The 56285-nt window shown below is 72.1% G+C and carries 54 protein-coding genes, 2 rRNA genes and 1 pseudogene (1 of these 57 running past the window's edge); 16 read left to right on the top strand and 41 right to left on the bottom strand.

What is annotated here, in order from left to right:
• The 4 genes from folB to ACIQ87_RS15435 all read right to left on the bottom strand — a co-directional run.
• Nucleotides 1-354, bottom strand: the 5' portion of a protein-coding gene (folB, locus tag ACIQ87_RS15450) for a dihydroneopterin aldolase (protein WP_392882701.1). It extends 6 nt beyond the left edge of the window; only the first 354 of its 360 coding nucleotides appear in the window; its start codon is at nt 352-354; its stop codon lies off the left edge, out of view.
• A 246-nt stretch (nt 355-600) separates the two neighbouring features.
• Entirely contained in the window at nt 601-1032 is a 432-nt protein-coding gene (locus ACIQ87_RS15445; RefSeq protein WP_402406192.1) for a nuclear transport factor 2 family protein, read from the bottom strand.
• Nucleotides 1033-1108: 76 nt separating this feature from the next.
• Nucleotides 1109-1990 (bottom strand): dihydropteroate synthase, encoded by an 882-nt coding sequence (gene folP, locus ACIQ87_RS15440; protein WP_402406190.1) that lies wholly within the window; start codon nt 1988-1990, stop codon nt 1109-1111.
• A gap of 80 nt (nt 1991-2070) precedes the next feature.
• Nucleotides 2071-3912: a phosphatidylglycerol lysyltransferase domain-containing protein gene (locus ACIQ87_RS15435; protein ID WP_402406188.1), complete on the bottom strand. Its 1842-nt coding sequence runs from the start codon at nt 3910-3912 to the stop codon at nt 2071-2073.
• A 379-nt stretch (nt 3913-4291) separates the two neighbouring features.
• Between ACIQ87_RS15435 and ACIQ87_RS15430 the strand changes: the two genes are divergently transcribed.
• Both ACIQ87_RS15430 and ACIQ87_RS15425 read left to right on the top strand, forming a co-directional pair.
• Nucleotides 4292-5446, top strand: a complete 1155-nt coding sequence (locus ACIQ87_RS15430) for an alpha/beta hydrolase (protein ID WP_402406186.1) — start codon at nt 4292-4294, stop codon at nt 5444-5446.
• 115 nt (nt 5447-5561) lie between these two features.
• A complete protein-coding gene (locus tag ACIQ87_RS15425; protein WP_402406184.1) occupies nt 5562-6350 on the top strand; it encodes a ferritin-like domain-containing protein in 789 nt (262 codons plus the stop codon).
• Between the two features lie 20 nt (nt 6351-6370).
• Here the strand turns inward: ACIQ87_RS15425 and folE are convergent, their stop codons facing one another.
• From folE to dacB, 6 genes are all read right to left on the bottom strand, one after another.
• The gene (gene folE, locus ACIQ87_RS15420) at nt 6371-6976 is read right to left on the bottom strand and encodes a GTP cyclohydrolase I FolE (RefSeq protein ID WP_049654054.1); all 606 of its coding nucleotides are present in this window, start codon (nt 6974-6976) and stop codon (nt 6371-6373) included.
• Nucleotides 6977-7085: 109 nt separating this feature from the next.
• The gene (gene ftsH, locus ACIQ87_RS15415) at nt 7086-9137 is read right to left on the bottom strand and encodes an ATP-dependent zinc metalloprotease FtsH (RefSeq protein WP_392882595.1); all 2052 of its coding nucleotides are present in this window, start codon (nt 9135-9137) and stop codon (nt 7086-7088) included.
• A 225-nt stretch (nt 9138-9362) separates the two neighbouring features.
• The gene (hpt, locus tag ACIQ87_RS15410; protein WP_030059589.1) at nt 9363-9917 is read right to left on the bottom strand and encodes a hypoxanthine phosphoribosyltransferase; all 555 of its coding nucleotides are present in this window, start codon (nt 9915-9917) and stop codon (nt 9363-9365) included.
• Nucleotides 9918-9988: 71 nt separating this feature from the next.
• On the bottom strand, nt 9989-11116 hold the full coding sequence (tilS, locus tag ACIQ87_RS15405) for a tRNA lysidine(34) synthetase TilS (RefSeq protein WP_402406182.1): 1128 nt from the start codon (nt 11114-11116) through the stop codon (nt 9989-9991).
• A 286-nt stretch (nt 11117-11402) separates the two neighbouring features.
• The gene (locus tag ACIQ87_RS15400) at nt 11403-12575 is read right to left on the bottom strand and encodes a zinc-dependent metalloprotease (RefSeq protein WP_402406180.1); all 1173 of its coding nucleotides are present in this window, start codon (nt 12573-12575) and stop codon (nt 11403-11405) included.
• A 198-nt stretch (nt 12576-12773) separates the two neighbouring features.
• On the bottom strand, nt 12774-14399 hold the full coding sequence (gene dacB, locus ACIQ87_RS15395) for a D-alanyl-D-alanine carboxypeptidase/D-alanyl-D-alanine-endopeptidase (RefSeq protein WP_402406178.1): 1626 nt from the start codon (nt 14397-14399) through the stop codon (nt 12774-12776).
• Between the two features lie 76 nt (nt 14400-14475).
• On the opposite strand from dacB, the gene ACIQ87_RS15390 reads away from it, so the two are divergent.
• Nucleotides 14476-14967 carry an inorganic diphosphatase gene (locus ACIQ87_RS15390; protein WP_402406492.1) on the top strand — a complete coding sequence of 164 codons (492 nt, stop codon included), beginning with the start codon at nt 14476-14478 and terminating at the stop codon, nt 14965-14967.
• A 129-nt stretch (nt 14968-15096) separates the two neighbouring features.
• On the opposite strand, the gene ACIQ87_RS15385 is transcribed toward ACIQ87_RS15390, so the two are convergent.
• From ACIQ87_RS15385 to ACIQ87_RS15375, 3 genes are all read right to left on the bottom strand, one after another.
• Nucleotides 15097-15306, bottom strand: a complete 210-nt coding sequence (locus tag ACIQ87_RS15385; protein ID WP_030288965.1) for a dodecin — start codon at nt 15304-15306, stop codon at nt 15097-15099.
• A 125-nt stretch (nt 15307-15431) separates the two neighbouring features.
• Nucleotides 15432-16391, bottom strand: a complete 960-nt coding sequence (locus tag ACIQ87_RS15380) for an asparaginase (RefSeq protein ID WP_402406176.1) — start codon at nt 16389-16391, stop codon at nt 15432-15434.
• A 74-nt stretch (nt 16392-16465) separates the two neighbouring features.
• Nucleotides 16466-17086, bottom strand: coding sequence for an ABC transporter substrate-binding protein (locus ACIQ87_RS15375; protein WP_402406174.1), 621 nt, complete (start codon nt 17084-17086; stop codon nt 16466-16468).
• A gap of 552 nt (nt 17087-17638) precedes the next feature.
• On the opposite strand from ACIQ87_RS15375, the gene dtd reads away from it, so the two are divergent.
• On the top strand, nt 17639-18079 hold the full coding sequence (gene dtd, locus ACIQ87_RS15370) for a D-aminoacyl-tRNA deacylase (RefSeq protein ID WP_224283110.1): 441 nt from the start codon (nt 17639-17641) through the stop codon (nt 18077-18079).
• Nucleotides 18080-18116: 37 nt separating this feature from the next.
• Here dtd and ACIQ87_RS15365 read toward each other — a convergent pair whose 3' ends face one another.
• From ACIQ87_RS15365 to ACIQ87_RS15355, 3 genes are all read right to left on the bottom strand, one after another.
• Entirely contained in the window at nt 18117-19079 is a 963-nt protein-coding gene (locus ACIQ87_RS15365) for a YgfZ/GcvT domain-containing protein (RefSeq protein WP_402406489.1), read from the bottom strand.
• A 19-nt stretch (nt 19080-19098) separates the two neighbouring features.
• Nucleotides 19099-19563, bottom strand: coding sequence for a Fur family transcriptional regulator (locus ACIQ87_RS15360; protein ID WP_402406172.1), 465 nt, complete (start codon nt 19561-19563; stop codon nt 19099-19101).
• Between the two features lie 103 nt (nt 19564-19666).
• The gene (locus ACIQ87_RS15355) at nt 19667-20251 is read right to left on the bottom strand and encodes an FABP family protein (protein ID WP_402406171.1); all 585 of its coding nucleotides are present in this window, start codon (nt 20249-20251) and stop codon (nt 19667-19669) included.
• A gap of 369 nt (nt 20252-20620) precedes the next feature.
• Between ACIQ87_RS15355 and ACIQ87_RS15350 the strand changes: the two genes are divergently transcribed.
• Nucleotides 20621-20983, top strand: coding sequence for a DsrE family protein (locus tag ACIQ87_RS15350; RefSeq protein WP_402406169.1), 363 nt, complete (start codon nt 20621-20623; stop codon nt 20981-20983).
• Nucleotides 20984-20996: 13 nt separating this feature from the next.
• Here the strand turns inward: ACIQ87_RS15350 and ACIQ87_RS15345 are convergent, their stop codons facing one another.
• The 7 genes from ACIQ87_RS15345 to ACIQ87_RS15315 all read right to left on the bottom strand — a co-directional run bounded on the left by ACIQ87_RS15345 (nt 20997) and on the right by ACIQ87_RS15315 (nt 25722).
• Nucleotides 20997-21269: a DUF3099 domain-containing protein gene (locus ACIQ87_RS15345; protein ID WP_402406167.1), complete on the bottom strand. Its 273-nt coding sequence runs from the start codon at nt 21267-21269 to the stop codon at nt 20997-20999.
• A 73-nt stretch (nt 21270-21342) separates the two neighbouring features.
• Nucleotides 21343-21633 carry a DUF1416 domain-containing protein gene (locus ACIQ87_RS15340; protein WP_030288989.1) on the bottom strand — a complete coding sequence of 97 codons (291 nt, stop codon included), beginning with the start codon at nt 21631-21633 and terminating at the stop codon, nt 21343-21345.
• Nucleotides 21634-21674: 41 nt separating this feature from the next.
• A complete protein-coding gene (locus ACIQ87_RS15335) occupies nt 21675-22511 on the bottom strand; it encodes a sulfurtransferase (RefSeq protein ID WP_402406166.1) in 837 nt (278 codons plus the stop codon).
• 233 nt (nt 22512-22744) lie between these two features.
• Nucleotides 22745-22825, bottom strand: a complete 81-nt coding sequence (locus ACIQ87_RS15330) for an Ms5788A family Cys-rich leader peptide (RefSeq protein ID WP_350517234.1) — start codon at nt 22823-22825, stop codon at nt 22745-22747.
• A 224-nt stretch (nt 22826-23049) separates the two neighbouring features.
• Nucleotides 23050-23784 (bottom strand): DUF2993 domain-containing protein, encoded by a 735-nt coding sequence (locus ACIQ87_RS15325; protein ID WP_402406164.1) that lies wholly within the window; start codon nt 23782-23784, stop codon nt 23050-23052.
• 178 nt (nt 23785-23962) lie between these two features.
• Nucleotides 23963-25423 carry a hypothetical protein gene (locus ACIQ87_RS15320; protein ID WP_402406162.1) on the bottom strand — a complete coding sequence of 487 codons (1461 nt, stop codon included), beginning with the start codon at nt 25421-25423 and terminating at the stop codon, nt 23963-23965.
• Between the two features lie 5 nt (nt 25424-25428).
• Nucleotides 25429-25722: a MoaD/ThiS family protein gene (locus ACIQ87_RS15315; protein ID WP_392882623.1), complete on the bottom strand. Its 294-nt coding sequence runs from the start codon at nt 25720-25722 to the stop codon at nt 25429-25431.
• 727 nt (nt 25723-26449) lie between these two features.
• Here ACIQ87_RS15315 and ACIQ87_RS15310 point away from each other — a divergent pair.
• The 5 genes from ACIQ87_RS15310 to ACIQ87_RS15290 all read left to right on the top strand — a co-directional run bounded on the left by ACIQ87_RS15310 (nt 26450) and on the right by ACIQ87_RS15290 (nt 32040).
• Entirely contained in the window at nt 26450-27178 is a 729-nt protein-coding gene (locus tag ACIQ87_RS15310; RefSeq protein WP_402406160.1) for a response regulator transcription factor, read from the top strand.
• A 148-nt stretch (nt 27179-27326) separates the two neighbouring features.
• Nucleotides 27327-28385: a LacI family DNA-binding transcriptional regulator gene (locus ACIQ87_RS15305; RefSeq protein ID WP_402406158.1), complete on the top strand. Its 1059-nt coding sequence runs from the start codon at nt 27327-27329 to the stop codon at nt 28383-28385.
• A 115-nt stretch (nt 28386-28500) separates the two neighbouring features.
• Entirely contained in the window at nt 28501-29694 is a 1194-nt protein-coding gene (locus ACIQ87_RS15300; RefSeq protein WP_402406156.1) for a S1C family serine protease, read from the top strand.
• A 79-nt stretch (nt 29695-29773) separates the two neighbouring features.
• The gene (locus tag ACIQ87_RS15295; RefSeq protein WP_402406154.1) at nt 29774-30544 is read left to right on the top strand and encodes a response regulator transcription factor; all 771 of its coding nucleotides are present in this window, start codon (nt 29774-29776) and stop codon (nt 30542-30544) included.
• Between the two features lie 20 nt (nt 30545-30564).
• Nucleotides 30565-32040, top strand: coding sequence for an ATP-binding protein (locus ACIQ87_RS15290; protein ID WP_402406152.1), 1476 nt, complete (start codon nt 30565-30567; stop codon nt 32038-32040).
• Nucleotides 32041-32101: 61 nt separating this feature from the next.
• Here ACIQ87_RS15290 and ACIQ87_RS15285 read toward each other — a convergent pair whose 3' ends face one another.
• From ACIQ87_RS15285 to ACIQ87_RS15260, 6 genes are all read right to left on the bottom strand, one after another.
• Complete coding sequence (locus tag ACIQ87_RS15285; protein WP_402406151.1) at nt 32102-33901, bottom strand: bifunctional metallophosphatase/5'-nucleotidase; 1800 nt, start codon at nt 33899-33901, stop codon at nt 32102-32104.
• Nucleotides 33902-34106: 205 nt separating this feature from the next.
• Nucleotides 34107-35456 (bottom strand): ATP-binding protein, encoded by a 1350-nt coding sequence (locus ACIQ87_RS15280; RefSeq protein ID WP_402406149.1) that lies wholly within the window; start codon nt 35454-35456, stop codon nt 34107-34109.
• 66 nt (nt 35457-35522) lie between these two features.
• Nucleotides 35523-37097, bottom strand: coding sequence for an SCO6880 family protein (locus ACIQ87_RS15275; protein ID WP_402406147.1), 1575 nt, complete (start codon nt 37095-37097; stop codon nt 35523-35525).
• 7 nt (nt 37098-37104) lie between these two features.
• Nucleotides 37105-38382 (bottom strand): hypothetical protein, encoded by a 1278-nt coding sequence (locus tag ACIQ87_RS15270; protein ID WP_402406145.1) that lies wholly within the window; start codon nt 38380-38382, stop codon nt 37105-37107.
• Nucleotides 38372-39175, bottom strand: a complete 804-nt coding sequence (locus ACIQ87_RS15265; RefSeq protein ID WP_402406143.1) for a hypothetical protein — start codon at nt 39173-39175, stop codon at nt 38372-38374. Before ACIQ87_RS15265 ends, ACIQ87_RS15270 begins: the two co-directional genes overlap by 11 nt.
• Before the next feature lie 165 nt (nt 39176-39340).
• Entirely contained in the window at nt 39341-39691 is a 351-nt protein-coding gene (locus ACIQ87_RS15260; RefSeq protein ID WP_402406141.1) for a hypothetical protein, read from the bottom strand.
• 248 nt (nt 39692-39939) lie between these two features.
• Here ACIQ87_RS15260 and ACIQ87_RS15255 point away from each other — a divergent pair.
• Nucleotides 39940-40941 (top strand): annotated as a pseudogene (locus ACIQ87_RS15255) (NlpC/P60 family protein); the annotation flags it as partial.
• 388 nt (nt 40942-41329) lie between these two features.
• The gene (locus ACIQ87_RS15250) at nt 41330-42052 is read left to right on the top strand and encodes a phosphatase PAP2 family protein (protein WP_402406139.1); all 723 of its coding nucleotides are present in this window, start codon (nt 41330-41332) and stop codon (nt 42050-42052) included.
• Between the two features lie 56 nt (nt 42053-42108).
• Here the strand turns inward: ACIQ87_RS15250 and ACIQ87_RS15245 are convergent, their stop codons facing one another.
• Complete coding sequence (locus ACIQ87_RS15245; RefSeq protein ID WP_402406137.1) at nt 42109-42324, bottom strand: hypothetical protein; 216 nt, start codon at nt 42322-42324, stop codon at nt 42109-42111.
• A gap of 160 nt (nt 42325-42484) precedes the next feature.
• Here ACIQ87_RS15245 and ACIQ87_RS15240 point away from each other — a divergent pair, with 160 nt between their 5' ends.
• Both ACIQ87_RS15240 and ACIQ87_RS15235 read left to right on the top strand, forming a co-directional pair.
• Nucleotides 42485-43384 carry a hypothetical protein gene (locus ACIQ87_RS15240; RefSeq protein WP_402406135.1) on the top strand — a complete coding sequence of 300 codons (900 nt, stop codon included), beginning with the start codon at nt 42485-42487 and terminating at the stop codon, nt 43382-43384.
• 217 nt (nt 43385-43601) lie between these two features.
• A complete protein-coding gene (locus ACIQ87_RS15235; RefSeq protein ID WP_363394422.1) occupies nt 43602-43790 on the top strand; it encodes a hypothetical protein in 189 nt (62 codons plus the stop codon).
• A 36-nt stretch (nt 43791-43826) separates the two neighbouring features.
• On the opposite strand, the gene ACIQ87_RS15230 is transcribed toward ACIQ87_RS15235, so the two are convergent.
• Nucleotides 43827-44195 carry a metal-sensitive transcriptional regulator gene (locus tag ACIQ87_RS15230; protein ID WP_392882659.1) on the bottom strand — a complete coding sequence of 123 codons (369 nt, stop codon included), beginning with the start codon at nt 44193-44195 and terminating at the stop codon, nt 43827-43829.
• A gap of 359 nt (nt 44196-44554) precedes the next feature.
• Here ACIQ87_RS15230 and ACIQ87_RS15225 point away from each other — a divergent pair, with 359 nt between their 5' ends.
• Together ACIQ87_RS15225 and ACIQ87_RS15220 are read left to right on the top strand one after the other, a co-directional pair.
• Nucleotides 44555-45175 carry a DUF47 domain-containing protein gene (locus ACIQ87_RS15225; protein WP_030059626.1) on the top strand — a complete coding sequence of 207 codons (621 nt, stop codon included), beginning with the start codon at nt 44555-44557 and terminating at the stop codon, nt 45173-45175.
• A gap of 5 nt (nt 45176-45180) precedes the next feature.
• Nucleotides 45181-46176 (top strand): anion permease, encoded by a 996-nt coding sequence (locus tag ACIQ87_RS15220; protein WP_392882662.1) that lies wholly within the window; start codon nt 45181-45183, stop codon nt 46174-46176.
• A 151-nt stretch (nt 46177-46327) separates the two neighbouring features.
• Here the strand turns inward: ACIQ87_RS15220 and pstB are convergent, their stop codons facing one another.
• The 10 genes from pstB to ACIQ87_RS15170 form a co-directional block, all read right to left on the bottom strand.
• Entirely contained in the window at nt 46328-47104 is a 777-nt protein-coding gene (gene pstB / locus ACIQ87_RS15215) for a phosphate ABC transporter ATP-binding protein PstB (protein ID WP_402406133.1), read from the bottom strand.
• Nucleotides 47105-47146: 42 nt separating this feature from the next.
• Complete coding sequence (gene pstA / locus ACIQ87_RS15210) at nt 47147-48217, bottom strand: phosphate ABC transporter permease PstA (RefSeq protein WP_402406131.1); 1071 nt, start codon at nt 48215-48217, stop codon at nt 47147-47149.
• Complete coding sequence (pstC, locus tag ACIQ87_RS15205; RefSeq protein WP_402406129.1) at nt 48214-49191, bottom strand: phosphate ABC transporter permease subunit PstC; 978 nt, start codon at nt 49189-49191, stop codon at nt 48214-48216. The genes pstA and pstC overlap by 4 nt, the downstream gene beginning before the upstream one ends.
• A gap of 150 nt (nt 49192-49341) precedes the next feature.
• Nucleotides 49342-50478: a phosphate ABC transporter substrate-binding protein PstS gene (pstS, locus tag ACIQ87_RS15200; RefSeq protein ID WP_402406128.1), complete on the bottom strand. Its 1137-nt coding sequence runs from the start codon at nt 50476-50478 to the stop codon at nt 49342-49344.
• Nucleotides 50479-50722: 244 nt separating this feature from the next.
• Nucleotides 50723-51232: an NUDIX hydrolase gene (locus ACIQ87_RS15195; RefSeq protein ID WP_402406126.1), complete on the bottom strand. Its 510-nt coding sequence runs from the start codon at nt 51230-51232 to the stop codon at nt 50723-50725.
• Nucleotide 51233: 1 nt separating this feature from the next.
• Nucleotides 51234-52322: a CHAD domain-containing protein gene (locus ACIQ87_RS15190; protein ID WP_402406125.1), complete on the bottom strand. Its 1089-nt coding sequence runs from the start codon at nt 52320-52322 to the stop codon at nt 51234-51236.
• Between the two features lie 113 nt (nt 52323-52435).
• Entirely contained in the window at nt 52436-54637 is a 2202-nt protein-coding gene (locus ACIQ87_RS15185; protein ID WP_402406486.1) for an RNA degradosome polyphosphate kinase, read from the bottom strand.
• Nucleotides 54638-54920: 283 nt separating this feature from the next.
• On the bottom strand, nt 54921-55925 hold the full coding sequence (gene mshD, locus ACIQ87_RS15180) for a mycothiol synthase (protein WP_402406123.1): 1005 nt from the start codon (nt 55923-55925) through the stop codon (nt 54921-54923).
• A gap of 72 nt (nt 55926-55997) precedes the next feature.
• Nucleotides 55998-56114 (bottom strand): 5S ribosomal RNA (rrf, locus tag ACIQ87_RS15175).
• Nucleotides 56115-56192: 78 nt separating this feature from the next.
• Nucleotides 56193-56285, bottom strand: a 23S ribosomal RNA gene (locus ACIQ87_RS15170); the annotation flags it as partial.

Raw genomic sequence — 56285 nt, 5'->3', positions numbered from 1 at the left:
GCGGCCCCGGTGGATGGTCACGGTCACGTCGTCGAACGGCACGGTGATCGGGGCGTCCGGCTTGTGCACGGTGACCTCGACCTCCTCGACCGCATCGTGCTTCAGGCACTGGTCGGCGATGCGCTGGGCCAGCGTCTCGATCAGGTCGACCGGCTCCCCGGCGATGATCGCGGTGACCTCCTCCGCCACCAGGCCGTAGTGCGCGGTGCGGGTGAGGTCGTCTCCGGCCGCAGCGGGGCGGGTGTCCAGGTAGAGCACGAGGTCGACCACGAAGGTCTGCCCCTCGACGCGCTCGCGCTCGAAGACGCCGTGGTGGCCCCGGGCTCGCAGCCCCCGCAGGGTGACGCGGTCCAGCAAACGAATCACTGCTCCCAGTCGGACGGGCCCCACCCGGAGAAAGGCATGGACGGGCAGGGCGAAGGCGGGCAGCACGCCCGCCACTCCGTTTCGAATCTACCCGCGAGCACGGACAACGCCTGACCGTCCTACCCGGCACGAACCGACGCCACGCGCGCCGATATGGCGATTGACGTGAACGTTCGGTGACCACTCGGAAATTCCCGGCGACTTCTCGGCGCCGTATTTCCGCGATCGCCGGAATCAGCTCTCCTCGTCGTCGTCCCCGCTGGTCAGAACGGGTGAACCGTGATGCGACCAGAGCTTCCACCCGGCCGGGGTGCGACGGAACAGATTCGTCGACACGACCTTTCCGCCGACCAGTGGTCCCAGCTCCCCCTCCTCTTCCGACTCACCGCCGGACAGGATGTTCTCGGTGCACGTGACAAGGGCCACATCCCCGTGCACCTCGGCCTCGACATCGGTCAGGAAGAACTGGATGTACTCCGTGTTCATCATGATCAGCATGTACGAACGGGTCACCTGGGCGCGGCCGCGCAGGACCGGCCAGCCCGGGTGCACGCACACCACCCCGCCCTTGTCGTCGGCGTCGGCGGCGCCCAGCCAGGCGTCCTCGACCGCTTCCAGGTCCCCCCGTTCCAGCGCCTCGTAGAGCCCCCGGTTCGCCGCGAGCACGGCCTCCAGGTCCGCCTCGCGAGCCCGCCCGGCCGTTCCGCCGCTCAACCTGCCGTCACCTGTCACAGACCCTCCCTCACACCGATCGCGCCGCGTGCTGCCAGGCCGCGACGACCCGGACGGCATCCGCCGTGCCGGACACGTCGTGCACCCGCACCGCCCAGGCTCCGGCCCGGGCGGACAGCACCGACACCGCGGCCGTCGCGTCGTCGCGCTCCCGGGCCGGGCGCAGTTCCCCGGTTGCCGGGTCGGCGAGCAGCGTACCCAGGAACCGCTTGCGCGAAGCCGCCACGAGCACGGGACGGCCGAGCGCGGTCAGCGCGTCCAGCCGGCCGAGCAGCGCCCAGTTGTGCTCGGAGGTCTTGGCGAAGCCGAGCCCCGGGTCGAGGATCAGCTGGTCCTCCTTGACCCCGGCGGCCAGCAGCGCGTCCACCCGGTCGGTCAGTTCGGCGACCACGTCCCGGACCACGTCGTCGTAGACGGCCAGCCGGTCCATGTCGGCGGACTGCCCGCGCCAGTGCATCACCACGAAGGGGGCGCCGGTCTCGGCGACCACCCGGGCCATCGCCGGGTCGGCGAGCCCGCCGGAGACGTCGTTGACGATCGCGGCGCCGGCCTCGACGGCCCGCTCGGCGACGGAAGCGCGCATGGTGTCCACGGAGACCATCACCCCGGCATCGGAGAGCTCGCGCACCACCGGGATCACCCGGCGCAGCTCCTCCTCCTCGGGCACCCGCTGCGAGCCGGGCCGGGTGGACTCGCCGCCGACGTCCACCAGGTCCGCGCCGCGGGCCCGCAGCGCGAGGCCGTGCGCGATCGCCTTGGCCGGGTCGTGCCACATCCCGCCGTCCGAGAAGGAGTCGGGCGTGACGTTGACAACGCCCATCACGGCACAGCGCTCGAGTCGCGGCAGGCCGGCCGGCAGGGAGAAAGACGGCGAATCGTTCATGCTTCCCATTATCGAACGGGGCCCCCGCCGACGATTCTCGGCGGGGGCCCCGTTCCGTGGCGGCGGGCCCCGGAGGGCGGCTGCGGGCCTCAGGCGGCCTCGGTGACCTCCCGGGTCGACGGGACCGGCATCAGCCCCTCGCGCTGGCGCTTGCGGCCGAACCGCGGCATGCCGAGGGTGATGAAGGCCTCCGCCTGCATCGCGGCGAAACCGATCCGCGGCAGGTCCCGGGTGCTCGGGAAGACCAGGAAGCGCGGCTCCCACTCGGGCTGGAACTTGGCGTTGAACTTGTACAGCGACTCGATCTGGAACCAGCGCGACAGGAACACCAGCAGCCCGCGCCAGGCACGCAGCACCGGGCCGGCGCCGATCCGCTCGCCGCGGGCCAGGGCCGAGCGGAACATCGCGAAGTTGAGCGACACCCGGCGCACGCCCATCGCGGGCACCGCCTGCAGCGCGGCGACGATCAGCAGCTCGTTCAGGCCGGGGTCGGCGGCGCGGTCGCGGCGCATCAGCTCCAGCGAGATGCCGTCCGGCCCCCAGGGCACGAAGTGCAGCACGGCCTTCAGGTCGTCGCCCTCCTCGCCCTCCTCCGGGGCCTTGTGGGCGGTGACCACCACGCAGTCGTCGTCCAGCGGGTCGCCGAAGCGGCCGAGGGCCATCGAGAAACCGCGTTCGGTGTCGGTACCGCGCCAGCGGGCGGCGGCGTCGGCGATCCGGTACTTCTCCTCCACGGTGAGCTCGGAGACCCGGCGCACCCGGCAGGAGTAGCCGTTGCGCTCGATCCGCTTGACCATCTGGCGCACGTTGCGCATGGCCCGGCCGGAGAGCGAGAAGGTGGCGGTGTCCACGATCGCCTCGTCGCCCAGCTCCAGCGCGTCCAGGCCCGCCTCGCGGGTCCAGACCTCGCCGCCGACCTCGCTGCAGCCCATCACCGCCGGCACCCAGGCGTGCTCGCGGGCCTCGGCCATGAACACCTTGATCGCGCCGGGCCAGGCCTCGACGTCGCCGACCGGGTCGCCGGAGGCCAGCATCACACCGGAGACCACCCGGTAGGAGATCGCCGCCTTGCCGGTGGGCGAGAACAGCACGCTCTTGTCGCGGCGCAGCGCGAAGTAGCCGAGCGAGTCGCGCTCGCCGTGCCGCTTGAGCAGCTCGCGGACCTTGTCCTCGTCCTCCGCGGTCAGCTCGGGCTTCGGCTTGCCCGGACGCAGCGCCAGGTAGGCGGTGGTGAAGGCGGTCAGCAGGCCGAGTCCGCCGAGCAGGTACGCGACCAGGTCGGACATCCGGATGTTGCTGTACCGGACCGGGCCCTCGAAGCCGAACAGTCCGTACCCGACGTGCTGCAGGCGCTCGGTCAGGCCGGGGTGGCCGATCTCGTACTTGCTCCGGGTGCTCACGATCAGCAGGCCGAGCAGCACGCTGAGGACGCCCATGACGACCAGGTTGACCAGCGCCCGCCACCGGGTGCGCGGGTCGGCCTTGGCGTAGAACTCGCGCTGGTGGACCAGCATCACGACGAGGACCACCAGCGAGACGACCGCCGGGCCGATCTGGTGCCAGCGCACGATGTGCAGTCCGGCGCTGACCGGCAGCAGCACGCAGACCGCCCGCCAGGCCCGCCGCTTGCGCCGGCGCAGCGCGTGCGCCAGCGGCACCAGCAGGATGCCGACCATCAGCGTGCCGACCGCCGCCAGGCTGGTGGTACCGCCCGGCAGCTGCCCGGCGAAGGTGTGCACCTTGGTGTGCCGGAGCTTGGGGAACACCGCGCTGGCTATGTCCATGAGCCCGATCAGCAGACAGGCGTAGCCGACCGCTCCGGGGAGCCAGGCCCTCGGGACGGCGGCCGCCTGGGTGCGCAGCGTCTGCAGGCCGCGGCGACGGCGGGGCGGCTGCTCGGGGCTCGGCTCAACGGACACGGGGACGCTCATGGAAGCTCAGCGTAGAGGCTGCGGTGCGGTGTCCGGTCACTCCGGAGGAGGACGGGTGATGGACCTTCATGCCTATTCCTTCATCAGGCAATGCGCATACCAAGGACCCGGAAACGGTCGGTAAACCGGAGCCGTGGTCGCGCTGCGGGTTGAGCCGGCGGTGGGAGCCCCGAGCCCGCCGCAGCGTGGCGCGACGGAACCCTCCGGGACGCGTTACGTACGGTGGACGCCGCATTCTAGGGCGCCGGTTGCCCTGCGGTTCCCCCCGCCCCACCCGGCCCGCCCGAGCGTCCGGACAGCCTAGCCGCGGTGGCCGGACCTGACGGACCGCCAGACGATGAAGCCTGCACCGACAGCGTCCCACCGGAAGGCCGACGGCATGGAACTGACCAGCGAAGCGCTGGTGAACTCGCTGCTCGCACTCGGCGTTGCGGCCATCGTCGCGACCCTGTGGCTCTGGCCGCGACTGGCACCCCAGCGCCCGCTGCCGGTGCTCGGCCGGATCGGTCTGCTGACGGTCGTTCAGGCCTCCGTCCTGGCCGTGCTCGCGCTGTCGGTGAACAACTCCTTCGGGTTCTACACCTCCTGGGACGACCTGCTCAGCCCGGGCGGCGCCAAGCTCGCGCTGACCAGCAACGAGAACCACAAGGGCGGCACCCCCGTCGCCGACGCACTGGTCGAGCCCACCACCGAGGGCGGCCTGGAGGCCGTCACCAACCTGCCGAAGGGCCCGCCCGAGGAGGTCGGCAAGATCGAGTCGGTCCGGGTCAACGGCAAGGAGACGGGCCTGTCCGACCAGATGTTCGTCTACCTGCCGCCCGCGTACTTCGACCAGAAGCTCGCCCTGGTCCGCTTCCCCGTCCTGCTGGCCATCGCCGGCTACCCGGGCACCACGCTGAACCTGCTGCAGGAGCTCCCCTTCGCCCAGACCGCGATCGAGCTGCAGCGCACCGGCAAGATGCCGCCGACCATCCTGGTACTGGCCCGCCCCGCGGTCGTCCCGTCCCGGGACACCGAGTGCGTGGACGTCCCCGGCGGGCCGCGCACCGAGACCTGGTTCGTCAAGGACGTCCCCGAGGCCATCCGCAGCACCTACCGGGCCGGCCGCACGGCCGGCTCCTGGGGCACCCTCGGCTACTCCACCGGCGGCAGCTGCGCGCTGCGCCTGGCGATGCGGTTCCCGAACGTCTACGGGAACGCCGCGAGCCTGCACGGCGACTTCACCGTGCGTCAGGACAACTACACCGGCGGCGACCTCTTCAACGGCGACAAGGAGCTGGCCCAGCAGCACGACCTCGGCTGGCGGCTGCAGAACCTGCCGGCCCCGACGCTCAACCTGCTGGCGGTCTCCACCCGCACGGAGAGCGACTACCCGCAGACCGTCCAGTTCGTCGACCAGGCCACCAAGGCCGCGGCGGCCAACCCGCAGTTCGCGATCGACTCGCTCTACCTGGACGACGGCGGGCACAACTTCGACAGCTGGACCAGGGAGCTGCCGGCCACCCTCGAATGGCTCGGCGCGCACCTGGGCTAGGACAGCTGAGTGAAACCCGCCGGTCGGCCCGGGGTGGCCGGCGGCCCGGGGGAACGTATCGCGACCGCCCGTCGGCCCCCGCCGGGCGCCGCCCCGGACCCGCGCAGGAGGCACCGTGCTGAGCACCCGCTCGCTCTTCGACGAGATCTACCGGAACGACCAGGCGTACCAGTTGTTCTGCAGCATCGCGGCCGGCGGCGAGGAGCAGGGCGGCTGGGAGAACGAGCGGATCGCCTCGCTCGCCCGGGACCCGGTCCTCGCCCCGAAGGTCGCCCGGCACGGTGCCGACGAGCGCAAGCACGGCCGGATCTTCGCCCAGCTGCTGCACAAGCGCGGCCTGCCCAGGGTGCCCGTGCCGGACGAGGCGGACTACTGCATGCTGCTGGAGCGCCAGGGCATCGGCCTCTCGCACGAGCGGCTGAACAGCGACGTCCCGCTGACCGACCGCGAGATCATCACCTACCTCGCCCACAGCCGGGTCACCGAGCAGCGCGCCGCCGAGCAGATGCGCCGACTGGTGAGGGCGTACGAGGACAACCCCGACCTCGGCCGGGCGATGCGGATGATCTCCGCCGACGAGGAGAACCACCTCGCCTACTGCCACGAGGAGCTGCTGCGGCTGGTCTCCGAGGGCCACGGCCCGTACGTCCGGCACGCCCTGGAGACCAGTGCCCGCGGCGAGATCCGCACCCACCGGGACGTCGGCCTCGCCGTCACCGCCCGGATGGCCCGGATCCTGCGCTGGCCGCACTGGCAGCTCACCCTGGTCACCCTCGGGGTGCGGGCGCTCTACCTGTACGACCGCGCCTACGGCTGGCGCCGGATGGTCACGCTGCGGATGCCCGAGCGCCGCAACGCCCTCGGCACCCCGGCCCCGCCGCACGCGGAGCACGAGGTGCTCTGAGCGGACCCCCGCCGGCCGCCCTAGCGGCCGATGATGAGGCTCATCGCCTCGGCCCGGGTGGCCGGGTCGCGCAGCTGGCCGCGCACGCAGGAGGTGATGGTCTTGGCGCCGGGCTTGCGGATGCCGCGCATCGACATGCACATGTGCTCGCACTCGACCACGACGATGGCCCCGCGCGGCTCCAGGATCCGCATCAGCGCGTCGGCGACCTGGCTGGTCAGCCGCTCCTGCACCTGCGGCCGGCGGGCGTAGACGTCGACCAGCCGGGCGAGCTTGGACAGCCCGGTGATCTTGCCGCTGGTGGACGGGATGTACCCGACGTGCGCCACACCGCGGAACGGCACCAGGTGGTGCTCGCAGACCGAGGTCAGCTCGATGTCCTTGACCAGCACCATCTCGTCGTGACCGAGGTCGAAGGTGGTGGTGAGGACGTCCTCGGGCTCCTGCCACAGGCCCGCGAATATCTCCTTGTAGGCACGCGCGACCCGGGCCGGGGTCTCCAGCAGGCCCTCGCGGTCCGGGTCCTCCCCGACGGCGAGCAGCAGCTCGCGGATGGCGTTCTCGGCCCGCTTCTGGTCGAAGGTACCGACGGCGGGCGGACCGTCGAACGTCACCGGGTCGATCATGCGGGCCTCGCTTACGTATGGGAAGAGCTCTGGCTGAACAGCACGGATGCCGCGCCTCCAGGGTACAAACCCTGGTGACGCGGCATCCATTCCCTACGGAGTGGGGGGGTCAGCCCTCGGTCGGCGGCTCTGCCGGCAGCGGCGGGAGCTTCACGACGTCCACCGGAGCGCTCTCCACGGAGGCGGCGCCGTTGGTGAGCGCCAGCTCCTTCGGGGACTGCACCGGAGGCCGGGTGGACGGCGTGCGGCGGGCGGAGCCCGTCCAGGCCGGCCGGGCCGGGCGCTTGACGATCGGGGCGAAGATCTCGGCGATCTGCTCCTTGTTCAGGGTCTCCTTCTCCAGGAGCTCCAGAACCAGGTTGTCGAGCACGTCGCGGTTCTCGACCAGGATCTCCCAGGCCTCGTTGTGCGCCGTGTCGATGAGCTTCTTGACCTCCTCGTCCACCAGCCCGGCGACCTCTTCCGAGTAGTCGCGCTGGTGGCCCATCTCGCGGCCCAGGAACGGCTCCGAGTTGTCCGAGCCGAACTTGATCGCGCCGAGGCGCTCGGTCATGCCGTACTGGGTGACCATGGCCCGGGCCGTCGCGGTGGCCTTCTCGATGTCGTTCGAGGCGCCGGTGGTCGGGTCGTGGAAGACCAGCTCCTCCGCCGCGCGCCCGCCCATCATGTAGGCGAGCTGGTCGAGCATCTCGTTGCGGGTGGTGGAGTACTTGTCCTCGTCCGGCAGCACCATGGTGTAGCCGAGGGCCCGGCCGCGGGACAGGATGGTGATCTTGTGCACCGGGTCCGCGTTCGGGGAGGCCGCCGCGACCAGGGCGTGACCGCCCTCGTGGTACGCGGTGATCTTCTTCTCCTTGTCGGACATGATCCGCGTGCGCTTCTGCGGACCGGCCACGACGCGGTCGATCGCCTCGTCCAGGATGCCGTTGTCGATCAGCTTCTTGTCCGAGCGGGCGGTCAGCAGCGCCGCCTCGTTGAGGACGTTCGACAGGTCGGCACCGGTGAAGCCGGGGGTGCGCTTGGCGACGGCCGACAGGTCGACGTCGGGCGCGATCGGCTTGCCCTTCTGGTGCACCTTGAGGATGTCCAGCCGGCCCTGGAGGTCGGGGCGCTCCACCGCGATCTGGCGGTCGAAGCGGCCCGGGCGCAGCAGCGCCGGGTCCAGGATGTCGGGGCGGTTGGTCGCGGCGATCAGGATCACGCCGCCCTTGACGTCGAAGCCGTCCATCTCGACCAGCAGCTGGTTGAGGGTCTGCTCGCGCTCGTCGTGGCCGCCGCCGAGGCCCGCGCCGCGGTGCCGGCCGACGGCGTCGATCTCGTCGACGAAGACGATCGCCGGGGCGTTCGCCTTGGCCTGCTCGAAGAGGTCGCGGACGCGGCTGGCGCCGACGCCGACGAACATCTCGACGAAGTCCGAGCCGGAGATGGAGTAGAACGGCACACCGGCCTCGCCCGCGACGGCGCGCGCCAGCAGGGTCTTGCCGGTACCGGGCGGGCCGTAGAGCAGCACGCCCTTGGGGATCTTGGCGCCGACGGCCTGGAACTTGGCCGGCTCCTGGAGGAACTCCTTGATCTCGTGGAGCTCCTCGACCGCCTCGTCCGCACCGGCGACGTCGGCGAAGGTGGTCTTGGGGGTGTCCTTGGTGAGCAGCTTGGCCTTGGACTTGCCGAACTGCATGACCCGGGAGCCGCCGCCCTGCATCTGGTTCATCAGGAACAGGAAGACCAGGACGATGATCACGATCGGGAGCATCGACAGCAGCAGGCTGACGAAGGTGCTCTGCTTCTCCGGGCTGATGGTGTAGCCCTCGGCGAGCGTGCTCTGGTCCTTGTCGTTGACCTGGGCCTGGAGCTTGTCGGCGATGGCGACGCCCTGGTCGCCGATGTACGAGGCCTGGAACTTGGTACCGGACGGGGTCTTGCCCGTACCGGAGCTGGGCAGTGTCGCGCCGTCCTTCAGCTGAATCTTGATCGTGTTCGAGTCACCGGTGGTGATCTGCGCCGACTTGACGTTGTGCGCGTCGATCGCCGCGACGACCTGACCGGTGTCCACCGTCTTGTAGCCGTTCGAGTCCGAAACGACCTGCATCAGTACGATGACGGCGAGGACGGCCAGCACGATCCACATGATCGGCGCACGGAAGTATCGCTTAACGTCCATCCATGCGGGGCGTTGCCGCCCCGTCCCTCCTGCCACTCAACGGCGCCGGGAGGCTGTTGGGCCGCGGCGCATCCGATTGGTGCTCATGTGAAGAGCGGTTTATTGGACCGTACCGCAGTCGAACCCACCCATGGCGGGAGCACGGCGACACGGCTTTGGTTCTTTGTCCCCCCGGGACAACGGGCGGGAACGGCCTACTGTTCCCGCCCGTAGCCCGAACGGGCCTCAGCCGCCGTAGACGTGCGGGGCGAGGGTCCCGATGAACGGGAGGTTGCGCAGCTTCTCCGCGTAGTCCAGGCCGTAGCCGACCACGAACTCGTTGGGGATGTCGAAGCCGACGTACTTCACGTCGATCTCGACCTTGGCCGCGTCCGGCTTGCGGAGCAGGGTGCAGACCTCCAGCGAGGCCGGACCGCGCGAGCCCAGGTTGCCCAGCAGCCAGGACAGCGTCAGACCGGAGTCGATGATGTCCTCGACGATCAGGACGTCACGGCCGGCGATGTCGGTGTCCAGGTCCTTCAGGATCCGCACCACACCGGAGGACTTGGTGCCCATGCCGTACGAGGAGACGGCCATCCAGTCCATGGTGACCTGCGAGTGCAGGGCCCGGGCGAGGTCGGCCATGACCATCACGGCCCCCTTGAGGACGCCGACGATCAGCAGGTCCTTGCCTGCGTAGTCCCGGTCGATTCGCTCGGCCAGCTCCAGGAGCTTGGCGTCGATCTCGTCCTTGCTGATGAGCACCTTCGCGAGGTCAGCGCCCATGTCGTTCTGGTCCACCGGGGATACGTCCTCAAACGTTCGGGGTCTTTGTGGCCGGCGGCCGGCTCCCCCGGGGCATGCCTCGCCCGTCAGTCGCCCTGCCGCCGAAAGACCAGCGTGCCACACCTGCGGGTGGCCTCGACGCCCCCGGGTAGGTGCAGCGGGCCCTGTCCGCGCCATCCGGTGACCAGCAGGTCGATCGTCTCCAGGTGCCGGGCGAAGAGGTCCCCGGCCGGACAGCCCGCCCGCAGCGCGGCCCGGCGCAGCACCCGGCGGCGCACCGCGGGCGGCAGTTCGGCCAGTTTCACGGCGTCCAGGGCCCCGTCGCCCGTACGGAGGTCGCGTTCGGCCAGAGAGGCCCACTGGTCGAGGGCGTCGGCGTCGTCGCGGAACAGCCGGGCCGTGCGGGCCAGCGCCTCGACCACTCCACCGCCCAGGTGCTTCTCCAGGACGGGCAGCACCTCGTGGCGGACGCGGGAGCGGGTGTAGGCGGGATCACAGTTGTGCGGGTCGTCCCAGACCGGGATCGACTGGGCGGCGCAGGCCTGCCGGGTGGCCGCCCGGTCCAGCTCCAGCAGCGGGCGGCGGTAGCGGCCCTTCTGGGCGGGCATCCCGGCCAGCGAGCGCGCGCCGGAACCGCGGGCCAGGCCCAGCAGCACGGTCTCGGCCTGGTCGTCCCTGGTGTGGCCGAGCAGCACCGCGATCGCACCGTGGCGGTCGGCGGCCTCGTCCAGGGCGGCGTAGCGGGCGTCCCGGGCCGCGGCCTCCGGGCCGCCGGTGCGGCCGACCCGCACCGGGACCGCCTCCACCGGGTCGAGGCCGAGCGTGCGCAGCCGGTCGGCCACCTGGGCGGCCCGCTCGGCGGAGCCGGCCTGGAGGCCGTGGTCGACGGTGACGGCGCCGACCCGCAGACCGATCTTGGGGGCCTCGAAGGCGGCGGCGATGGCCAGCGCCATCGAGTCCGCGCCGCCGCTGACGGCGACCAGGACCAGCGGCGAGCCGGGCGCGGCCGGGGTCCGGGGCAGCCCGGAGGGATGGCGCGCGGCGTTGCCGATCAGGGTGGTGCCGACCGCGGCACCCACCAGCGGCGCCCCGGCCGGGCGCTCGCGGGGCTCGCGCACGGGCGCGGTGAAGGTGGAACCGGCCTCGGCGGCGAGGTCGGTGAGCGTACGGCGAACGGCCAGGCGTATCGCGGCGACAGCGGGGTGAGGGCCCACGGCGGAAGACTCCTCGGCGGAGGGGGGACAGGACTCGCGGCGGACGCGGCGGGGACCGCGCACCGGCATGAACGCCCGGTTACGGGGCGCTCACAGATGGTGGCAGATAGTGGCCACCCACTACGCCACCCGCGCGCCCGCCGGCACCACCGTCCCACGTTCGGGTGAATGAAGAAACGCTTCTTCACCCGTCGTACGGCCGATTGGACCACTCGTACGAGCGGGTTTGACCGGCGCGCGCCGCTTGCCGTCCGGCTCCCGGCGCGCCCGCGTCACGACCGCGCGCTCAGCGGGCCACCCGGGCCACCCAGGCGGCCGGATCGTGGATCTCCTCCTTGGTCGGCAGGGTGTTCGGGGAGGTCCACACCCGGTTGAACCCCTCCATGCCGACCTGCTCCACCACCCCGCGCACGAACACCGCGCCGTCCTGGTACTGGCGCAGCTTGGCGTCCATGCCGAGCAGCCGGCGCAGCACCAGGTCGAGCCGGTTGGCACCGCGGTCCCGGCGCTGCTGGAACTTCTCCCGGATCTCGGCGACCGTCGACACCACGGCCGGCCCGACGCCGTCCATCACCACGTCCGCGTGGCCCTCCAACAGCGACATCACGGCCGTCAGCCGGCCGAGGATCTCGCGCTGCGCGGGCGACTGGACGACCTCCAGCAGGTTCCCGGACGAGGTGCGCTCCCGGCTTCCGCCGCCCGGCAGGCCGCCGAGCGAACCCGCCGCGTCCCGCAGCCGCTCCAGCAGGGCGCCCGGGTCGACGTCCGTCTCGGCGAGGAAGGACTGCACCTCGGACTGGATGTGGTCGCGCAGCCACGGCACCGCGGTGAACTGCGTCCGGTGCGTCTCCTCGTGCAGGCAGACCCAGAGCCGGAAGTCGGACGGGTCGACGTCCAGCTCCCGCTCGACATGCACGATGTTCGGCGCCACCAGCAGCAGCCGGCCCGGCCCGGGGCCGTCCGGCCCCAGCCGCGGCTTGTCGAACAGCGCGGCCGGGCTGTCCGGCGCCTCCAGCGGCGCCTCGGCCGGGGCGAAGGTCTCGTACTGGCCCAGCACCTTGGTGGACAGGAACGCCAGCAGCGCCCCGACCTCGATCCCGGTGGCCTTCTCGCCCACCGCCCCGAACATCCCGGCCGCCGCGCTGTTCGCCCGTCGCGCCTGGAGCTTCTCCACCAGCGGCTGGACGACCGTCCGGAAGCCCGCCACGTTCGCCCGGATCCACCCGGGGCGGTCCACCACCAGCACCGGCGTCGCCACGGCCTGGGAGAGGCTGGACGAGCGCATGCCGGTGAACGCCCGCACGTGCTCCTCCGCCGCCAGGGCGTGCCGGCGCAACTCGGCGACCACCGCCGCCGCTTCCTCCCGGCTCACTTCCGGACCCGGCCGCACCAACCTGGTCGCGGTTGCGACCGCGAGGTTCCAGTCGACCATGTCAGCACCGCCACTCGCGCTCGTCATGCCCTCACCGTACGTGCTCCCCACCGCCAACGGCAGCCACCCGCCGCCAACACCTCTCCGCCGAGGGCCCCGACGCACCGCCCCGGCCACGGCCGGGCACCGGCGGGGCCTCCCCGCGCCCGGCGGAGCGCCCGACGGAGCACCCGACGAACGGGGGCTGACGGCCGCCCGCCCGTGGCACCGCCGCCGGACGCCGGGTCAGTGGCAGCCGCAGGTGGTGAGGCGGGCGGCCACGCGGTCCATGGCGGCGCGGGCGGTGTCGGCGGGGGCGGTGGTGCGGGTCATGACGGCGAAGGCGAGCAGCCGGCCGTCGGCGTCGACGGCGGTGCCCGCGAGGGTGTTGACGCCGCTGAGGGTGCCGGTCTTGGCGCGGATCAGGCCGGCCGCGTCGGCGGCGCCGGACCCGGAGCCGTAGCGCTTGTTGAGGGTGCCGGTGAAGCCGGCGACCGGGAGGCCGGTGAGCACCGGGCGCAGGGTGGGGTGCTGTTCGGAGGCGGCCAGCACGAGCAGTCGGACCAGGACGGCGGGCGGGATCGCGTTGCCCGGGTGCAGGCCGCTGCCGTCGTTGAGGACCGCGTTGCCCATCGGCACGCCGAGCCGGGTGAGTTCCTGGGTGACGGCGGCCGCGGCGCCCTCGAAGCTCGCCGACTGGTGGGCGGCGACGGCGACCTGACGGGCGATCGCCTCGGCGAGCTGGTTGTCGGAGGTGGTCAGCAAGCGTTCGACCAGCCGGGAGACCGTCGGCGACCGGACGTCGGCGAGGGGTATCGCGCCGGAGGGGGCCGGGGCGGCCGCGGGCGCGACCTTGCCCGTCACGGCGACGCCCCGGGCCCTGAGCAGTGCGGCGAAGGCCTCGGCGGCCGCGGCCGCCGGGTCGGCGACCCGGTCCGGCGCGTCGTCCCGGCTCTTCGGGTCCACCCTGCCCTCGTCCACCATCAGCGGGACCACCAGGGCGATGTTCTGCGCGTCGTGGTTGCGGTGCTGCGGGCTGCCCGCGTACAGCGACAGGTCGTAGTCCAGCCGGACCGACGTGACGCCGATGTTCTTGAGGCCGTCGGCGGTCTGCTGGGCGAGGAGGTCCAGCGAGGCGGGGGCGGTGTCGGCGTCGGCCGGCTGCCCGCCGATCTGCACCTGGTCGGCGGGCAGCGCGGTGAGCGTCGGGTCTCCGCCGCCGACCAGGGTGATCGCGCCCGGGTCCGCGCCCCGGACCACCCGGGTGTGCAGCCGGGTGTCGCCCGGGATGAGGGACAGGGCCGCGACCGCGGTGGCCAGTTTGGTGGTGGAGGCGGGGGTGGCCGGGGTGTTCTCCCCGGATCCGTACAGGAGTTGGCCGGTTCCGACGTCCGCGACGGCGACGGTGACCTCGCCGAGGCTCCGGTCGGCGAGGGCGGCGGCGAGCGCCTGCTGGAGGCCCTGGGCGGTGGGGACGGCGGCGCCGGCACCGCCCTCGACGGCGGCCAGGACGGCGCCGGGCGCGGGGGCCGGGCGTGCACCGGGCGCGTCGCCGCCGGCGGCGGTGGGCGAGGTGGCGCCCGGTTGCGCGGCCCGTTGGGCGGGCGTGCCGCCCGGCCCCGTGCTCGGGCCGTCGCCCGGCCGGGACTTGGCGCCGCCCTTCCCGTGGTCGCCCTTCTTCCCGTCGCGGCCGTCCCGCCCGTCGTGGTCCCCGTCCTCGCCCTGCCCGGCGCTGTGTCCGCCCGGCGCCGGGGACGGCTGCGCGTACGCGCCGCCCGAGGTCAGGACCGTACCGACGACCAGCAGCGCCGCCCCGAACAGCCCCGCGGCCGTCCCCCCGCGGCGGCGCGCCGCCCCTCCCCCTGCTCGCACCGACCGGCCCCTTTCCCGAGCACTCACTCCCGTAGGAGACACTTGGATTCTGTCAGTCCCTACCTTGGAGGAACCGTTGGAGTTCGACGTCCTTATCGAAATCCCGAAGGGCTCTCGTAACAAGTACGAGGTCGACCACGAGACCGGCCGTCTGCGGCTCGACCGGATGCTCTTCACCTCGACCCGCTACCCGGCCGACTACGGCTACGTCGAGGGCACGCTCGGCGAGGACGGCGACCCGCTGGACGCCCTGGTCATCCTGGACGAGCCGACCTTCCCGGGCTGCCTGATCAAGTGCCGCGCCATCGGCATGTTCCACATGACCGACGAGGCCGGCGGCGACGACAAGCTGCTCTGCGTCCCGGCGACCGACCCGCGCTGGGAGCACCTGCGCGACATCCACCACGTGTCGGAGTTCGACCGCCTGGAGATCCAGCACTTCTTCGAGGTCTACAAGGACCTGGAGCCGGGCAAGTCCGTCGAGGGCGCCAACTGGGTCGGCCGCGCCGAGGCCGAGGCCGAGGTCATCGCTTCGATCAAGCGTCTGGCGGAGCAGGGCGGCCACTGAGCCGTCGTTCCGATCTCATTCGATCGAGGGCGGTTCGAGGCAGGTCGGGACAGCCAGGGGCCGGGGCCCGCGGATTCCTCCGCGGGCCCCGGCCCCTGTCGTGTCCGAGCCCGGCCGGTGCCGGGAAGGTCAGTCCTCCAGCCGGAAGCCGACCTTGATGCACACCTGGTAGTGCTTGATCCGGCCGTCCTCCAGGTGGCCCCGGACCTGCGAGACCTCGAACCAGTCGAGGTTGCGCAGCGTCCGGGAGGCCCGCTCCACCCCGTTGCGGATCGCGGCGTCGACGCTCTCGGTCGAGGACCCGACGATCTCGGTCACCCGGTACACATGGTCGGTCATGGCGGACTCCTCAGCTGTGCGACGGCCCCCGGTCCACCGTGCACCGGCCCGGGTCCGCCCGCACCCCGACAGCCCCCGGGACAGGGGGCTCCGGAGGGCCGCCCGCGCCCCGCCGGGCAGGGGCCCTAGAAGGCCGCCCGCACCTCACCGACCGGCAGGCCGCCGCCGAGCAGCGGAGCCGCGCCGATCCGCTCGACGGTCCCGTCCGCCCCGGTCACCCCGAGCCGGCGCAGCGCGGCCGCCAGCACCGGGCCGCGGGCCCGCTCGGCGCCGTCCTCGATCTTGAAGGCCAGCGCCCGCCCGTCCGGCAGCGCGACCACCTGGACGGCCTCGGCGCCCATCTTGGACAGCGCGCCCGGCACCGCCCGCATCAGCCAGGTGTCGGCCCGGCGGGTGCCGGCCACGTACTCGGGGTGGGCGCGCATCGCGTCGGCGACGCGGCGCGGCCCGGTGCCCTCGGCGGCCAGCAGCAGGCCGCGGTAGCCGCGCGCCAGGCCGGTCAGCGACACGGCCAGCAGCGGCGCGCCGCAGCCGTCCACCCCGGCGTGCACGGCGGTCTCGCCGGTGGCCTCCTCCAGGGCCTCGCGGGCCAGCAGCTGGATCGGGTGGACCGGGTCGAGGTAGCTCGCGGTGTCCCAGCCGTTGGCGGTGCAGGCGGCCAGCCAGCCGGCGTGCTTGCCCGAGCAGTCCATCAGGATCGGGGCGCGCCCGCGGCCCGCGGCGAGCAGCAGCTCCGCCTCGGTCTCGTCCAGCGGGAGGTCGGCCGGGGTGCGCAGGGCCGACTCGTCGAGCCCGGCGGAGCCGAGGATGCTCCGCACACCATCGAGGTGAAACGATTCTGCAGAGTGGCTGGAGGCCGCCAGCGCCAGCAGCTCGCCACCTATCGCGAGCCCGGCCCGCAGCGTGGCCACCGCCTGGAACGGCTTGGCGGTCGACCGCGGGAAGACCGGGGCGTCCGGGTCGCCGAGCGCGAACTCGACCGAGCCGTCGGCCGCGAGCAGCACCAGGGAGCCGCGGTGACGGCCCTCGACGAAACCGGAGCGCACGACCTCGGCGAGAACGGGCGCGGTGACGGGCAGGGACATGGCGGATGAGCCTTCCGGGGGCGAGGGTGGGCCGGGAGCGAGCCGGGTCCCACCACCCGCGGCGGCTCACCCGGTCAGAGCGGCCCACCTGCGAGTAGGTCGTCGACCCGTGCCTCCCCATCACGGTACCTGCGGGTGATCTCGGCATTGCAACCGTCGGCCGTGCGCAGCAGCCGCTGGCGCCGTCCCGACACCTCGCGCTCGTGCGCCCGCAGCCGCTCCAGGGCGGCCAGCAGCTCCTCGGCCGGGTGCGCGGCCAGGTCGGCGAGCTGGACGTCGCCCATCAGCGCGTCCGCCTCCAGCCGGGACTCCTCGGTGCGCGGCGGGCCGAGGGTGACGTGCCGGGCCGAGCGCCGCACGGTGGAGGGCGCGTCGGTCAGGATGGCCGGCAGCCGGTCCAGCAGGTCGCCGGGGACGAGGTCGGGGCCGGACGGGCCGGCCGTACGGACCGGGCCCACCCCGGGCCGCCGGTCGAGTTCCGCGCGCAGGATGTCCATCCGCCCGTGCAGCAGCCGCCGCAGGTAGGACAGGTCGGCCTCCTGCTCCAGGGTCTCCCGGCGCAGCACCCGCAGCTGCTCCAGGCCCAGCCGCTCCAGATCGGGCTCGGCCTCCGCGCCCGCCGCCGGACCGTACGGGCCCCCCGGATCCCGCACCACCGGCCCGAACCGGTCCCGCGCCGCGCTGCTCGCGTCCATCACCCAACCACCTGACGTCGTCCGATCCCGCCCGCTCGCGGCACCCCGTCCCTGCCGCCGGTCCGGCCCGGCCCCCGACGGGCCGGGCGTCCCGTCCACCGGCACCCCCGGGAGCCCCGGGAGGGTCCGGTCCCCGGCCGCGACCGCCCACCGGACGGCACCGCCAGACGCCTGACCTACCGGCTCGACCGCCCGGCCGAACCCGGCCCGGCGCGGCGGACCTCCTGGCGCCCCGGACCCTTCGTACGGTCCACCAGCGTGCCACCCCTCCCGGCGCGCGCGCACCGCCCGTGCACCCGAACGGCCCCCTGGCGAACGGGGGTGGCTGATATGACCGGTCCTTTTCGCAGCAAGAGCAGCGCCCGATTCAGCGCAGGCGCGCACTCCAGGGCGTGCACGACCTTTGCACGCGCCCCTGGTGTGCGCCCTGAGGAGGCCGCTGAGGCGGACGGGAAGGGTGCGGCGGGCTCCCGGGGCACGGCCGGCGCGCGGCGGCGGATGCTCCTCGGGGGCCCTCCCGGGGGCCCTGTGGCGCTCCGGCACAATGGCGGCATGCGAGCAGTGGTGCAGCGAGTGACCGAGGCCCGGGTGACCGTGGCCGGTGAGACCGTCGGCGCGATCGAGGGGCCCGGGCTCTGTGTCCTGGTCGGCGTCACCCACGACGACACCCCCGCCAAGGCCGCCCAACTGGCCCGCAAGCTCTGGACGCTGCGGCTGCTGCCCGCGAACGACGAGGGCGTCGAGCAGAGTTGCTCCGACCTCGGCGCCCCGCTGCTGGTGATCAGCCAGTTCACGCTCTACGGCGACGCCCGCAAGGGCCGCCGCCCCACCTGGAACGCCGCCGCCCCCGGCCCGGTCGCCGAGCCGCTGGTGGACGAGGTGGTGGCACAGCTGCGCGCACTGGGCGCGAAGGTGGAGACGGGCCGGTTCGGCGCCGACATGCAGGTGGCGCTGGTGAACGACGGCCCGTTCACCGTCCTCGTCGAGGTCTGACCGCGCCGGGGCCGGGCGGCCCCGGCCACGCGGCGGTCTACTGGGGGACGATCACGTCCTGGGTGCCCGGCACCGTCCCGGCCAGCAGCACGGCGTCCACCGGGACGTTCCGCTTGACGATCGCCAGCGCGATCGGCCCCAGCTCGTGGTGCCGGGCCGAGGAGGTCACGAAGCCCAGCGCCCGCCCGTCCGGGTCGGTGGCCAGCCGCACCTCGGTGCCGTGCGGGGGCAGTGTCTCCTCGGTGCCGTCCAGGTGCAGGAAGACCAGCCGGCGCGGCGGGCGGCCCAGGTTGTGCACCCGGGCGACGGTCTCCTGGCCGCGGTAGCAGCCCTTCTGGAGGTGGACGGCGGTGCGCAGCCAGTCCACCTCGTGCGGAATGGTCCGGTGGTCGGTCTCGAAGCCCAGCCGGGGCCGGTGGCCCTCGATCCGCAGCGCCTCGTACGCCCAGACCCCGGCCGCCGGGCCGTACCCGGCGGTGAGCCGCTCCAGCTCGCCGCGCGGCACGAACAGGTCACGCCCGTACGGGAGTTCGCGGACGGCGGCGGCACCCTCGACGGCGGCGGTGGAGCCGGCCGGCAGGTGGACCACGGCGTACTCGGCGGTCGCGTCGGCGACCTCCACCCGGTAGAAGAACCTCATGCTGTCCAGGTAGGCCACCAGCGCCTCCTGGGTGCCAGGCTCGACGTGCGCCCAGGTGGTGGTGCCGTCGTCCACCAGGTAGAGCGCGTGCTCGACGTGCCCGTTCGGGGACAGCACCAACGCCTCGGCGGCCTGCTGCGGCGGCAGCTCGCTGACGTGCTGGGTGAGCAGCAGGTGCAGCCAGGAGAGCCGGTCCGGGCCGGTCACGGTGACCACGCCGCGGTGCGAGAGGTCCACGAAGCCCGCACCCTGCGACAGGTTGCGTTGCTCGCGGAAGATGTCGCCGTAGTGGGCGGCGACGCCTTCGTCGGCCCCCTCGGCGGGGACGGCTCCGGGCAGGGAAAGCAGCGGGCTCTTCACACCGGTCATACCGGCCAGCTTACGACCGCCCCTCGGCGAGCTTGGCGGTGCAGTCCGCACAGCGGCCGAAGATCGCGAAGTGCTTGAGGTCGGTGTCGAAGCCGTACCGCTCGCGCAGGCTGTCGACCAGCGGCTGGGCGATCTCGGTGCCGGTCTCGGTGACCTGCTCGCAGTCCCGGCAGACCAGGTGCAGGTGGTGGTGGCGGCCGGCCAGGTGGTAGGTCGGGGCGCCGTGGCCGAGGTGGGCGTGCGAGACCAGGCCCAGTTCCTCCAGCAGCTCCAGGGTCCGGTAGACGGTGGAGATGTTGACGCCGCTGGCCGTCCGGCGGACGTGGCAGAGGATGTCGTCGGGGGTGGCGTGGTCGAGTTCGTCGACGGCCTCCAGCACGAGCTGGCGCTGCGGGGTGAGTCGGTACCCGCGTTCGCGCAGGTCGGCCTTCCAGTCGCCGGAGAGCTGCCAGTCGGTGGTGCCGGTGTCCGCCACGGTACTGTCCCTGCCAATGGTCGGGGGTCCTGGATGCAAGTGTAGGGACCGGCCCGCGGCCGGTCCCTACCTCGTGCACCGAAGTGCCGGTCGTGCGACCGGCCTACTTGAAGAACGCGATGCCGTCGTCCGGCAGGTCGTTGATGTCCTTGATCAGCTGGGCGGGGCTGAGCACCTTCTTCAGCTGCGCGGACATGTACGGGCGCAGCGGCACGTTCGGGGCGGCCTTCTCGCCGACCCAGAGCAGCTCGCCGTTGACGAAGCCGTACAGCCGCTTGCCGCCCGAGTACTCCGGGGAGCCCTCGATCCGGGCGACGGCGTCGGTGGAGACGTCGACCTGGGGCTTGCCGTCGGCCAGCTCGCCGTACCAGATCTCGACCGTGCCGTCGTCGCGGACGGAGGAGATCTCGATCCCCCGGGCGCCGCTGGTGCCGTCGTGGTTGCTGGTGATGCGCCAGAACGCGTGCTCGTTCTCCAGCGGGCGGACCTTCTCACCCTCCTCGTTCAGCACCCAGGTGCGGGAGCGGAACTCCAGGAAGGGGCGGCCGTCGTGGCGGATCACGATCTCCTGGCCGAAGTTGCACTTCTCCGCGCCGGGGAAGTCGAAGACGCCCGCGCCCTCCCAGGTGCCGAGGAGGAAGGCGAGCGGGACGACGTCCCTGTGGAGGTCAGAGGGGATCTCGATCATGTTCCTGGTCGCTGTTCTCGTCGGTGTGGGACTGCCTCAACCGTACGGCAGGCTCAGCGCTGGCCCTGGTACAGCTTCATCACCGAGAAGATGGCGAACCAGGTGATCAGCACGGCCATGAGGGCCAGCAGACCGTCGAAGAAGATTTCCAGACCGGACACGGGGGGCTCCCAGGCGGCGACAGTGTGGTGGATTTTGCTCCGCTCACTCTATCCGCCGGGTTCCGGGCGGTCGCGGTGAGCCCCACCACGTCGCGGTTCGCGCCGTGCTCCGCCGCCTTCCCGTCGCCTTCCCGTCGCTGCCCAAGCTTTGCCCAAGGGTTCCGGGGATGCCGGACGGCGGGGGTGGCGGGCGCTCTATGGTGGCGCCATGTCGAAGAAACTGGTCATCAAGGTCACCGCAGGGGCGGACGCGCCGGAGCGGTGCTCGCAGGCGTTCACGGTGGCGGCGGTGGCCGTCGCCAGCGGGATCGAGGTCTCGCTCTGGCTGACCGGGGAGTCCTCCTGGTTCGCGCTGCCGGGCCGGGCGGCGGAGTTCGAGCTGCCGCACGCGGCGCCGCTGCCGGACCTGCTGGAGTCGATCCTGGCAGCCGGCTCGGTGACGCTGTGCACCCAGTGCGCGGCCCGGCGCGGGATCGAGCAGAAGGACACCGTCGAGGGCGTCCGCATCGCGGGCGCCCAGGTCTTCGTCAGCGAGATCATGTCGGACGGCGTCCAGGCGCTCGTGTACTGACGCCCGCCGTGCCCTACGGGCGCTGCTCGTGGTCGGGGCGGTCCCGGTCGTGGCCGGGTTCGTCCCACTTCGGGTCGTCCCAGCGCGGGTCGTCCCACCAGTCGTCGTCCGGGTCCCGCTTGTTGGCGAACACCGCGGCGGCGGGCGGGATGACCATCGCGACCACGCACATGCCGATCGCCGCGCCGACCGAGAAGAACCGCACCACACCCCAGGCCATGACGAACAGGCCCAGGCACACGCCCATCATGGCGAAGTAGTAGCGACGCCGCCGCTTTGCCTGCACCCCTCCACGGTACGGCCGAGGGCCCCTGCACGGCAGGGGCCCTCGGGGTGCTCCGGAGTCGTTCCGACCGGGGTCAGACCGCGATCGCGACCTCGACGGCGGTGCCCTGGGAGGCCACCACCTGACGGTCCACGGTCTGGCCCGGCACCAGCGCGCGCAGGGTCCACTTGCCCGGGCGGGCGAAGAACCGGAACTGGCCGGTCGCCGAGGTGGGCACCTCGGCCGTGAACTCGTTGTTCTCGTCCAGCAGCCGGACGTAGCCGTTGACCGGCTCACCGTCGCGGGTCACCGAACCCTGGATGATCGTCTCGTTCGCCACGTCAACTCCTGCCAGGTCCGGGCCGCCGGCCTTCGCACCGCACATGTCTGTGATTTCCCTTCTGACTTACGGGTCGAGCCGGGGGCTCAGTTGCTGCCGAGCTCGATCGGCACGCCGACCAGGCTGCCGTACTCGGTCCACGAGCCGTCGTAGTTCTTGACGTTCTCCTGGCCGAGCAGCTCGTGCAGCACGAACCAGGTGAGCGCGGAGCGCTCGCCGATGCGGCAGTAGGCGATGGTGTCCTTCGCCAGGTCGATGCCCTCGGCCTCGTACAGCGCCTTGAGCTCGTCGTCGCTCTTGAAGGTGCCGTCGTCGTTGGCGTTCTTGGCCCACGGGATGTTGCGGGCGCTCGGCACGTGGCCGGGGCGCTGCGACTGCTCCTGCGGGAGGTGCGCCGGGGCGAGCAGCTTGCCGGAGAACTCATCGGGCGAGCGGACGTCGACCAGGTTCAGGTCGCCGATGGCGGCGATCACGTCGTCGCGGAAGGCGCGGATCGAGGAGTCGGCGGCCTGCGCCGTGTACGAGGTGGCGGGGCGGGCCGGCACCTCGGCGACCAGGTCGCGGGAGTCCAGCTCCCACTTCTTGCGGCCGCCGTCCAGCAGGCGGACGTCGCCGTGGCCGTACAGCTTGAAGTACCAGTAGGCGTACGAGGCGAACCAGTTGTTGTTGCCGCCGTACAGGACGACGGTGTCGTCGTTGGCGATGCCCTTGGCGCTGAGCAGCGCCTCGAAGCCGGCCTGGTCGATGAAGTCGCGGCGGACCGGGTCCTGGAGGTCCTGCTTCCAGTCGATCCGGACGGCGTTGCGGATGTGGTTCTTGTCGTACGCGGAGGTGTCCTCGTCGACCTCGACGATGACGACCTTCGGGTCGTCCAGGTGGGCCTGGACCCAGTCGGCGTCGACCAGGACGTCGCTGCGGCTCATGGTGGTGATCTCCATCCGAGGGCGGTTGTGCGGAAGGTGCTGCTCAGGAGGGGTGCTGCAGGGGCCCGGGCAGGAGCGGTCCGAAAATCCGTCCGAATAATGGGACGAGGGGGCGGACCGGTGCGGCCGGGCGGTGAACTGCGGAGTACCTCGGGGACCACCCGCTCACAGAGCCGGGCACGGTCACCGGGAAGATCGGCGGCGGGCGTCAACTGCCCTGCCGGGGCGCCGAGTCAGCGCATTCGACACAGACAGGCGGCCACGCGGCACAGGTCTACCGCCCGCCGCTTCGTGAGGTCCGTCTGTCGCTTCATGCCGACGATGCTAGGGACACCGGAGGCCCGCTGTCATCAGCGTTTCGAATAATGGGATCGAAACGACCGAATGATGGGATTTGCCCTCGGCGCGGCCCGCCGGGGCCCCGCCGGAAGCCCTCCGGCGGCGCGCGCGGGGCGGAAACGACACCGCTCCACGGTCCGCGCTGGACAGCGCGTCTCGCGGAGCGGAACGATTCGGCAGGGCCCGGCACGGGCCGGGATCAGCCCAGGAGCTTGACGTCCTTGCCGTCGAAGGTCAGCTGGAGGCCCTCCGGCAGCGGCGTCACACCGCCGCTCCCGCCCTCCTGGTCGGCCAGCTTCAGGCCGGCCGGCAACGAGTCCAGGGTGAAGCTCATCGGCTCGATCTGCTGGCCGGTGGCACCGGCCACCATCCCCGCGAGCGAACTCAGCCGGAAGCCGTCCACCGTCACGGTGTTGCCCTTGTTGTGCACGGTGCCCTCGCCGATCGCGATCGGACCCAGCGCGGCCTTGACCTTGCCCGGGCCCGCGTAGGACAGGCTCAGCCGGGAGTTGCCACCCACCGGCAGCTTGGCCCCGTGCAGCAGTTCGGAGGCGGGCGGCAGCAGCTGCGCGAGGTCCTGGTAGGAGATCACCCCGCTGCCGGTGCCGCTGTCCACCGTGGCGCTGCTCATGCTGTCGCTCACCTTGACCCCGGAGAGCTGCGCCTTGAAGGAGTGCAGCGCCACCCGGTGGCTGCCGTCGCCGACGGTCAGGCCGTCCGAGGAGATCCGGACGTCGTCCAGCTTCTTCGACACCACCTGGGTAAGGAACGGGAAGCCCTCGATCGAGACGTCCGGGCGCTGGCTCATCCGGCCGCTCTTCACGATCCGGTCGGCGGCCTCGTCCTCGGCCACGCCGACCGCGATCCGGTCGGCGCCCAGCAGCAGGCCGGAGAGCACCACCAGGCCGATCGTGGCCTTCAGCCATCCGCGCATCGTGTCCCCCGTCGTCGCCGGTCGCTGTGGTCGTTCGTCGGTCGTCGTTCGTCGTTCGTCGTCAGTCGTCGTTCCACGGCGGTCGCAGGACACGTCCGCCCTCGCACGACCGTACGACGTCCGGCCCCGGAACATGGTTCCGGGGCCGGAATCCGACCTGGGGCCTGGCGCGGAAGGGTCAGGCCAGCAGCTCGGTGGCGATCCAGATCAGCGGCGCCGCCACCGCCAGCGGCAGCGCCACGCCCGCCGTCATGTGCACGAAACGGGACGGGAAGTCGTACGCCGCGACCCGGCGGCCGACCAGCGCGCCCAGCCCGGCCAGCCCGCCGAGCGCCACCGGCGCCCCGACCAGCAGGCCCAGCGCCACCGCCGCGGCCAGGCCCAGCACCGGGCCCAGCTGCTTCGGCCCGGGAAGCGGCGCCGCGGCCAGCAGGGTGGCCAGCGCCACCGCACCCACCGCGGCGGGCACCCAGTCGGCCAGCAGCAGCATGGTGCACAGCGCCGTCACCACGGTGGCCGAGCCGAGCACGGTCAGCGCGTAGAAGCGCTCCTTCGGGTCCGACGGGCGGAACGTCTGCAGCACCAGGACGAGCAGGAAGAACCCACCCAGGGTGCCGACCACGGCCGCCACACCACCGTCGGAGTCCGCCAGCAGCACCGCCACGTCCGCCGTGAAGCCGGCCAGCGCGGCGAGCAGGATGCCCTGCCGGGCCGGCCACATGCCGTTCAGCCGGAACCAGCCGGCCGCCGTCAGCAGCTGGAGCAGCGCCACCACCAGGGCCAGCGCGACCTGGCCGAGCGCGGCGCCGCCGGCCAGCAGGGCGGCCACGCCGGCGGTGATCAGGGCCGGTTGCAGGCCCGGGTCGATGATCGGCGAGCCGGTCCGGCCGCGCGGGCCGGCGGGCGGGACGGCCTGCACCGGCCCGGCCTGCGGCGGGGCGGCCGCGTACGCCGGTACGGCCTGGCCCTGCGGGCCGGGGAGACCGGGGACGGTCGGACGCTTGAGCGTCATGGTCGGCGGGTCGAAGGCCTCCGCCGGCTGCGGCACGGGGGCCGGCTGCGGCGCCGGGGCCGCGTGCCTGGCCCGCGGCCTCGGCGGCTGCTGGAGCTGGATCGTCGGGTCCGGCTGGGGCTGCACCTGCTGCTCCGGCTGCCGCCGCCGCGGGGGCTGCTGCTGGTGCTGGGGGGCCTGCGACTGCTGGAGCCGGATCGTCGGGTCCGGCTGGGGCTGCACCTGCCGCTCCGGCTGCCGCCGCCGCGGGGGCTGCTGCTGGTGCTGGGGGGCCTGCGACTGCTGCTGGTGCTGTTGGTACTGCGGCGGCTGCTGGTGCCGCGGCGGCGCGACCGGCGCCGGACCGGACACCACCACCGGCGGCAGCAGCGCCGTCGCCTCGGCGTCGTCGAACGCCGGCACCGGCGGCAGCAGGGTGGTCGCGGCCGCGTCGTCGAACGCCGGCACCGGCGGCAGCACCGCGGTCGCCGCGTCGTCCACCGGGTAGCCGTACGGCGGCTGCGCGCCGGGCTGCTGCGGCGGGAAGTACGGCTGCTGCCCCTGGGGCGGGTACGGCCGCTGCTGCGGGTGGGGCTGCTGCGGCCACTCGCCGGAGCCGCCGCGGTTCGGGTTGTTCATGTCCGTCACGCCGCTCAGCCTCCCGCGAACGGCGGGAGGACCTCCACCGTCCCGCCTTCGGTCAGGGCGACGGCCGCGTGGTCGCGGCCGCCCACCTGGGCCCCGTCGACCAGGTACGAGCAGTGCCCGAGCAGCCGGACGAGCTTCGGCCGGTCGGCGTGCCGCTCCTTGGCCGCCGCCAGCGCCTGCGCCAGGGTCGCCGCCTCGTACGGCTCCTCGGCCAGCCCGGCCTCGGACTTCGCCGCCGCCCAGTAGCGGATCGTCCCGCGCACCCGGGCGCCGCTCGCGGGCTCGGTGGTCGCGCCCATCGGGCCACCCCTTCTCGTCGTCCTCGCCCGGCCCCGGTGCCCCGGTCCGGCTCGCCACCGCGACGGCCGCCCGATCACCCGAACGATGGACCCGAACAGCGCCTCCGATGTGCGTCCCATGATGGCGTGTCCGCCACCACGAGCGGCAATCGCCCTGGCCGAACGGCCGGGCGGCACCCGGCGGCCTCCCACCGGACCGCCACCGGGGGCGCCGGACCGGCGTTCGACGCTGTGTCCAGCCTCACCCGGCGCACGCCCGATTTGGGCGAACCGCCGGATTCGGGCACTCCCGGCCGAGAAGACGGTCGGCTATCCTCGACCACCAAGAGGGATCCGGGCAGAGTCGCCCCCGGGTCCTTTTGTGCTTCCAGGACGCCAGTACGGACGTTCTTGCGATTCGTCGGCCCACCCCCGGCGCACCGCAGGGACCGCCCCGCCTGACGCGGCACAACGACGTGCCCCGGCCGGCCGGGGCATCGCCACCCGGCACCGGGCCGCCACCCGGCACCGGACAGACCGGAGGGTTCGCGGTGAGGAACAGGGCAGAAACGGTGCGCCAGGGGTTGCGGGACCCCCGGCCGACCCGCCGTCGCGCCCTGTACGCCGTCCGCGCCCCCGGTTCGCCGCGGCCGGCCGTCGTCCCTTCCTCCCCTCCAGCACGTGCGCCATCCGGCTGTGGCGGCAGCCGTAACGCGACCGCGACGACCCGGAAAGGGGACCACCGGGCATGAGTTCTCTCCTCCTCCTCACCAATGCGCTGCAACCCTCCGCAGAGGTGCTGCCCGCCCTCGGACTGCTGCTCCACAACGTCCGGGTGGCGCCCGCCGAGGGCGCGGCCCTGGTCGACACCCCGAGCGCGGACGTCATCCTGGTCGACGGCCGACGCGACCTGCCGCAGATCCGCAGCCTCTGCCAGCTGCTGCGCTCCACCGGCATCGGCTGCCCGTTGATCCTGGTCGTCACCGAGGGCGGCCTGGCCGCCGTCACCGCCGAGTGGGGCATCGACGACGTCCTGCTGGACACCGCCGGCCCGGCCGAGGTCGAGGCCCGGCTGCGGCTCGCCCTCGGCCGCCTCCAGGTCGTCACCGACGACAGCCCGATGGAGATCCGCAACGGCGACCTCTCGGTCGACGAGGCCACCTACTCCGCCAAGCTCAAGGGCCGGGCGCTCGACCTCACCTTCAAGGAGTTCGAGCTGCTCAAGTACCTCGCCCAGCACCCGGGCCGGGTGTTCACCCGGGCGCAGCTGCTCCAGGAGGTCTGGGGCTACGACTACTTCGGCGGCACCCGGACGGTGGACGTGCACGTCCGGCGGCTGCGCGCCAAGCTCGGCGTCGAGCACGAGCAGCTGATCGGCACCGTGCGCAACGTCGGCTACCGCTTCGTCGTCCCGGAGAAGCCCGAGAAGGGCGAACGGCCGGAGCTCGCCCAGCGGCCCGCCCCCCTGGACGCCTGAGGCACGGGTCCGTCCGGCCCCGGTCCGGGGCCGGACGGACCGCCGGTCGCCCGGCTTGTCCGGTTCCTCCCGGAGCCGCCCGCCGGCCTGCCGGACAAGGCCTCCGGTCCCACTGCCGCCCCGGGGGCCACACGCGTAGACTCCCCCCGTGGCCAAAGTGACGCGCGACGATGTAGCCCGGCTGGCTGGTACCTCGACCGCGGTCGTCAGCTACGTCATCAACAACGGGCCGCGCCCGGTCGCGCCCGCGACCCGGGAGAAGGTCCTCGCGGCGATCGAGCAGCTCGGCTACCGGCCGAACAGCGTCGCCCAGGCGATGGCCTCCCGGCGCACCAACCTGATCGGCATGGTCGTCCCGGACGCCCGCCAGCCCTTCTTCGCCGAGATGGCGCACGCCGTGGAACGGGCCGCCTCCGAGCGCGGCAAGCTCGTGCTGATCGGCAACTCCGACTACGTGGACGACCGCGAGGTGCACTACGTCCGCGCCTTCCTCGGGATGCGCGTCTCCGGCCTGATCCTGGTCAGCCAGGGCCCCTCGCAGCGCGCCGCCGAGGAGTTCGCCGCCATGGAGGGCGCCAAGGTGGTGCTGCTGCACCGCCGGCCCGAGGCGATCGACGACGTCGCGGTGGTCACCGACGACGTGGCGGGCGCCGAGGCGATCGTGCGCCACCTGCTGGAGGTGCACGGACACCCGTACGTGGCCTGCTTCGGCGGCCCGGTCGAGTCCCCCGCCCCCGGCGACCCGGTCATCGACCACGTCGAGGGCTGGCAGCGCGCCATGGACGCCCACGGCATCCCCACCGAACCGCACCTGATCGACGCACCTTTCCACCGCTACGGCGCCTACGACGTCGCGCTCGGCGTGCTCCGCTCGCCGGACCGGCCGCGGGCGATCTTCTGCTCCACCGACGACCAGGCGATCGGCGTGCTGCGGGCCGCCCGCGAGGTCGGCCTGCGGGTCCCGGAGGACCTCGCGGTGGCCGGCTTCGACGACGTGCCCGAGGCCGCGCTCGCCGACCCGCCGCTGACCACCGTCGCCTCCGACCGCGACGCGATGGCCAGGGCCGCCGTGGACCTGGTGCTGGACGACTCGCTGATGGTGCCGGGATCGGACACCGAGCGGGTCCGCACCTTCCCGTCCCGGCTGGTCATCCGCCGCTCCTGCGGCTGCGACGGCACCGCCCCCGGCCGGTCCGTACCGGAGTAACCGGTTCCGCTCGACAGGCGGCCTGACCAGGCTTTATGAGAACCCAACGGGCTTCTCTCCCCGTTCTGAGCCGGTTCTCATCCACTCCTCATGCACCGGGCCGAGCTTGGTCGGCATGAGCGAACAGCAGCAGCACCCCAGCGAGCAGTACGACCCGTACCAGCCCCACCGGCCGTACGACCCGTACCGGGCCCACGAGCCCCGGGTGATCGAGGGCACCGTGCTCGGCGCCGGCCCGGCCGCGGACGTCCCCGGCACCACCGGCGGCGCCACCGCCGGGTACAGCTACCGCGAGGACCACTCCGACGGCGGCTTCGACGGCCCGCCGCCGCCCCCGCCGATCCCGCCCGAGCCGCCCACGATCCTCGGCCCCGGCGCCCCCGAGGGCCGCGGCCACCACGGCAGCCGGGCCCGGCGCGGACTGCTGCGCGGCCGGCTCGCCATGGTCACCGCCGTCGCCGCGGTCGCCGCCGTCCTCGGCGGGGTCACCGGCGGGCTGGTCGCCGCCGACCGGCAGAGTTCCGACAACCGCGTCGGCACCATCGCCAGCCCGGTCTCCGCCCGCTCCGACGGCAGCGCCGACGTGGCCGCCATCGCCGCCGCCGTCTCGCCCAGCACCGTCCAGATCACCGTCAAGACCGGAAACGGCACCGCCACCGGCACCGGCGTCGTCCTGGACACCGACGGCCGGATCCTCACCAACTACCACGTGATCGACACCGCCGCGACCGGCGGCGGCCGGATCACCGTCACCTTCAAGGACGGCTCCACCGCCCAGGCCACCGTCACCGGCACCGACAAGGCCCTCGACGTCGCCGTGATCACCGCGACCGGCGCGAAGAACCTCACCCCCGCCGTCCTCGGCGACTCCTCCACCGTGGCCATCGGCGACCCGGTCGTCGCCATCGGCAACCCCGACGGCCTCACCGGCACCGTCACCTCCGGCATCATCAGCGCCGAGAACCGCGACGTCACCGTCCAACTCGACGAGGGCAGCACCAGCAACAACGGCGGCTTCGGCCTGCCCTTCCTGCCCGGCCTGCGCGGCACCGCCCCGCAGTCCACCAGCGGCAGCACCACCACCTACAAGGCCTTCCAGACCGACGCCGCGCTCAACCCCGGCAACTCCGGCGGCCCGCTGATCAACGCCAACGGCCAGGTCATCGCCATCAACTCGGCGATGTACGCGCCCGGCGGCTCCGGCTCCTCCGGCAACGGCTCGGCCGGCAGCGTCGGCCTCGGCTTCGCCATCCCGGTCAACGACATCAAGCAGGTCCTGCCGAAGCTCGAAGCCGGACAGAGCCTGTGAGCCACACTCCCTGAGACGGACAATTGCTCCCAGCAGGCCCTCCAGCCGACGAGAACCCGACGAGAAAGGGCACCCGCCCATGACCCCGTCCGCCGACGACCGCACCACCGCCGAGGCCGCCCACCCCTCCGCCCGGCTCCTCGTGGTCGACGACGAACCCGCCCTCCGGGACGCCCTGGAGAGCAGCCTCGCCTTCGAGGGGTACGAGGTCGCCACCGCCACCGACGGCTACGAAGCCCTGGAATCCGTCGAACGCGACCGGCCCGACCTCGTCCTGCTGGACATCATGATGCCCCGGATGGACGGCCTCACCGCCGTCCGCCGGATGCGCTCGCGCGGCGACACCGTCCCGGTGCTGATGCTGACCGCCCGCGACGCCGTCGGCGACCGCGTCACCGGCCTCGACGTCGGCGCCGACGACTACCTCGCCAAGCCCTTCGAACTCGACGAACTCCTCGCCCGCGTCCGCGCCCTGCTGCGCCGCAACGCCCTCGCCGCCGAGGCCGCCGCCCGCGCCGCCGTCGAGGACGAGAGCGAGGTGCTCGCCTTCGCCGACCTGCGGATGAACACCGCCACCCGCGAGGTCACCCGGGCCGGCAAGCCGATCGAGCTCACCCGCACCGAGTTCATGCTGCTGGAGATGTTCCTCTCCCACCCGCGCCAGGTCCTCACCCGCGAACAGATCCTCAAGGCGGTCTGGGGCTTCGACTTCGAGCCCTCCTCCAACTCCCTGGACGTGTACGTGATGTACCTGCGCCGCAAGACCGAGCAGGGCGGCATGCCCCGACTGATCCAGACCGTGCGCGGCGTCGGCTACGCCCTGCGCCCGGCCTCCGGCACGAGCGCGTGAACAACGTCCCGCCCCCTCCGTTGGCCCCTCCGCCGGCTCCGCCCCGCACACCGGGGCTCCGGCAGCGCCTGGTCCACTGGTACCGCTCCCGCTCGCTGCGCGGCCGCCTCACCTTCCTGAGCGCGGCCGCGGTGGCGGTGGCCATCGCGCTCTCGGCGCTGGCGTGCTGGTTCATCGCGGAGAAGCAGCTGTACGGGCAGGTGCGGGCCGACCTCGCCGGCGCGACGCTGCCGCCGCCTCCCCGGGTGCCTCTCCCGTGCTACCCGACGGCGGAACAGGCCCTGGCGGAGCAGCCGACGAGCCTCACCACGGAGAACGGCGGCGCGGTGGCCCGGGACACCCAGTACGTGGCGGCCAACCCGTCGGGCGTCTGCCTGCCGCCGAACGCGACCAAGGCCATCGTGGTCCAGCCCGGCGACCTGACCGGGTTCAAGCTCAAGAACGGCGAGTCGATCATCCGCGACGGCCGGTTCACCGACGGGACTCCGGCGGTCGTCCGGATCTCCCCGACCCGCACCGGATCACGCCCGGCACTGCTGATGGTGGCCACCTCCACCCAGCCCGTCGAGGACTCCCTCCAGGGCCTCGCCATCCTGCTCGGCTCGGTCTCCGCAGGCGGCATCCTGCTCGCCGCCATCGCCGGCCGCCTGGTCGCCCGCTCCGCCCTGAAGCCAGTCGACCGGCTCACCGACGCCGTCGAACACATCGCCAGGACCGAGGAGGTCGGCACCACCATCCCGGTCCGCGGCGACGACGAGATCGCCCGCCTCTCCACCTCCTTCAACTCCATGAGCACCGCCCTCGCCAACTCCCGCGAGCGGCAGACCCGGCTGATAGCCGACGCCGGACACGAACTGCGCACCCCCCTGACCTCCCTGCGCACCAACGTCGACCTGCTGATCCGCAGCAACGACACCGGACGCCCGCTGCCCGCCGCGACCAAGACCAAGCTGCTCGGCAACATGAAGGCGCAGATGCAGGAACTCACCGTCCTGATCGGCGACCTGCTCCAGCTCTCCCGCCCGGACACCCCGAAGAGCGGCCCGACCCCGACCGTGGTCGCCCTGCACGAGATCACCGGACGGGCCGTCGAACGGGCCGAGCTGCGCGGCCCGGGGCTGGTCTTCGAGACCGCCACCGAGCCCTGGTACGTGCACGGCGACGCGGCCGGGCTGGAACGGGCCGTGATCAACCTGCTGGACAACGCGGTCAAGTACAGCCCGCCCGGCGGCACCATCGACGTCCGGCTGCACAAGGGCGTCCTGACCGTCCGCGACCACGGCCCCGGCATCCCGCCGGACGAGCTCCAGTACGTCTTCGACCGGTTCTGGCGCTCGCCGTCCTCGCGCCAGCTGCCCGGCTCCGGCCTCGGGCTCTCGATCGTCGCCCAGAGCGTCCGGGAGGCCGGCGGCGAGGTCACCCTCGGCCCCGCCGCCGACGGCGGCCCGGGCGCGCTGGCCACCGTCCGCCTGCCCGGCGGCCCCGCCCCGGAATGACGGAAGGGCGGGTGGGGGCGCCCCGACAGCGCTCCCACCCGCCCCTGTGGCCGGCTCACGGTCAGTCGATGGTGCTGCCCGGGCCGATGACCTTGATCCGGTCCTGCGCCGGGGCCTGGAGCGGCGCGGCCGCCGAGCTGTGGGCACCCAGGTAGGCGGTGAAGACGTCCAGGTCCGAGGCGCCGACCAGCTTGTCGGTGCCGGCCGCGAAGGCCGGGAAGCCGTCGCCGCCGCCGGCCAGGAACTCGTTGGCCGCGACGCGGTACGTGGCGGCCGGGTCGACCGGGGCCCCGTTCAGCCGGACCGAGTCCAGGACCACGCGGTCCGCACCGGTCTTGCGCATGTCCAGGGTGTAGTGCAGGTTCGAGGACACCTGGAGGATCTTCGGCGCGGCGGCGTTGGAGCCGCTCACCTGCTGCTGGAGCAGCTGGATCAGCTGGGCGCCGGTCAGCGTCTTGACCTGCATCATGTTGGTGAACGGCTGGACGGTGAACGCCTCGCCGTAGGTCACCACGCCGTCGCCCTCGCCGCCCGAGGCCTTGTAGACCAGGTCGGAGCGGATGCCGCCGGGGTTCATGAAGGCGACCTGCGCGCCGCCCTTGCCGGCCGGGGCCAGCCCGGCGAGCTGCGCGTCGGCGATCACGTCACCGAGCGGCTTCTCCGGGTCGCCGTTGCCGCGGCCGTTGATGTCCGAGGCGATGTAGCCGATCGGACGGTTGGCGATCGGGGCGGCCAGCTTGGAGTAGTGGTCCACCAGCGCCGTCATGTCGGGCGCCTTCTCGACCGTGCGGCGCACCACGTGGTTCTCGGCCTTGACCGAGGGACGCACGATCTCGCCGGTGGTCTTGTCCAGCTTCATGTCGATCTCGGTGAACAGCCGGCCGAAGGAGGCGGCGCTGGTCACCGAGCGCGGGACGCCGTTGGGGTCGGGGATGTTGCAGGCGTACGCGTTGTGGGTGTGGCCGGTGACGATGGCGCCGACCGCCGGGTCGATCTTCTTCGCGATGTCGACGATCGGGCCCGAGACGCCCTGGCCGGCCGCGCCGCAGTCGTAGTTGTAGACGCTGCTGGCCGGGTAACCGCCCTCGTGGATCAGCGCGACGATCGAGTTGACGCCCTTGGCCTTGAGCTCGGCGGCGTACTTGTTGATCGTGGTGACCTCGTTGGCGAACTTCAGGCCCTTGACGCCCTCGGCGGTCACGATGTTCGGCGTGCCCTCCAGGGTGACGCCGATGAAGCCGACCTTCACGCCCTGGGACTTGGTGATCCAGTACGGGGCCAGCAGCGGCTTGCCGGTCTTCTCGTCGGTGACGTTGGCCGACAGGTAGTTGAAGTTGGCGCCCTTGAAGGTGCGACCGGGCTCGTAGCAGCCGTCGGTCGGGTGGCAGCCGCCCTCCTGCATGCGCCGCAGCTCCTGCGCGCCCTCGTCGAACTCGTGGTTGCCCACGGAGGTGACGTCCAGGCCGAGCTTGTCCATCGCCTCGATGGTCGGCTCGTCGTGGAAGAGCGCCGAGGTCAGCGGGCTGGCGCCGATGATGTCGCCGGCGGCGACGGTGATCGAGTCGTCGGCCGGGATGCGCGCCTTGCGCAGCTCGGTGGCCAGGTACTCGATGCCGCCGGCCGGGGTGGCGACCTCCTTGCCGGTGGCCGGGTCGATCTCCTTGATCGTGCCGGACGAGCCGGCCGGGGGCTCCAGATTGCCGTGGAAGTCGTTGATCGCCAGCAGCTGGAGGTTGACGGTCTTGTGGCGCTTGGCGTTGGCGTCGGCGGCCTGGGCGGCCGTCGGCACGACCACCGTGCCGAACAGACCTGCGGCGGCGACGACGGCGAGCGCCGTCCGTCGGGATCTGACGGTGAGCATGAAGGGTTCCCCTGCACCTTGGAAGGAGCACCGGCTGTGGACAGCATCGGCGTTCGGGCATGTGTTGCGACTGCGAAGCCTATGGTCAACGCGCGTAGCTGTCAGGACGTCGAACGTAACGAGAGGATTACCTACTGACGAACCATCGCCGTCCGCGGGGTGCGGAGCCTGCGGAGACGGCCGCCGCGACGCCCCCGAGGAGCCCTCAGACCCCCGGCTCGGACGCCAACTGCCGCTCCGCGCGCTCCCGTTCGGCCACCGCGTCCTCGGTCATCGCGCGGTCCGTGTAGACCAGCGGACGCTCGGCCTCGGTGATGATGTGCTTGACCACCTGGACGTTGCCGTTGACGTCCCAGACCGCGATGCCCGGCGACAGGGTCGGGATGATCTCCACCGCCCAGCGCGGCAGGCCCAGCACCCGGCCGGTGGCCCGCGCCTCCTCGGCCTTCTGCATGTAGATCGTCCGGGTCGAGGCCATCTTCAGGATCGCCGAGGCCTCCTTGGCCGCCGCGCCGTCCACCACGTCGGACAGGTGGTGGACCACCGCGACGAAGGACAGGCCGAGCCGGCGGCCGAACTTCAGCAGCCGCTGGAACAGCTGGGCGACGAAGGGGCTGTTGATGATGTGCCAGGCCTCCTCGACCAGGAAGATGCGCTTCTTCCGGTCCGGCCTGATCCAGGTGTGCTCCAGCCACACCCCGACGATCGCCATCAGGATCGGCATCGCGATCGAGTTGCGGTCGATGTGCGAGAGGTCGAAGACGATCAGCGGCGCGTCCAGGTCGATGCCCTCGGTGGTCGACCCGTCGAACATGCCGCGCAGGTCGCCGTCGACCAGCCGGTCCAGCACCAGCGCCACGTCCAGGCCCCAGGACTGCACCTCGTCCACCGCCACGCCCAGCGACTCCACCGAGGACAGGTCGGGGTTGCGCAGGGTGTCGATGATGTCGTCCAGCACCGGCTGCCGATCCGTCACCGAGGCCACCACGTGGGCGTGCGCGGCCTTCAGCGCGAAGCCCGCCCGCTCCTCCAGCCCGCGCCCCATCGCCACCTCGACGATGGTGCGCAGCAGCGACAGCTGGCCGGTCTGGGTGATCGCCGGGTCCAGCGGGTTGAGCTTCACCCCGCCGTCCCGGGCCGCCATCGGGTCCAGCCGGATCGGCTTTATGCCCAGCGCGTTGGCGATCAGGTTCCACTCGCCCACGCCGTCCTCGCCCTGCGCGTCCAGCACCACGACCTGGCGGTCGCGGAACCTCAGCTGCCGCAGCACGTACGTCTTCTCCAGCGCCGACTTGCCGTTGCCGGACTCGCCGAGCACCAGCCAGTGCGGGGCGGGCAGCTGCTGCCCGTACAGCTGGAACGGGTCGTAGACGTACCCCTTGCCGCTGTACACCTCGCGACCGATGATCACACCGGAGTCACCCAGGCCCGGAGCCGCCGTGGGCAGGTAGACGGCCTGCGCCTGGCCGGTGGAGGTGCGCACCGGCAGGCGGGTGGTCTCCACCTTGCCGAACATCAGGCTGGTGAACGCATCGGTGAGGTTGCCGAGCGCCATGGACGGCCTCCTGACGGGTCAGCGGTGGACGGGGGGTGCGGGTGTTCGGGGGGCGTGCGGCCGTGCTCAGCGGCGGATGCCGGTGGCGAACGGAAGCGTGTTGACGAAGGCCCGGTGGTGCTCGCGGTCGCACCACTCCAGCTTGAGGTAGCTCTTGCCGGCCGAGGCCCGGATGGTCCGCTTGTCGCGGGCCAGCGCGTCGGGGTTGCGCGAGGAGACCGTGATGTAGCCGACCAGGTTCACCCCGGCCGCGCCGGAGGCCAGGTCGTCACCGCGCTGGTCCACCCGGCCGGTGTGGGCCAGGTCGCGCGGGTCGACCGTGCGGTTCATCTTGGCCGCACGGCTGGCCTCGGCCTCGTCGTTGGTCTTCTCGGTCAGCATCCGCTCGATCGCGACGTCCGTGGGCTCCAGGTCCATCGTCACCGCGACCGTCCGGATCACGTCCGGGGTGTGCACCAGCAGCGGCGCCAAGAAGTTGACGCCCACCGGGGTGAGCGGCCACTCCTTGATCCACGCGGTGGCGTGGCACCACGGCTCCCGGGTCGCCGACTCGCGGGTCTTCGCCTGCAGGTACTGCGGCTGGGTCGCGTCCAGCTCGGCCGGCCAGGCGTTGCGCCGGGACATCGCCTGGATGTGGTCGATCGGATGGTCCGGGTCGTACATCGAGTGCAGCAGCGAGGAGAGCCGGGCCTGACCCAGCGGCTGGCGCACCCGGATGTCCGCCTCGGCCAGCCGGGCGCAGATGTCGGTCAGCTCGCGCGCCATCACGGCCGCCAGCCCCTCGTCGTCCCGCGCCCGCCGCCCGGTGGCCGTCCGGCCCATCGCGTGCGCCTCGGCGGCCAGGTCCCGGGTGTAGTGCATGCAGGCCACCAGGTACGCCCGGTGCTGCTCCGAGGAGGTCGACACCATCGACTGCAGTTGGTCGTACGAGTCCTGCAGCCAGCGCGGCGCCGACGGGTCGCCGCGCCGCTCGACGTCCTTGGCGTGCGCGTCCGGATCGGCCGGCAGGGTCCGGGCCAGGATCTGCAGCCGCGTCACGAAGCCGTCCCCGTTGGCGACGTGCTTCAACAGCGTCCCGAACCGGTCGACCAGGGCCTCCTGGTCCTCCGAGTCACGCAGGCCGACGCCCGGGCCCTCGATCTCGATCGCGGCCGTCACCGTCCGACGCTCCAGGTGCATCAGCACCCCGACCTCGTCCGGCCCGAACGGCGCCGTCAGCCAGCGCAGCCGCCCCACCCCCGGCGGCGGGCCGACCTCCACCTCCCGGCCGTCCAGCCGGGTGCCGGCGTCCATCACGTCCGAACGCCACACCGCCCGCCCGCTGCGGACCGTCCGGCGGTAGGTGCGGTTGATCTCCACCCACTTGTAGAACGTCCGCTTGCGGTACGGCACGTACACCGCCGCGATGGCGAGCGCCGGCAGACCGACCAACCCGCCGATCCGCAGCGGCAGGATCGGCATCAACAGGCCCCAGAGCATGCCGAGGAAGGCCCCGAGGATGATCAGCATGATCTCGCCGGACTCCCGGTTCCGGCCGATCGGCGCGTTCGGGCGGGCCTTGCCGATCAGGTAGGTGCGGCGCTGGTGCACGTACGGCTGGGCGTACTGGGCACCGTACTGGCCCAGCGGTTCGCTGCTCACTTACCCGTCACCCTCCCTTCGCTGGATTGCTGTCGCGGATCGGAACCGAAGCCTGCGGGGGCCCGCCCTGCGGCGGTGGCGTCGGCGTCCGGCCGGCGTGGGCGGCGATGCCCGGCGCGACCGAACCGCCGCCCGCACCCCCGCCGCCACCCGTGCCCGCCGCCTGCGCACCGCGGTCGCCGTGGGTCGTGATGCCCTGCTTCATCAGGTTCGCGGTGCCGTTGATCATCGCCGAACCGGCCTGCACGGCGTTGGCCCTGGCCCCGCGCATGTTCAGCATCTCGTCGCCGAAGCCCGGCACGAAGCGGTAGACCGAGGCACTCGCGAAGATCGACAGGAACAGGATCGCCAGCCCGGACAACACCCGGGCGAAGTCGTCGTCGGCCCCGGCCCCGGTCGCCACCGCGCCCGCCAGCCCCAGGATGACCACGATGATCGGCTTCGCCAGGTCCACCGCCAGCATCACCCCCGCCCAGCGCCGCACGTGCTTCCACAACTGCCGGTCCACCAGCCCCGCATACACCGCCGTACCCAGCAGCGCGCCGACGTACAGCATCGCCGCCCGGATCAGCAGCTCGATCCAGAGCACCGCCGCCGCCAACACCGCGACCAGCGACACGATCACCAGGATCAGCGGACCGCCGCCCACGTCACCCTTCTCCAACGTGTCGGCGAACCCACCCAGGTACGACCCGGTGTCCGTCTTCGTCCCGACCGCTATCGCCTTGGTCAGCCCGTCCGTCACACTCACCACGGTGAACAGGATCAACGGCGTGAACGCGGACGCCACCACCGTCAACCACAGGAAGCCGATCGCCTCCGAGAACGCCGTCGTCAGCGGCGCCCCCCGCACCGCCCGCTTCGTCACCGCCAGCAGCCACAGCACCAGCGTGATCACCGTCGACACGGCGAACACCACGGCGTACTGCTGCAGGAACGACGCATTGGTGAAGTCCACCTGCGTCGTCCCGTCGATCGCCCCCGACAACTTCCGCACCACCCACGCCGCGGCCTGCGCACAGCTCTTGGCCAACGACCCGAGCGGATCGGTCACAGTCCCGACGGTGCCGCTCCCGGGGAGGGAGCCACCGGGCTTGGAGGCGCAGTAGACGTCGCTACCAGGCAAGGGAAGGACATCGCAGTTGTTGCTGGCTGAAGGACTCGGGCTTGGCTCAGCCATGGCCCGGGACGCCATACCGATGGCTGCGGCCTGGAACAGAACAAGGGCCGTTACGATCCGGCCGAAGCGAGGAAGCCGCTTCCCGTTCGCACTGTCAACGTGCATAGCGGAACCCTCCGAACTGCTCTGCTGATCCGGCGATCTCATCCGCTGTGGCCGCTTGCTGGTCGCCCGGCAGCGGGGCCGGGCCTGACTTTCGAGTGAAGTCGGTGAGCTTCCAGTCGCTGCCCGTCCAGTGCAGCGAGAGCGTGAGGGTGAACCAGTTGGTGGTCACCGGCTGGACGGAGCGCTCGCCGGCGAGGCCGGTGAGGCCGGTGCACCACACCTCGACCTTGGCGTCGCCCTCGTTGAAGCCCGTCGACTTGGCGCCGACCGGGACGGTGCGACTGACGAAGGTGAGGCCCTTGGGCGCACGGCCCTGGGAGTCGAGGCCGTAGCGGGTGACGGTGTCGCCGCCGAAGCCCTGGTCGAGTCGGCTCTGGAGCCCCGCCAGTGCGCCCGGGTCGGCGATGGTGGCGACGATGCCGTGCCGGCTGTCGGTGCGGAACATGTCCGCGGAGCCGATCGCCACCGCGAAGTTGGTGGCGGCCGACTGGGCGCCGGGCTCGGTGTGCGGGTAGCCGGTCGGGATGCCGTTGACGGTGGTGCCGACGGGTTGGTCGCCGCTGGGGGCGGGGCCGGCGCCGGCGTCGGCGCGGGCGGCGGAGGGGCCGCCGCCTCCGGTGCCGGATGTGACGCGGTTGGCGATGGCGACGGCCACCACGAGCAGGGTGACGACGACCAGGACGGCCAGCAGGGCGCGCAGCGGTCGGGCCTGACGGGGGTTCGGCTGGGAGGAGGACTGTTCGCCGACCGGCAGGCGCGTGCGGGTGCGCGGCTGGTCGTCGGACAACGGCACGGCGGCCCTCCAAGTGCGGGGAGCCGGGGCGGCTCCGGGGGGCCTCCGCCCGGGGGCGGGCGGGCGGAGGGCGGGGACGGGGATGGACTCCTGGCGGGCCGGCCGTCGGAGGGGGTCCGGACGGGGCCCCGGCCTCAGGCAGGTCGGACTAGTGCTGTCCGATCGTCAGATCGCCATGCCGTAGACAATGGTGAACAGAGTGCCGAGCGATCCGATGATGAACACGCCGGTCAGACCGGCGACGATCAGCCCCTTGCCCTGTTCGGCGCCGAAGCTGTCGCGCATCGCGGTCGCTCCGATCCGCTGCTTGGCCGCACCCCAGACCGCGAGGCCGAGGCAGACGAGGATGGCGACGGCCATGATGACCTCGACCATCACCCGCGCCTCCGACCCGAGGCTCGCGAACGGCCCCCAGTCCGGCGCGATTCCGCCGATGATGGTGTCGATGTTCGGCTTCTTGGGGGGGTCCTCGGCCAGGTAGCCGACCGCATTGGTGTGCACGCTGCTCAGGTTCATTTCCATCTCACCGCCCGATCAGGCAAATTCAAGGGCCCGGACCCGGCCCGCGCGAAGGGTCGGTACCTATTCTTGGCCAGATCTGATGTCGACTTGGCTACTTCTCGCGAATTGGTCGTGAGGCATCGGGCACGTACGCGAGGATGTACACCGTACGAAGGATAGCGCTCACTGTTCGTATCTCTGATGATTGCGGTGAGCAACGCCTTCCGGGACACTTCGACTGACGATTCGTCGGGATGGTGCTGATGGTACTCCGGAAGGCCGGTACGGCCGCCGCCGCTGCGGGAGTTGTCGCGTTCGGGTTCATCGGGCTGGTGACGATGGGGACTTTTGCGGCAAGTGGGACGCCGCAACAGTCGGCGAATCGTTCCGCCTTGTCCCCCGGAACGGTCCCCGCGGCCTACCAGGATCCGATCCAGCGGTGGGGCTCGCTCTGCCCGGAGATCTCCCCGCCGATGCTCGCGGCACAGCTGTACCAGGAGAGCGGTTTCGACCCCAGGGCCCGGTCCGGGGTCGGAGCGCAGGGAATGGCGCAGTTCATGCCGGACACCTGGCCCGCGTACGCCACCGACGGCGACGGGGACGGCAAGGCGGACCCCTGGAACCCGCTGGACGCGATCGCCTCGGCGGCGACCTACGACTGCGCGATCGCCAAGCGGGTCGCGAAGTACCCGGGCGACCCGCAGGCCAATCTGCTGGCCGCCTACAACGCCGGCGAGGGCAACGTGGAGAAGTACAACGGGGTCCCGCCGTTCAAGGAGACCCAGGGCTACGTGCGGAACATCCAGGCGATGGCCCGCAGCTTCGCCGCGCCGGCCTCGCCGACCGCTCCGCTGGAGGTGTCCCCGCAGTCGTCGGCCGCGATCTACTTCGCGCAGACCAAGCTCGGCACCCCGTACCTGTGGGGCGGTGAGGGCCTGCCCTCGCAGAACGGGCGGTTCGACTGCTCGGGTCTGACCCAGGCCGCGTTCGCCAGTGTGGGCATCACCCTGCCCCGGGTGGCCAACGACCAGTGGTACGCCGGGCCGCATCCGTCGCGCGATCAGCTGCGGCCGGGCGACCTGGTGTTCTGGGCGACGGACCTGAGCGATCCGCGGAGCATCCACCACGTCGGGATCTACGTCGGCGGCGGGTACATGATCAACGCGCCGCACACCGGTGCGGTGATCCGCTACGACAAGATCGACACCAGGGAGTACATCGGCGCGACCCGGGTCACCTCGGACGGCGCCCAGGCGCTGCCGACCCGCAACGACGACGGCGCGGTCAACGCCCCGAGCCGGCCGGGCGGGACGGAGCCCACCGCCCCGGCGGGGAACCGGGGCGGCACCCAGGGCGGTGCGCAGGGCGGCGCCCCCGCGGCCCCGGCGCCCCCCTCCCGGTCGGCGGTCGCGGCGCCGCCCGCGCCGGCCGGGCCGAGCCCCGCCGGGTCGGGACGATAGGCCCGGTGCGGCGGGGACGGCCGGGACCTGTGTGCGCGCTGTGGACGCTGAGTCAAGTTTCGATAACCGCGCGTTTCCGTGGAACGCTGTGCCCCGGAAATGACGTTTCCTCCGGTGGCCCCTCGTCAGCACCCCGCACCGGGCGGGCCCCGGCCACGACGACCAGGTGCAGCGGACCAGAAGGAGGTGCGGCGTGTCGACGCCGCTTGCCGACACGACCAACCCCGACCTCGACCTGCTCTACGCCGTCAACGGCCTGGCCAAGCGCTCCCCGCAGTGGCTGGACCACCTGGTCTCGTGGATCGGCGAGTACGGCATCCTGATCGGCCTGGCGATGCTCGGTCTGGTGGCCTGGCTCCAGGCCAGGCGCCGCCCGGACGCGCCGGTGGCGATGGCCGGGCTGCTCTGGGTGCCGCTCTCGGTGGCCGTCGCCGAGCTGGCCAACCTCCCGATCGCCGCGATCGTGAACCGCCCGCGCCCCTTCGTCGACCATCCGGGGCTGCTGGTGCTGGTGGACGGCAAGGCCGGCACCCACTCCTTCGTCAGCGACCACTCGACCATGACCATGGGCGTCGCGGTGGCGCTGTTCCTGGTGAACCGCAGACTCGGCTGGATCGCCGGCGGGCTGGCGCTCCTCCAGGGCTTCTGCCGGATGTTCATGGGGGTCCACTACCCGACCGACGTGATCGGCGGTTTCGCGCTCGCGGTCGCCGTGGTGCTGCTGCTGGCGCCGATCGCGATGGCGGTGCTGGTGCCGTTCTGCCACGCGCTGAGCCGGACGGCGGTCGCCCCGCTGATCCGGGCGCCCGAGCGCGGCGGAACGGCCCGCGGCGGGGTCGCCGCGCGCGGCCGTCGGCGCGGTCGCGGGGCGGTGCGGACCGGGGAGCAGCCGCCGGAGTCCGACCTCGCGGCCTGACCTCGCGTCCGCCCCCTCCCGCGGCCCCGCGGGGGCGCCAGGGGTCCGACTCCGGATCAGTCCGGCTCGGCACCGTTCGCCGCGCCGTTGCCGGCATCGTTCTCGGCGAGGTGGTCGGCCCCCTCGCGGCGGGCCAGGTCGCGGGAGCGGCGGGCCGGGGCGTACCAGCCACAGCTGCAGGTCGCGAAGGCGAAGGAGCCGCGCTCGCTGATCGCGAGGCGGTGTTCGGGCATCCGGGCGGTGCCGGGGGCGACCGGCAGCTCACTGTGCACGTGGCTCACCGTAACGTGCCACGGGCCCCGGCGCGAAGCTCCCGTCACACGGGCCGCCGTAACCCTTCGCCTCCCAACTCGTTTGCCCGGAAAGAGCTCTGCCCACCCGGTGGTGGCCGGCGGGGCTGTCGGGCCCGAGGGGGTTGTCGCGAGGATGAAGATGACCGACCAGCAGCGCACCGGACGGTCGGCACGCCGTCCGGGTCCGCGCCTGCGCGCGGCGGCCGGGGCCGCCCTGCTCGCCGCCGCCCTGGCGGCGGGGGCCGCCGGCTGCTCCGGCGGCTCCGTCGACGGCTCCTCCGACCAGCAGTCGGGCGCCCCCGACCAGCTCGCCGCAGACGCGCTGACGGCGGTGCGCAACGCCGCCGACATCACCGGTCGCACCGGTTCCGCGCGCACCGCGACGGAGCTGGTCACCGAGTCCGCCGAGAAGAAGGCCTCGTTCAGCGGCACCGGCGGCTACGACTACGTCAAACGGATCGGCCGGCTGGAGGTCCAGGTGCCGCCGGGCGCGGCGACCACCGGGAAGATCGTCGAGGTGGTCCTGCCGGGCACCGTCTACCTCCAGAACAGCGGCGCCAAGGTTCCCGAGGGCAAGTGGGTCAAGCTGGACGTGCGCCAGCTGCCGGACGGCAACCTGGTCAGCAGCGGCGCCACCGACCCGGCCTCGGCGGTAGGGGCGCTGCGCGGGGCGCAGAAGGCGGAGGCGGTGGGCACCGAGACCGTCGACGGGGTCGCACTGCACCACTACCGGGGCACCCTGGACCTGGCGAAGGCGGCCGACGCGACCGGCGGCCGCGGCGGTGACGGCCTGCGGATGGGCGGGCAGACCTTCACCGTCAAGGAGGTCCCGTACGACGCCTGGCTGGACGACCAGGGCCGGCTGCGCAAGGTGGTCGAGGTGTTCACCTTCGCCGGGGTGGCCGGATCGAAGGAGGCCAAGGACCAGGTGAGGGTGACGTCGACGACCTCGCTGACGGACTTCGGCAAGCCGGTGGAGGCGGCCGAGCCCTCGGCCTCGGACATCTACCAGATGAAGCCCACGGAGAGCCCGAAGTAGGACGGGTCGGACACGCCCCGGGTCGCCGGGGCAGCGCTCCGACGCCGGGGCGAGACGGGGTGCCACCGGGGCGGGTGGCCGTCCGGGGAGCGACGGCCACCCGTTTCGGCGGCGCCGAGATGGCCCGTCCGTGCCATGTGGACGGGCCCCGAAGTGCCTAGGCTGGACCCCGGGTGGCTGCCGCCCGGGCTGGCGAGGCACTGAAGGGGTGGTGCAGGTGGTGTCGTCCACGGGTGGCCGCAGCGGCGGCCACGACGACGCGGCCCTCGACGAGATCGATCTGGCCGGCGAGCTGATGATCGCCGCGACGGCCAGTTCCGGCGACCGGCTGCCGACCGAGCGGATCGACGAGGTACTGCTGGACCGGGCCGAACCCGGGCAGGCCGACCGGGAGGCCGACGGCTAGCGGGCGCCCGGGGGCGACGCGCCCCCGGGGCCGCGCTCAGCTGCGCAGCAGGCGGCTGATCGCGGCGGTGGCCTCCGCGACCTTGGCGTCGAGTTCGGTGCCGCCCTCCTCGGCGGCCGCGGCGACGCAGTGCCGCAGGTGCTCCTCCAGCAGGGAGAGCGCGAAGGACTGCAACGCCTTGGTGCTGGCCGAGACCTGGGTGAGCACGTCGATGCAGTAGACGTCCTCGTCGACCATGCGCTGCAGACCGCGGATCTGGCCCTCGATCCGGCGCAGCCGCTTGAGGTGGGCGTCCTTCTGCGCGCTGTAGCCGTGCGGGCCGTGGTGCCCCGTCGGAGCGTGGTCGGCGTGCGGGTCGGTCCCCTGTGCCTGCTCCGGCTCGGTGCGCGCTTGCGTCGTGGTCATCGGCCCCGCCTTCGTCTCAGTGCCTGGTGGCTGCGTCGGCCACCAGTGTCCAACACCGGGGCCTTCCGTGGTGTTCCGACGGCCGACCCGGCATGTGCCACTGGGCCCGGGAGTGGGTGCCGGCCGGTTCGCCCGTCTGGGCGGCGACCCCGTCTTCCACGCGCACGACGGGGACAATCCGGTCGAGGTTCCGTCAGACTGAGGGTTCGAGTCCACGTGTGGTGGTGCGGCCCGGACAGCCGGTGCGACCGTCGAACGGAAGGGGAGGTTCCGGCTCCTGCCCCGACACCCCGTTTGCGTGATTGCGCTTGGTTGCACCTAGCATCGTTCAGTCCCTACCCCGCACATCGGAGATTTCCGTGCGTTTTAGCCTGACCCCGAAGGAGACGAGCTTCTACGACATGTTCGCCGCCGCGGCGGAGAACCTCGTCGTCGGATCGAAGCTCCTTTTGGAGCTGCTGGGATCAGACGTGTCGGCCCGTGCGGAGATCGTCGAGCGCATGCGCGCCGCCGAACACGCCGGGGACGACACCACCCATGCCGTCTTCCACCAGCTGAACTCGTCCTTCATCACGCCCTTCGACCGCGAGGACATCTACAGCCTCGCCTCGTCGCTGGACGACATCATGGACTTCATGGAGGAGGCCGTCGACCTGGTCGTCCTCTACGACATCCAGACCCTGCCGAAGGGCATCGAGCAGCAGATCGAGGTGCTGGCGCGCGCCGCGGAACTCACCGCCGAGGCGATGCCGAACCTGCGCAGCATGTCCAACCTGACCGAGTACTGGATCGAGGTCAACCGGCTGGAGAACCAGGCCGACCAGATCCACCGCAAGCTGCTCGCCCACCTGTTCTCCGGTCAGTACGACGCCATCGAGGTCCTCAAGCTCAAGCAGGTCGTGGACGTCCTTGAGGAGGCGGCGGACGCGTTCGAGCACGTCGCCAACACGGTGGAGACCATCGCCGTCAAGGAGTCCTGACCCCCGTGGACATGGCAGCACTCATCGCCGTCGTCGGCGTTGCGTTCTTCTTCACGTACACCAACGGCTTCCACGACTCGGCGAACGCGATCGCCACCTCGGTCTCCACCCGGGCGCTCACCCCGCGGGCGGCGCTGGCGATGGCCGCGGTGATGAACCTGGCCGGCGCGTTCCTCGGCAGCGGCGTGGCGCACACCGTCTCCAAGGGGATCATCGAGACCCCCACCGGTGACCAGGGGATGGTGATCCTGTTCGCGGCCCTGGTCGGGGCGATCGCCTGGAACCTGGTCACCTGGTACTTCGGCCTCCCGTCCTCCTCCTCGCACGCGCTGTTCGGCGGCATGGTGGGCGCGGCGCTGGCCGGCGGCGTCGACGTGATCTGGGGCGGCGTCCTCGACAAGATCATCATCCCGATGATCGTCTCGCCGGTGGTCGGCCTGGTCGGCGGCTTCCTGGTGATGCTGGCGATCCTGTGGATCTTCCGCCGGGCCAACCCGCACCGGGCGAAGCGCAACTTCCGGGTCGCCCAGACCGCCTCGGCCGCCGCGATGGCCCTGGCGCACGGCCTCCAGGACGCCCAGAAGACCATGGGCATCGTGGTCCTGGCCCTGACCATCTCCGGCCACCAGTCCGGCAACGGGATCCCGGTCTGGGTGAAGATCTCCTGCGCGACCATGCTCTCGCTGGGCACCTACGCGGGTGGCTGGCGGATCATGCGCACGCTCGGCCGCAAGATCATCGAGCTGGACCCGCCGCAGGGCTTCGCGGCCGAGGCCACCTCCGCGACGGTCATGTACATCACGTCGTTCGTCTTCAAGGCGCCGATCTCCACCACCCACGTGATCACCGCGGCGATCATGGGCGCGGGGGCCACCAAGCGGATCCGCGCGGTGCGCTGGGGCGTCGCGAAGAACATCGTGCTCGGCTGGTTCATCACGATGCCGGCGGCCGCCATCGTCGCAGCGCTGGTGTACTGGTTCGTCCACCTGTTCTGGGGCTGACGCCCCGGCAGGACGCGTGAACGGACAGGGCCCGCCCCCACATCTCGGGGGCGGGCCCTTTTCCATGTCCCGCGGCGGCACCGCCATGCAGCACCACGGGACAGCTCGGGTCCGTCGCGCTCCCCGTGCCGGGGGCGCGACGGGGTCCGGTCTAGCCGAAGCGGCCGGAGATGTAGTCCTCGGTCGCCTGGACCTGCGGGTTGGAGAAGATCCGCTGGGTGTCGTCCAGCTCGATCAGCTTGCCCGGCTGGCCGACGCCGGCCAGGTTGAAGAAGGCGGTGCGGTCGCTGACGCGGGCCGCCTGCTGCATGTTGTGGGTCACGATGACGATGGTGAACTGCTCCTTCAGCTCGCCGATCAGGTCCTCGATGGCGAGGGTGGAGATCGGGTCGAGCGCGGAGCAGGGCTCGTCCATCAGCAGGACCTGGGGCTCGACCGCGATGGCGCGGGCGATGCACAGGCGCTGCTGCTGACCGCCGGAGAGGCCGGCCCCCGGCTTGTTCAGCCGGTTGTGGACCTCCTTCCAGAGGTTGGCGCCCTTCAGCGAGTTCTCCACCACCTCGTCCAGCACGGACTTCTTCTTCACGCCGGCGAGCCGCAGGCCCGCGACCACGTTGTCGTAGATCGACATGGTCGGGAACGGGTTCGGGCGCTGGAAGACCATGCCGATCGAGCGGCGCACGGCGACCGGGTCGACGTTGGAGGCGTACAGGTTCTCGTCGTCCAGGAGGACCTTGCCCTCGACCCGGGCGCCGGGGATCACCTCGTGCATCCGGTTGAGGGTCCGCAGGAAGGTGGACTTGCCGCAGCCGGAGGGGCCGATGAAGGCGGTCACCGAGCGGGGTTCGATGCTCATCGAGATGTCCTCGATGGCCTTGGTGGAGCCGTAGTAGGCCGACAGTCCGCTGACGTCGATGCGCTTGGCCATGATCGTTGCTTCTCTCGTCTGTCTCGTACGTCAGTCGGTCGCTCAGTGCCCGCCCTTGGGCGAGCGCCAGCGTGCGATGCCCCGGGCGATGAGGTTGAGCCCCATCACGAAGGCGATCAGCACCAGCGCCGCACCCCAGGCACGGGCGTAGCCGAAGTCGTTGTTGACCTGCGAGTACTGCGTCCAGATGTACATCGGCAGGGACTGCTGCGGCCCGTCGAACGGGTTGCTGTTGATGTAGTCGGCGCCGAACACCAGCATCATCACCGGGGCGGTCTCACCCGTGATGCGGGCGACCGCGAGCATCACACCGGTGGTGATGCCGCCGATCGCGGTGGGGAGGACGATCCGCAGGATGGTCTTCCACTTCGGCACGCCGAGCGCGTAGGAGGCCTCGCGCAGCTCGTTCGGGACGAGCTTCAGCATCTCCTCGGTGGACCGGACCACGACCGGGATCATCAGGATCGCCAGCGCGAGGCTGCCCGAGAAACCGGAGTAGCCGAAGCCCAGGGCGAGGTTCCAGAGCGAGAGGACGAACAGACCCGCGACGATCGACGGGATGCCCGTCATGACGTCGACGAAGAAGGTGACCGCCTTGGCGAGCTTGCCGCGGCCGTACTCGACCAGGTAGACGGCGGTCAGCAGACCGATCGGCGCGGCCATCGCGGTGGCCAGGCCGACCTGCTCCAGGGTCCCGATCAGCGCGTGGTAGATGCCACCGCCGGGACCGGACTGGATCACGCCCTTCATCGAGTGGTTCAGGAAGTTCCCGTTGATCACCTCGATGCCCTGCTGGACGGTGTAGACCGTCAGGGCCACCAGCGGGATGACCGCCAGGATGAAGGCGACCCAGACCACCGAGGTGGCGACCCGGTCCTTGGCCTGCCGGCGGCCCTCGACCCGGGCCGCGAGGACGTAGCTGATCAGGACGAAGAGCAGGGCCGAGATCAGGCCCCACTGGATGTGGCTGGCCAGTCCGGCGACCGCGCCGATCCCGCAGCCGAGGGCGATCGAGCCGGCGGCGATGGCGGCCGGGGCCCACTTGGGCAGGCGGTTGGCGGTCAGCGGACGGGCGACGGGCCGGGCGTCCTCGACGACGACGGTGGCGGTCATGCGTTGGCCCCCGAGTACTCCTTGCGGCGGGCGATGATCATTCGCGCGGCGCCGTTCACCAGCAGGGTGATGACGAACAGGACGAGGCCGGAGGCCATCAGCGCGTCGCGGCCGTTGGTGCCGGCCTCGTTGAACTTCAGCGCGATGTTCTGGGCGAAGGTTCCGCCGCCGGCGTCCAGGATGTGCAGCGACAGGACGTTGCTGGCGGAGAGCACGATCGCGACCGCGATGGTCTCGCCGAGCGCGCGGCCGAGGCCGAGCATCGAGGCCGAGATGATGCCGGGGCGGCCGAACGGCAGCACCGCGGTGCGGATCATCTCCCAGCGGGTCGCGCCGAGCGCGAGCGCCGCCTCCTCGTGCATCCGCGGCACCTGGCGGAACACCTCGCGGGAGACCGCGGTGATGATCGGCAGGATCATGATCGCCAGCAGGATGCCGACGGTGAACAGGTTGCGCGGGGTGCCGGTCCTGGTCTGGTCGAAGATGTACGTCCAGCCCAGGTAGTCGTTGAGCCAGCTGGTCAGGCCGTCCAGGTGCGGCACCAGGAAGAGCGCGCCCCACAGGCCGTAGACGACGCTGGGGACGGCGGCGAGCAGGTCGACCAGGTAGGCGAACGGCTGGGCGATCCGGCGCGGCGCGTAGTGCGAGATGAACAGCGCGATCCCGATGGCGACCGGGACGGCGATGGCCATCGCGATGACGGCGCTGACGATGGTGCCGAAGGCCAGGACGGCGATGCCGAAGACGGGCTTCGGGGCGTCCGGCGTCCACTCGAAGGTGGTGAGGAAGTTGCCCTCGTTGGTGCTCAGGGCCAGCGCCGACCGCCAGGTCAGGAACGCGGCGATCGCGGCCATGATGACCAGCAGCAGGATGCCCGAGCCCCGGGCGAGGTTCATGAAGATCTTGTCGCCGACCCGGCTGTCGCGCGGCCGGCGTTCCCTGCCTCGCGGGGCGGCAGGGGAGGATGAAGTCATTGGTCTACTCCGGTCTGGTGGCGCCGCCCCGGAAGGGGGACGGCACCATGGCGGCGGTGCCCCGGACGTGGTGCTGGGTTGGTGCGTTCCGGTGGGGGCGGCCCCGGCCCCCCTCGCTCACGGGGCCGCCCCACCGGGGGTCCTGTCGGGTCAGGCCAGGGTGGCGATGACGCCGTTGACCTTGTCGGTCACGGCCTTCGGCAGCGGGACGTAGCCCTTCTCGCCGATGGCCTTCTGGCCGGCGTCGCTGGCCGTGTAGGTCAGGAAGGACTTCAGGGTGTCGAGGGTGTCGGCCTTGTTGCCCTTGTCGCAGACGATCTCGTACGTGATCAGGACCAGCGGGTAGGAACCCTCTTCCTTGGTCGCGTAGTCGAGCTTCAGCGCGAGGTCGCTGCCGGTGCCGGCGGCCTGGGCCTTGCCGATGGTGGTGGCGGCGTTCTCGGCGGTGGCCTCGACCGGCTTGGAGGCGCCGGTGTTGATCGCGGCGCTCTTCAGGCTGTTGGTCTGGGCGTAGGCCAGCTCGACGTAGCTGATCGAGTTCTTGACCTGCTTGACCTGGGCCGAGACGCCGGCGCTGCCGTTGGCCGACTGGCCGCCCTTGCCCGCCCAGGCCTTGCCGGCCGGGTAGGACCAGGCGCCGCCGCCGGCGGCGGCGAAGTACTTGGTCAGGTTCTCGGTGGTGCCGGCGTCGTCCGAGCGGTGGAAGGTCTGGATGTCCGCGTCCGGCAGCTTGGCGCCCGGGTTCAGGGCGGCGATCGCCGGGTCGTTCCACTTGGTGATCTGCGAGTCGAAGATCTTGGCGGCGGTCGGGCCGTCCAGGACCAGCTTGTCGACGCCGTCGACGTTGTAGACCAGCGAGATCAGACCGCCGACCATCGGCAGGTCGATGCCCTGGCCGCCGGTGCAGACCGCCTTGGAGGCGTCGACCTCGGCCGGCTTGAGGGCCGAGTCGGAGCCGGCGAACTGGATCTTGCCCTGGTTGAACTGCTGGATGCCGGCACCGGAGCCGCCACCCTGGTAGTTGATCGTGGTACCGGAGCAGGCGGCGGCGAAGCTGGTCTTCCAGACGTCCATCGCGGCGCCCTGGGCGGTCGAACCGGCGGAGATCAGCGAACCGGGCTTGCCACAGTTGATCGCGCCGGCGGCCGCGGCGGAACCGCTGGAGCCACCGGAGGCGGTCGTGTTGTTGTTGTCGTCCGACCCGCAGGCAGCGAGCGACAGCGAGCTGACGAGCGCCATGGCACCGATCGCGAGGGCCTTGGAGCGGCCGTTCCGCTGGAGCTTCACAGGGGTGTCCCTTTCTGTGGCATTGCCCTCTGCGCGGACCGTACGCGTACGGTCCAGCGCGGGTTCTGCTGTGGTCCGGGGCCCGTTCGGCCCTCCGGTGGTCCCGAAGTTAGGCCGGGTAAGTGACACGACAGCCGGTCACAAGTGAACGGAGAGTGAACCTCGAAGGGATGACAGGAAACTACGTCAGGTAGTAACGGTTGCGTCACGGCGAGGGCGCGGGAAGATCACTTCCACCATTCCTTCACCGTTGCGGCCCCTCCGCCCGCACCGGCTCCGCCCCCAGAACCGCCAGCAGGGCGTCGACCAGCACCCGGTCGTGGTCGTGGGTGAGCCGGGCACGGGCCTTCCCGGCCGGCAGCCACTCCAGCCGGTCCACCTCCCGGTTGGGCCGGAACGACCCGCTCGACGGCACCGCCGCCCAGTAGCGGACCTCCTTCAAACGGCCCTGCACCCGGTAGTGCCGGGTGGGCAGCTCCGGGCCCAGCAGGCAGTCGAACCCGGTCTCCTCCCGGACCTCGCGCAGCGCCGCCTCGACCACGCCCTCGCCGGGTTCGAGCTTGCCCTTCGGCAGACTCCAGTCGTCGTACTTGGGCCGGTGGATCACCGCGATCCGCGGCCGCCCCAGCCGGCCGCTCTTCTTCGGCCGCCCCGGCAGCCACAGCACCGCACCCGCCGCCAGCACCACCGGGGCGTGCTCCGCCCCGCTCCCGGCCCGGGACTCCGCCCGTCCGGTGCCCGGGCGCTCGCCCACCTCAGACCGCCCCGGGCACGCCGGGGTGCCCCCAGGCGTCGGCCGGCACGAGCTCCAGCCAGCCGTCCGGGCCGGGCGGCAGGTCGGGCCAGCGGCGGCCGACGGCGTACCGCGCCGACTCCACCTCCAGCCGCTGGTCGGCGTGCACCACGCCCAGCACGTACGCGGTCGCCGGTGTGATCCGCGGGGTGCGCGCCGCGGTGGCGGCGGTGACGGCGGCGTCCGCCGCCTCCTGCTGCCGGGCCAGCACCAGGTCCAGCTCGTCCAGCTCGGAGGACGAGCGGCCGCACACCTCCAGCGCGTACCGGGCCCGCTTCACCAGGATCCGCAGCCGGGACCAGGGCGCGTCGTCGGCCGCCAGCGCGGTGTCCGCGTCCGTCGCCCCGCGGGACGCCGGCACCGTGCCCAGCCGGCGCAGCCCGTCCCCGCCGTACGGCGTCGCGGCCCGCCGCAGCGGCAGTTGCTGGGCGCCCGCGGACAGCGCGGCGAACGCGGTGGCGGCCTGCGGCAGCAGCACCGCCGGAGCACGGCCGCCCGCCGACTCCAGCAGCGGCGCCTCGCCGACCAGCAGGGTCATCCGGTCCGCCAGCGCGTGCAGCCGGGCGGAGCGAAGCTCCTGGAGCACCGTGGAGTGCGCCCTGGTCCGGGCCAGGGTCAGCTGCCGGTCCAGCAGCGCCCGCGCCTTGGGGGCACCGGCGTGGCCGGCCAGCATGCCCGTCCCGTCCGGGTCGGTGCCGCTCAGCGAGTCCAGCGCGCCCAGCAGCCGGGCCGAGCGGCGGATGTAACCGGGCTCCAGCGCGAGCAGGTTGAGCAGCCAGCGCAGCTCGGTGCGCGACTCCTGCGCCCAGGTCTGCTCGAAGAGCGAACCGAAGGTGTGCAGCAGCCCGCCGACCCGCCGGACGGCCCGCAGCAGGTCCGAGGTGCCGGCCGACGGGACGATCGAGGCCGTCCCGGGTCTGGCGCCGACCTCGCCCACCGCCAGCGGCAGCGCGCGCAGGAAAGCGCCGGCCTGGGCGGTGAGGTGGCGGGAAAGGATGTCCCCGGCGGTCGCTGTGGAGGCCGCCTGGGCCGTCATCGGCGCTTCGGTCATGGCGTGGTAGATCCCCGTTCCCCCGGGGTGCTCCCGGAGCTGGTGGCCGACCGCCGGGGCGACTGTGCCCTCTCGTGGGCCACTGCCCCGGCGGCTTCGCATCAGTGGACGCGTCAGCGCGAGGTGGCGGCGCGGCGGCGCTGGCGCGAGTCGATCAGCAGGTCCTGGACGTGTCGCAGCGGCCGGCCCTCGGCGTCCTGGGAGTGGCGGGCCCACGCACCGTCCGGCCCCAGGTGCCAGGACTCGGTCTCGTCCGACACCCCGAGGTCGATCAGCCCGGACAGCTCGGCGCGGTGCGCCGGATCGGTGATCCGCAGCAGCGCCTCGATCCGGCGGTCCAGGTTGCGGTGCATCATGTCGGCACTGCCGATCCAGACCTCCGGATCGCCGTTGTTGCCGAACACGAAGACCCGGGAGTGCTCCAGGAAGCGGCCCAGGATGCTGCGGACCCGGATGTTCTCGCTCAGCCCCGGCACGCCCGGGCGGATCGCGCAGATCCCGCGTACCCAGACGTCCACCGGCACCCCGGCCTGGGAGGCCCGGTACAGCGCGTCGATCACGGCCTCGTCGACGATCGAGTTGACCTTGAGCTTCACGTAGGCCGGGCGGCCGTCCCTGTGGTGCGCGATCTCGTTGTGGATCCGCGAGACCAGCCCGTCGCGCAGCCCGCGCGGGGCGGTCAGCAGGCGGCGGTACGACTCGCGGCGCGAGTAGCCGGAGAGCCGGTTGAACAGGTCCGAGAGGTCCGCGCCGACCTGCGGGTCGGAGGTGAGCAGGCCGAGGTCCTCGTACAGCCGGGCCGTCTTCGGGTGGTAGTTGCCGGTGCCGACGTGCGAGTAGCGGCGCAGGGTGTCGCCCTCCTGCCGGACCACCAGCGAGAGCTTGCAGTGCGTCTTCAGCCCGACCAGGCCGTACACCACGTGACAGCCGGCCTCCTCCAGCTTGCGGGCCCACTTGATGTTGGCCTGCTCGTCGAAGCGCGCCTTGATCTCGACCAGCACCAGCACCTGCTTGCCGGACTCGGCCGCGTCGATCAGCGCGTCGACGATCGGCGAGTCGCCGGAGGTGCGGTACAGGGTCTGCTTGATCGCCAGCACGTCCGGGTCGGCGGCGGCCTGCTCCAGGAAGGCCTGCACCGAGGTGGAGAAGCTGTCGTACGGGTGGTGCAGCAGGACGTCGCGCTCGCGCATCGCGGCGAAGATGTCCGGCTGGGAGGCCGACTCGACGTCGGTCAGCCCGCGGGCCGTACCGGCCACGAACTTCGGGTACTTGAGCTCGGGGCGGTCCAGGTCGGCGATCCCGAACAGCCCGGTCAGGTCCAGCGGCCCGGGCAGCGGGAAGACCTCCGCCTCGGTGATGTTCAGCTCCCGCACCAGCAGGTCCAGGATGTACGGGTCGATCGACTCCTCGACCTCCAGCCGGACCGGCGGGCCGAAGCGCCGCCGCATCAGCTCCTTCTCCAGGGCCTTGAGGATGTTCTCGGTGTCGTCCTCCTCCACCTCCAGGTCCTCGTTGCGGGTGACGCGGAAGGCGTGGTGGGCCAGCACCTCCATCCCCGGGAAGAGCTCCTCCAGGTGGGCGCCCATGACGTCCTCGAGCGGGACGTACCGCTGGGGCGAGGCCTCGAGGAAGCGGGCCAGCGACTGCGGCACCTTGACGCGCGCGAAGTGCTTGTGCCCGGAGACCGGGTTGCGCACCACGACGGCCAGGTTGAGCGAGAGCCCCGATATGTACGGGAAGGGGTGCGCCGGGTCGACGGCCAGCGGGGTCAGAACCGGGAAGATCTTCTGCCGGAACAGCGTGTGCAGCCGGGCCTGCTCCTTCTCGGCCAGCTCCGACCAGCGGACCACCTCGATGCCCTCGGTGGCGAGGTCCGGCAGCACCTCCTGCTGGAACGCAGCGGCATGGCGGGCCATCAGCTCGCGCGAGCGGGTCCAGATCAGGTCCAGCACCTCGCGCGGCTGGAGGCCGGACGCGCTGCGCTGGGCGACGCCGGTGGCGATCCGGCGCTTGAGGCCGGCCACACGGACCATGAAGAACTCGTCCAGGTTGCTGGCGAAGATCGCCAGGAACTTCGCCCGCTCCAGCAGCGGGATACCCGGGTCCTCGGCCAGCTCCAGGACCCGCTCGTTGAACGCGAGCCAACTGCGCTCGCGGTCCAGGAAACGGCCCTGCGGCAACGCTTCGAACTCCTCTTCGTCCGTAGCCGGCAGCTCCGGCGGAACGCCCAGCGCGCCGGACATCCGGGCCGTGGGCGACAGCGGGGCAGAGACGGGGCGGGGGATGCTCATGAGCTCCAGCTCCTCCAGCAGCAGGACGGCGTCCGGACGCGAATGGCTCTGCGGGCCGTCGCCCTCGCCCCGGGCCGGACCCGGGGACAGCACCCACCCTCCGGGTGCGGTCCGTACAGGACCGGCCGGCGCGTGGCGGTCGACTCTGCACGAGCGAGACACTACGGACTTCATCCTGTGATCTTCGCGGCAGCAATTGAATCCACGGTAAACACCGCATGGCCAGGAGGAAAGCTGAGTCGGTCGGGGCAAGAGGCGTCGCCGTCCCGTCCCTCGCCCACGACCGCTCGGGGGGCCGCCCCAGCGCTCAGGACGACCGGGTCGCCCGGTACCGGGCTCGGTACATGAGGTCCACCTCGTGAACGGTGAACCCCAAACGTTCGTATACCCGCACGGCGGCCGGATTGTCAGCGTCGACGTAGAGGAGAACGGTGTCCAGCCCGCGCTCGCCCGGACCGGTGCCGGTCAGGTGGCGCAGGCCCGCCGCGGTGAGCGCCCGGCCGAGGCCGCTGCCCTGCTCGGCCGGGTCCACCCCGACCACGTACACCTCACCGAGCTCGGGCTCGGCGGCGCTCGCCGGATGCACCTTCGTCCAGTGGAAGCCGACCACCTTGCCGTCACGGGTGGCGAGGAAGAAGCCGGTCGGGTCGAACCAGGGCTCGGCGATCCGTTCGGCCAGGTCCTGCTCCGTCCAGGAACCCTGCTCCGGGTGGTGGGCGAAGGCCAGGGCGTTCAGCCGCAGCCACTCGGCGTCGTCCTCCCCGGGACGGAAAGCGCGGAGCTCGATGCCCTCGGGAACGGCCACCTCCTCGGTCTGCCGGCCGGTGCGGCGCATCTGCCGCAGCTCGCGGACCAGCTCGGCGCCGTACGCCTCGGCCAGGTGCCGGGCCGCCGGGTGGCCGCCGTGCACCCAGAAGTCCACCGCGTCGTGCCCCGCCCGGTGGGCCTGCACCAGAACGGTGTCCACCAGCGGGCGGGCCAGGCCGCGGCCGCGGGCGGCCGGGTCGACCACCAGCTCGGCGGCGGGGTTCGCGGCGGGGTTCTCCGGTACTTCGAGCTGGCCGTAGCCGAGGACGGCCGGGTTCTTCTCCCCGGCCCCGGCCCCGGTCTGGGTCTCGGTCTCGGTCTGGGTCTCGACGAGGTGGATGACACCCGGGCGCGGAGTCTCCGCGTTCCGCAGCCGGAGCCGGCCCTGCTCGGACACGGCCGCCCGGCCGTCCACCGCCTGGGCCTCCGCCAGAACACGCAGAGCGCCGTCGCGCTGCTCGGGCCGGAGCACATCGTTCGCAATGACCGCTGTCTGATCGTCCATGCACCGACGATACGTCACCGGAAATGCGAAAAGCCCCTGATCCGAATGGATCAGGGGCTTTCCAGAAGAATTGTTCGGCGGCGTCCTACTCTCCCACAGGGTCCCCCCTGCAGTACCATCGGCGCTGTGAGGCTTAGCTTCCGGGTTCGGAATGTAACCGGGCGTTTCCCTCACGCTATGACCACCGAAACACTATGAAACTGTCAACCAGACACCCTCTATCGGGCGGGTCGTTGTTTCAGAACAACACAGTGGACGCGAGCAACTGAGGACAAGCCCTCGGCCTATTAGTACCGGTCAACTCCACCCCTCACAGGGCTTCCATATCCGGCCTATCAACCCAGTCGTCTACTGGGAGCC

The organism is Kitasatospora sp. NPDC096204 (genome assembly GCF_044763205.1).
Classification (GTDB): Bacteria; Actinomycetota; Actinomycetes; order Streptomycetales; family Streptomycetaceae; genus Kitasatospora.
This window is presented reverse-complemented; position numbering and strand designations above follow the sequence as displayed.

Bases quoted from the DNA above. Each gene is read 5' to 3' on its own strand.
- pstA (WP_402406131.1), bottom strand. From the start codon at position 48,217: ATGACCGCCACCGTCGTCGTCGAGGACGCCCGGCCCGTCGCCCGTCCG.
- ACIQ87_RS15295 (WP_402406154.1), top strand. From the start codon at position 29,774: ATGACCCCGTCCGCCGACGACCGCACCACCGCCGAGGCCGCCCACCCC.
- ACIQ87_RS15335 (WP_402406166.1), bottom strand. From the start codon at position 22,511: ATGAGCCGCAGCGACGTCCTGGTCGACGCCGACTGGGTCCAGGCCCAC.
- ACIQ87_RS15315 (WP_392882623.1), bottom strand. From the start codon at position 25,722: ATGGGCGCGACCACCGAGCCCGCGAGCGGCGCCCGGGTGCGCGGGACG.
- pstC (WP_402406129.1), bottom strand. From the start codon at position 49,191: ATGACTTCATCCTCCCCTGCCGCCCCGCGAGGCAGGGAACGCCGGCCG.
- ACIQ87_RS15190 (WP_402406125.1), bottom strand. From the start codon at position 52,322: ATGACCGAAGCGCCGATGACGGCCCAGGCGGCCTCCACAGCGACCGCC.
- ACIQ87_RS15280 (WP_402406149.1), bottom strand. From the start codon at position 35,456: ATGGCGCTCGGCAACCTCACCGATGCGTTCACCAGCCTGATGTTCGGC.
- ACIQ87_RS15375 (WP_402406174.1), bottom strand. From the start codon at position 17,086: ATGGACGCGAGCAGCGCGGCGCGGGACCGGTTCGGGCCGGTGGTGCGG.
- ACIQ87_RS15285 (WP_402406151.1), bottom strand. From the start codon at position 33,901: ATGCTCACCGTCAGATCCCGACGGACGGCGCTCGCCGTCGTCGCCGCC.
- ACIQ87_RS15260 (WP_402406141.1), bottom strand. From the start codon at position 39,691: ATGAACCTGAGCAGCGTGCACACCAATGCGGTCGGCTACCTGGCCGAG.
- ACIQ87_RS15430 (WP_402406186.1), top strand. From the start codon at position 4,292: ATGGAACTGACCAGCGAAGCGCTGGTGAACTCGCTGCTCGCACTCGGC.
- ACIQ87_RS15385 (WP_030288965.1), bottom strand. From the start codon at position 15,306: ATGACCGACCATGTGTACCGGGTGACCGAGATCGTCGGGTCCTCGACC.
- ACIQ87_RS15300 (WP_402406156.1), top strand. From the start codon at position 28,501: ATGAGCGAACAGCAGCAGCACCCCAGCGAGCAGTACGACCCGTACCAG.
- ACIQ87_RS15270 (WP_402406145.1), bottom strand. From the start codon at position 38,382: ATGCACGTTGACAGTGCGAACGGGAAGCGGCTTCCTCGCTTCGGCCGG.
- ftsH (WP_392882595.1), bottom strand. From the start codon at position 9,137: ATGGACGTTAAGCGATACTTCCGTGCGCCGATCATGTGGATCGTGCTG.
- ACIQ87_RS15355 (WP_402406171.1), bottom strand. From the start codon at position 20,251: ATGATCGAGATCCCCTCTGACCTCCACAGGGACGTCGTCCCGCTCGCC.
- ACIQ87_RS15400 (WP_402406180.1), bottom strand. From the start codon at position 12,575: ATGACGAGCGCGAGTGGCGGTGCTGACATGGTCGACTGGAACCTCGCG.
- ACIQ87_RS15350 (WP_402406169.1), top strand. From the start codon at position 20,621: ATGTCGAAGAAACTGGTCATCAAGGTCACCGCAGGGGCGGACGCGCCG.
- ACIQ87_RS15230 (WP_392882659.1), bottom strand. From the start codon at position 44,195: ATGACCACGACGCAAGCGCGCACCGAGCCGGAGCAGGCACAGGGGACC.
- folE (WP_049654054.1), bottom strand. From the start codon at position 6,976: ATGATCGACCCGGTGACGTTCGACGGTCCGCCCGCCGTCGGTACCTTC.
- ACIQ87_RS15240 (WP_402406135.1), top strand. From the start codon at position 42,485: ATGACCGACCAGCAGCGCACCGGACGGTCGGCACGCCGTCCGGGTCCG.
- mshD (WP_402406123.1), bottom strand. From the start codon at position 55,925: ATGGACGATCAGACAGCGGTCATTGCGAACGATGTGCTCCGGCCCGAG.
- pstB (WP_402406133.1), bottom strand. From the start codon at position 47,104: ATGGCCAAGCGCATCGACGTCAGCGGACTGTCGGCCTACTACGGCTCC.
- ACIQ87_RS15380 (WP_402406176.1), bottom strand. From the start codon at position 16,391: ATGTCCCTGCCCGTCACCGCGCCCGTTCTCGCCGAGGTCGTGCGCTCC.
- folP (WP_402406190.1), bottom strand. From the start codon at position 1,990: ATGGGAAGCATGAACGATTCGCCGTCTTTCTCCCTGCCGGCCGGCCTG.
- ACIQ87_RS15340 (WP_030288989.1), bottom strand. From the start codon at position 21,633: ATGTGCGGTGCGAAGGCCGGCGGCCCGGACCTGGCAGGAGTTGACGTG.
- ACIQ87_RS15435 (WP_402406188.1), bottom strand. From the start codon at position 3,912: ATGAGCGTCCCCGTGTCCGTTGAGCCGAGCCCCGAGCAGCCGCCCCGC.
- ACIQ87_RS15325 (WP_402406164.1), bottom strand. From the start codon at position 23,784: ATGCGCGGATGGCTGAAGGCCACGATCGGCCTGGTGGTGCTCTCCGGC.
- dtd (WP_224283110.1), top strand. From the start codon at position 17,639: ATGCGAGCAGTGGTGCAGCGAGTGACCGAGGCCCGGGTGACCGTGGCC.
- ACIQ87_RS15330 (WP_350517234.1), bottom strand. From the start codon at position 22,825: ATGAAGCGACAGACGGACCTCACGAAGCGGCGGGCGGTAGACCTGTGC.
- ACIQ87_RS15310 (WP_402406160.1), top strand. From the start codon at position 26,450: ATGAGTTCTCTCCTCCTCCTCACCAATGCGCTGCAACCCTCCGCAGAG.